This is a genomic window from Streptomyces sp. NPDC050147 (assembly GCF_040660195.1).
Lineage (GTDB): Bacteria > Actinomycetota > Actinomycetes > Streptomycetales > Streptomycetaceae > Streptomyces.
Genome location: NZ_JBFALJ010000010.1, coordinates 172,579 through 229,008, shown reverse-complemented (window position 1 = coordinate 229,008; position 56,430 = coordinate 172,579). Strand labels below are relative to the sequence as shown.

At 70.3% G+C, this 56,430-nt stretch carries 47 protein-coding genes, 8 tRNA genes and 1 other RNA gene (1 of these 56 only partly in view); 28 read left to right on the top strand and 28 right to left on the bottom strand.

All coding sequences use genetic code 11. The annotated features are described in order from the left end of the window. From AB0I94_RS18195 to AB0I94_RS18185, 3 genes are all read right to left on the bottom strand, one after another. Nucleotides 1–2,142: DEAD/DEAH box helicase (locus AB0I94_RS18195; RefSeq protein WP_363310556.1), on the bottom strand; the 2,142-nt coding region annotated here is incomplete at its 3' end. Nucleotides 2,143–2,422: 280 nt separating this feature from the next. Beyond that, complete coding sequence (locus tag AB0I94_RS18190; protein ID WP_363310555.1) at nucleotides 2,423–2,938, bottom strand: hypothetical protein; 516 nt, start codon at nucleotides 2,936–2,938, stop codon at nucleotides 2,423–2,425. 170 nt (nucleotides 2,939–3,108) lie between these two features. Further along, on the bottom strand, nucleotides 3,109–3,459 hold the full coding sequence (locus AB0I94_RS18185) for a metallopeptidase family protein (protein ID WP_363310554.1): 351 nt from the start codon (nucleotides 3,457–3,459) through the stop codon (nucleotides 3,109–3,111). Nucleotides 3,460–3,518: 59 nt separating this feature from the next. On the opposite strand from AB0I94_RS18185, the gene AB0I94_RS18180 reads away from it, so the two are divergent. From AB0I94_RS18180 to AB0I94_RS18165, 4 genes are all read left to right on the top strand, one after another. After that, a complete protein-coding gene (locus AB0I94_RS18180) occupies nucleotides 3,519–5,069 on the top strand; it encodes a metallophosphoesterase (RefSeq protein ID WP_363310553.1) in 1,551 nt (516 codons plus the stop codon). Nucleotides 5,070–5,148: 79 nt separating this feature from the next. Beyond that, nucleotides 5,149–5,221 (top strand) — tRNA-Glu (locus AB0I94_RS18175). Nucleotides 5,222–5,260: 39 nt separating this feature from the next. Then, a tRNA-Asp gene (locus AB0I94_RS18170) sits at nucleotides 5,261–5,335 on the top strand. A gap of 22 nt (nucleotides 5,336–5,357) precedes the next feature. Next, nucleotides 5,358–5,431, top strand: a tRNA-Phe gene (locus AB0I94_RS18165). A 50-nt stretch (nucleotides 5,432–5,481) separates the two neighbouring features. Here AB0I94_RS18165 and AB0I94_RS18160 read toward each other — a convergent pair. The 4 genes from AB0I94_RS18160 to AB0I94_RS18145 form a co-directional block, all read right to left on the bottom strand. Next, nucleotides 5,482–6,465 (bottom strand): ABC transporter permease, encoded by a 984-nt coding sequence (locus AB0I94_RS18160; RefSeq protein ID WP_363310552.1) that lies wholly within the window; start codon nucleotides 6,463–6,465, stop codon nucleotides 5,482–5,484. Nucleotides 6,466–6,683: 218 nt separating this feature from the next. After that, entirely contained in the window at nucleotides 6,684–7,532 is an 849-nt protein-coding gene (locus AB0I94_RS18155) for a cytochrome c biogenesis CcdA family protein (RefSeq protein ID WP_363310551.1), read from the bottom strand. Next, nucleotides 7,529–8,329 carry a DsbA family protein gene (locus tag AB0I94_RS18150; protein ID WP_363310550.1) on the bottom strand — a complete coding sequence of 267 codons (801 nt, stop codon included), beginning with the start codon at nucleotides 8,327–8,329 and terminating at the stop codon, nucleotides 7,529–7,531. The genes AB0I94_RS18155 and AB0I94_RS18150 overlap by 4 nt, the downstream gene beginning before the upstream one ends. A 62-nt stretch (nucleotides 8,330–8,391) precedes the next feature. Further along, complete coding sequence (locus tag AB0I94_RS18145; protein WP_363310549.1) at nucleotides 8,392–8,787, bottom strand: hypothetical protein; 396 nt, start codon at nucleotides 8,785–8,787, stop codon at nucleotides 8,392–8,394. A gap of 84 nt (nucleotides 8,788–8,871) precedes the next feature. Between AB0I94_RS18145 and hrpA the strand changes: the two genes are divergently transcribed. The 3 genes from hrpA to AB0I94_RS18130 all read left to right on the top strand — a co-directional run bounded on the left by hrpA (nucleotide 8,872) and on the right by AB0I94_RS18130 (nucleotide 13,457). Next, nucleotides 8,872–12,873 (top strand): ATP-dependent RNA helicase HrpA, encoded by a 4,002-nt coding sequence (gene hrpA / locus AB0I94_RS18140; RefSeq protein WP_363310548.1) that lies wholly within the window; start codon nucleotides 8,872–8,874, stop codon nucleotides 12,871–12,873. Nucleotides 12,874–12,968: 95 nt separating this feature from the next. After that, nucleotides 12,969–13,043 (top strand) — tRNA-Asp (locus AB0I94_RS18135). Between the two features lie 192 nt (nucleotides 13,044–13,235). Next, nucleotides 13,236–13,457 carry a DUF6274 family protein gene (locus AB0I94_RS18130; RefSeq protein ID WP_363310547.1) on the top strand — a complete coding sequence of 74 codons (222 nt, stop codon included), beginning with the start codon at nucleotides 13,236–13,238 and terminating at the stop codon, nucleotides 13,455–13,457. A 565-nt stretch (nucleotides 13,458–14,022) separates the two neighbouring features. Here AB0I94_RS18130 and bldC read toward each other — a convergent pair. Together bldC and AB0I94_RS18120 are read right to left on the bottom strand one after the other, a co-directional pair. Further along, nucleotides 14,023–14,229, bottom strand: a complete 207-nt coding sequence (gene bldC, locus AB0I94_RS18125; RefSeq protein WP_003949541.1) for a developmental transcriptional regulator BldC — start codon at nucleotides 14,227–14,229, stop codon at nucleotides 14,023–14,025. Nucleotides 14,230–14,718: 489 nt separating this feature from the next. Then, nucleotides 14,719–15,561 carry a hypothetical protein gene (locus AB0I94_RS18120; protein ID WP_363310546.1) on the bottom strand — a complete coding sequence of 281 codons (843 nt, stop codon included), beginning with the start codon at nucleotides 15,559–15,561 and terminating at the stop codon, nucleotides 14,719–14,721. 209 nt (nucleotides 15,562–15,770) lie between these two features. Between AB0I94_RS18120 and AB0I94_RS18115 the strand changes: the two genes are divergently transcribed. Continuing rightward, nucleotides 15,771–16,853 (top strand): Glu/Leu/Phe/Val dehydrogenase dimerization domain-containing protein, encoded by a 1,083-nt coding sequence (locus AB0I94_RS18115; RefSeq protein ID WP_363310545.1) that lies wholly within the window; start codon nucleotides 15,771–15,773, stop codon nucleotides 16,851–16,853. Nucleotides 16,854–17,143: 290 nt separating this feature from the next. Further along, the gene (locus tag AB0I94_RS18110; protein WP_363310544.1) at nucleotides 17,144–17,401 is read left to right on the top strand and encodes a DUF3073 domain-containing protein; all 258 of its coding nucleotides are present in this window, start codon (nucleotides 17,144–17,146) and stop codon (nucleotides 17,399–17,401) included. Nucleotides 17,402–17,523: 122 nt separating this feature from the next. On the opposite strand, the gene purM is transcribed toward AB0I94_RS18110, so the two are convergent. The 8 genes from purM to purS all read right to left on the bottom strand — a co-directional run bounded on the left by purM (nucleotide 17,524) and on the right by purS (nucleotide 26,061). After that, entirely contained in the window at nucleotides 17,524–18,591 is a 1,068-nt protein-coding gene (purM, locus tag AB0I94_RS18105) for a phosphoribosylformylglycinamidine cyclo-ligase (protein WP_363310543.1), read from the bottom strand. A gap of 36 nt (nucleotides 18,592–18,627) precedes the next feature. After that, nucleotides 18,628–20,154: an amidophosphoribosyltransferase gene (purF, locus tag AB0I94_RS18100; protein ID WP_363310542.1), complete on the bottom strand. Its 1,527-nt coding sequence runs from the start codon at nucleotides 20,152–20,154 to the stop codon at nucleotides 18,628–18,630. Nucleotides 20,155–20,397: 243 nt separating this feature from the next. Next, nucleotides 20,398–21,219, bottom strand: a complete 822-nt coding sequence (locus AB0I94_RS18095) for an META domain-containing protein (protein WP_363310541.1) — start codon at nucleotides 21,217–21,219, stop codon at nucleotides 20,398–20,400. A gap of 67 nt (nucleotides 21,220–21,286) precedes the next feature. Then, nucleotides 21,287–22,081, bottom strand: coding sequence for a sterol carrier family protein (locus tag AB0I94_RS18090; protein WP_363310540.1), 795 nt, complete (start codon nucleotides 22,079–22,081; stop codon nucleotides 21,287–21,289). A 9-nt stretch (nucleotides 22,082–22,090) separates the two neighbouring features. Then, nucleotides 22,091–22,729 (bottom strand): TetR/AcrR family transcriptional regulator, encoded by a 639-nt coding sequence (locus tag AB0I94_RS18085; protein ID WP_363310539.1) that lies wholly within the window; start codon nucleotides 22,727–22,729, stop codon nucleotides 22,091–22,093. A gap of 157 nt (nucleotides 22,730–22,886) precedes the next feature. Continuing rightward, on the bottom strand, nucleotides 22,887–25,136 hold the full coding sequence (purL, locus tag AB0I94_RS18080) for a phosphoribosylformylglycinamidine synthase subunit PurL (protein WP_363310538.1): 2,250 nt from the start codon (nucleotides 25,134–25,136) through the stop codon (nucleotides 22,887–22,889). Then, nucleotides 25,133–25,813: a phosphoribosylformylglycinamidine synthase subunit PurQ gene (gene purQ / locus AB0I94_RS18075; protein WP_363310537.1), complete on the bottom strand. Its 681-nt coding sequence runs from the start codon at nucleotides 25,811–25,813 to the stop codon at nucleotides 25,133–25,135. Before purQ ends, purL begins: the two co-directional genes overlap by 4 nt. Then, nucleotides 25,810–26,061: a phosphoribosylformylglycinamidine synthase subunit PurS gene (purS, locus tag AB0I94_RS18070; RefSeq protein WP_363310536.1), complete on the bottom strand. Its 252-nt coding sequence runs from the start codon at nucleotides 26,059–26,061 to the stop codon at nucleotides 25,810–25,812. Before purS ends, purQ begins: the two co-directional genes overlap by 4 nt. 345 nt (nucleotides 26,062–26,406) lie before the next feature. On the opposite strand from purS, the gene AB0I94_RS18065 reads away from it, so the two are divergent. The 8 genes from AB0I94_RS18065 (at nucleotide 26,407) to AB0I94_RS18030 (ending at nucleotide 31,036) form a co-directional block, all read left to right on the top strand. Continuing rightward, complete coding sequence (locus AB0I94_RS18065) at nucleotides 26,407–26,724, top strand: Lsr2 family protein (protein WP_363310535.1); 318 nt, start codon at nucleotides 26,407–26,409, stop codon at nucleotides 26,722–26,724. Nucleotides 26,725–26,898: 174 nt separating this feature from the next. Beyond that, nucleotides 26,899–26,970: transfer RNA gene (locus AB0I94_RS18060), tRNA-Gly, on the top strand. Between the two features lie 79 nt (nucleotides 26,971–27,049). Beyond that, a tRNA-Gly gene (locus tag AB0I94_RS18055) sits at nucleotides 27,050–27,125 on the top strand. A gap of 135 nt (nucleotides 27,126–27,260) precedes the next feature. Further along, nucleotides 27,261–28,262 carry an ABC transporter ATP-binding protein gene (locus AB0I94_RS18050; RefSeq protein WP_363310534.1) on the top strand — a complete coding sequence of 334 codons (1,002 nt, stop codon included), beginning with the start codon at nucleotides 27,261–27,263 and terminating at the stop codon, nucleotides 28,260–28,262. Beyond that, nucleotides 28,259–29,053, top strand: a complete 795-nt coding sequence (locus tag AB0I94_RS18045; protein ID WP_363310533.1) for an ABC transporter permease — start codon at nucleotides 28,259–28,261, stop codon at nucleotides 29,051–29,053. Before AB0I94_RS18050 ends, AB0I94_RS18045 begins: the two co-directional genes overlap by 4 nt. 16 nt (nucleotides 29,054–29,069) lie before the next feature. Then, the gene (locus tag AB0I94_RS18040) at nucleotides 29,070–30,332 is read left to right on the top strand and encodes a sensor histidine kinase (protein WP_363310532.1); all 1,263 of its coding nucleotides are present in this window, start codon (nucleotides 29,070–29,072) and stop codon (nucleotides 30,330–30,332) included. Next, a complete protein-coding gene (locus AB0I94_RS18035) occupies nucleotides 30,329–30,937 on the top strand; it encodes a response regulator transcription factor (protein WP_363310531.1) in 609 nt (202 codons plus the stop codon). The genes AB0I94_RS18040 and AB0I94_RS18035 overlap by 4 nt, the downstream gene beginning before the upstream one ends. 23 nt (nucleotides 30,938–30,960) lie before the next feature. Continuing rightward, nucleotides 30,961–31,036, top strand: a tRNA-Gly gene (locus AB0I94_RS18030). A 75-nt stretch (nucleotides 31,037–31,111) separates the two neighbouring features. Here the strand turns inward: AB0I94_RS18030 and AB0I94_RS18025 are convergent. The 6 genes from AB0I94_RS18025 to ffs all read right to left on the bottom strand — a co-directional run bounded on the left by AB0I94_RS18025 (nucleotide 31,112) and on the right by ffs (nucleotide 40,739). Next, entirely contained in the window at nucleotides 31,112–32,008 is an 897-nt protein-coding gene (locus AB0I94_RS18025; protein ID WP_363310530.1) for a phosphoribosylaminoimidazolesuccinocarboxamide synthase, read from the bottom strand. Between the two features lie 128 nt (nucleotides 32,009–32,136). Beyond that, the gene (locus tag AB0I94_RS18020; RefSeq protein WP_363310529.1) at nucleotides 32,137–33,630 is read right to left on the bottom strand and encodes a N,N-dimethylformamidase beta subunit family domain-containing protein; all 1,494 of its coding nucleotides are present in this window, start codon (nucleotides 33,628–33,630) and stop codon (nucleotides 32,137–32,139) included. Between the two features lie 502 nt (nucleotides 33,631–34,132). After that, nucleotides 34,133–36,121, bottom strand: coding sequence for a hypothetical protein (locus tag AB0I94_RS18015; RefSeq protein ID WP_363310528.1), 1,989 nt, complete (start codon nucleotides 36,119–36,121; stop codon nucleotides 34,133–34,135). A 381-nt stretch (nucleotides 36,122–36,502) separates the two neighbouring features. Then, the gene (purD, locus tag AB0I94_RS18010) at nucleotides 36,503–37,756 is read right to left on the bottom strand and encodes a phosphoribosylamine--glycine ligase (protein ID WP_363310527.1); all 1,254 of its coding nucleotides are present in this window, start codon (nucleotides 37,754–37,756) and stop codon (nucleotides 36,503–36,505) included. Nucleotides 37,757–38,283: 527 nt separating this feature from the next. Beyond that, nucleotides 38,284–40,596 (bottom strand): DNA polymerase III subunit gamma and tau, encoded by a 2,313-nt coding sequence (locus tag AB0I94_RS18005; RefSeq protein ID WP_363310526.1) that lies wholly within the window; start codon nucleotides 40,594–40,596, stop codon nucleotides 38,284–38,286. A 44-nt stretch (nucleotides 40,597–40,640) separates the two neighbouring features. After that, an RNA gene (ffs, locus tag AB0I94_RS18000) (signal recognition particle sRNA small type) lies at nucleotides 40,641–40,739 on the bottom strand. 155 nt (nucleotides 40,740–40,894) lie between these two features. Between ffs and AB0I94_RS17995 the strand changes: the two genes are divergently transcribed. The 3 genes from AB0I94_RS17995 to AB0I94_RS17985 all read left to right on the top strand — a co-directional run bounded on the left by AB0I94_RS17995 (nucleotide 40,895) and on the right by AB0I94_RS17985 (nucleotide 45,240). Then, nucleotides 40,895–40,982: transfer RNA gene (locus AB0I94_RS17995), tRNA-Ser, on the top strand. A 303-nt stretch (nucleotides 40,983–41,285) separates the two neighbouring features. Continuing rightward, complete coding sequence (locus AB0I94_RS17990; protein WP_363310525.1) at nucleotides 41,286–43,565, top strand: hypothetical protein; 2,280 nt, start codon at nucleotides 41,286–41,288, stop codon at nucleotides 43,563–43,565. A gap of 1 nt (nucleotide 43,566) precedes the next feature. Beyond that, nucleotides 43,567–45,240, top strand: coding sequence for a hypothetical protein (locus AB0I94_RS17985; protein WP_363310524.1), 1,674 nt, complete (start codon nucleotides 43,567–43,569; stop codon nucleotides 45,238–45,240). A 12-nt stretch (nucleotides 45,241–45,252) separates the two neighbouring features. Here the strand turns inward: AB0I94_RS17985 and AB0I94_RS17980 are convergent, their stop codons facing one another. Then, nucleotides 45,253–45,738 (bottom strand): cupin domain-containing protein, encoded by a 486-nt coding sequence (locus AB0I94_RS17980; RefSeq protein ID WP_363310523.1) that lies wholly within the window; start codon nucleotides 45,736–45,738, stop codon nucleotides 45,253–45,255. A gap of 125 nt (nucleotides 45,739–45,863) precedes the next feature. On the opposite strand from AB0I94_RS17980, the gene AB0I94_RS17975 reads away from it, so the two are divergent. After that, nucleotides 45,864–46,775 carry a LysR family transcriptional regulator gene (locus tag AB0I94_RS17975; RefSeq protein ID WP_363310522.1) on the top strand — a complete coding sequence of 304 codons (912 nt, stop codon included), beginning with the start codon at nucleotides 45,864–45,866 and terminating at the stop codon, nucleotides 46,773–46,775. A 27-nt stretch (nucleotides 46,776–46,802) separates the two neighbouring features. Here AB0I94_RS17975 and AB0I94_RS17970 read toward each other — a convergent pair whose 3' ends face one another. After that, nucleotides 46,803–47,354: a GNAT family N-acetyltransferase gene (locus AB0I94_RS17970; protein WP_363310521.1), complete on the bottom strand. Its 552-nt coding sequence runs from the start codon at nucleotides 47,352–47,354 to the stop codon at nucleotides 46,803–46,805. Nucleotides 47,355–47,583: 229 nt separating this feature from the next. After that, nucleotides 47,584–49,185 carry an ABC-F family ATP-binding cassette domain-containing protein gene (locus tag AB0I94_RS17965; RefSeq protein WP_363310520.1) on the bottom strand — a complete coding sequence of 534 codons (1,602 nt, stop codon included), beginning with the start codon at nucleotides 49,183–49,185 and terminating at the stop codon, nucleotides 47,584–47,586. Between the two features lie 181 nt (nucleotides 49,186–49,366). Between AB0I94_RS17965 and AB0I94_RS17960 the strand changes: the two genes are divergently transcribed. Both AB0I94_RS17960 and AB0I94_RS17955 read left to right on the top strand, forming a co-directional pair. Beyond that, nucleotides 49,367–49,954 (top strand): HhH-GPD-type base excision DNA repair protein, encoded by a 588-nt coding sequence (locus AB0I94_RS17960; RefSeq protein ID WP_363310519.1) that lies wholly within the window; start codon nucleotides 49,367–49,369, stop codon nucleotides 49,952–49,954. A gap of 1,119 nt (nucleotides 49,955–51,073) precedes the next feature. Beyond that, nucleotides 51,074–51,226 (top strand): hypothetical protein, encoded by a 153-nt coding sequence (locus tag AB0I94_RS17955; RefSeq protein WP_363310518.1) that lies wholly within the window; start codon nucleotides 51,074–51,076, stop codon nucleotides 51,224–51,226. An 83-nt stretch (nucleotides 51,227–51,309) separates the two neighbouring features. Here the strand turns inward: AB0I94_RS17955 and AB0I94_RS17950 are convergent, their stop codons facing one another. After that, entirely contained in the window at nucleotides 51,310–52,866 is a 1,557-nt protein-coding gene (locus AB0I94_RS17950) for a helicase HerA-like domain-containing protein (RefSeq protein WP_363310517.1), read from the bottom strand. 249 nt (nucleotides 52,867–53,115) lie between these two features. Here AB0I94_RS17950 and AB0I94_RS17945 point away from each other — a divergent pair, with 249 nt between their 5' ends. Next, entirely contained in the window at nucleotides 53,116–53,412 is a 297-nt protein-coding gene (locus AB0I94_RS17945) for a type II toxin-antitoxin system VapB family antitoxin (RefSeq protein ID WP_003955420.1), read from the top strand. Nucleotides 53,413–53,644: 232 nt separating this feature from the next. Beyond that, nucleotides 53,645–54,292 (top strand): LytR C-terminal domain-containing protein, encoded by a 648-nt coding sequence (locus tag AB0I94_RS17940; protein WP_363310516.1) that lies wholly within the window; start codon nucleotides 53,645–53,647, stop codon nucleotides 54,290–54,292. Nucleotides 54,293–54,321: 29 nt separating this feature from the next. Here the strand turns inward: AB0I94_RS17940 and upp are convergent, their stop codons facing one another. After that, the gene (gene upp, locus AB0I94_RS17935; RefSeq protein WP_160505979.1) at nucleotides 54,322–54,957 is read right to left on the bottom strand and encodes a uracil phosphoribosyltransferase; all 636 of its coding nucleotides are present in this window, start codon (nucleotides 54,955–54,957) and stop codon (nucleotides 54,322–54,324) included. Between the two features lie 148 nt (nucleotides 54,958–55,105). Between upp and AB0I94_RS17930 the strand changes: the two genes are divergently transcribed. The 3 genes from AB0I94_RS17930 to tadA form a co-directional block, all read left to right on the top strand. Continuing rightward, nucleotides 55,106–55,291, top strand: a complete 186-nt coding sequence (locus tag AB0I94_RS17930; protein WP_363310515.1) for a hypothetical protein — start codon at nucleotides 55,106–55,108, stop codon at nucleotides 55,289–55,291. A 205-nt stretch (nucleotides 55,292–55,496) separates the two neighbouring features. Beyond that, complete coding sequence (locus tag AB0I94_RS17925) at nucleotides 55,497–56,069, top strand: hypothetical protein (protein ID WP_363310585.1); 573 nt, start codon at nucleotides 55,497–55,499, stop codon at nucleotides 56,067–56,069. Between the two features lie 196 nt (nucleotides 56,070–56,265). Beyond that, a protein-coding gene (gene tadA / locus AB0I94_RS17920) for a tRNA adenosine(34) deaminase TadA (RefSeq protein ID WP_363310584.1) crosses the window boundary here: on the top strand, nucleotides 56,266–56,430 show its start. 267 nt of this gene lie beyond the right edge of the window; only the first 165 of its 432 coding nucleotides appear in the window; the start codon lies at nucleotides 56,266–56,268; its stop codon lies beyond the right edge, outside the window.

Sequence of the window (56,430 nt, the reverse complement as noted above, 5' to 3'; positions counted from 1 at the left end):
ACGCTCGTCACGACGGAAGCCGGAGCCGCCCGAGGGACGCTCGTTGCGGTCACGGTTGAAACCGCCGCCGCCCGAAGGACGCTCGTCACGACGGAAGCCGGAGCCGCCCGAAGGACGCTCGTTGCGGTCACGGTTGAAACCGCCGCCGCCCGAAGGACGCTCGTCACGACGGAAGCCCGAGCCACCCGAAGGACGCTCGTTGCGGTCACGGTTGAAGCCACCGCCACCCTCGCGACGGTCGCCGCCACGGAAGCCGGAGCCACCGCGGTCGTTGCGGTCACGGTTGAAACCGCCGCCCGACGGACGGTCGCCGCGGTCACGGTTGAAACCGCCGCCACCCTCGCGACGGTCGCCGCCACGGAAGCCGGAGCCACCGCGGTCGTCACGGCGCTCGAAGGAACGGCCGCCACGGTCGTTGCCGCGCTCACGCTCGTAGTTGCCGCGCTCGTCGCGCTGCGGGCGGCGCTCCTCGCGTACGGCCGCGGGCTGCTGCTCCGGGGCGGAGGCAGCGGCCTCGATCTCGGCCTCGGCGGCGGCGGTGGCCTCGGCGACCGCGGTCTCCGGGTCGTCGCCACGCTCGCGGGCGGCACGCGCGGTGAGGCGCGAGGCCTCCTCGCGCAGCTCCGTCGCGCGGCGCGTCGCGCGCTCCAGCTCCTTCGTGAGGTCCTTGACCTCACGCTCGGCCTGCGTCGCCGCGTTGCCCGCGGAGTCGGCCTGCACCTCGGTCATCGAACGGGCGCCGGTGATCTCGGCGACCTCCGGGTCGAAGGTGCCGCCACCGTTGATGATGTGACGCTCGGCGTCGACGCCCGCGTCCTCCATCAGCCGGAAGATCTGGCGGCGCTGGTGCGGGAGCGAGAGCGAGACGACCGTGCCGCTGCGGCCCGCGCGGGCCGTACGGCCGGAGCGGTGCAGGTAGTCCTTGTGGTCGCCGGCCGGGTCCACGTTCAGGACCAGGTCGATGTCGTCCACGTGGATGCCACGGGCGGCGACGTCGGTCGCGACGAGCGCGTTGACGTAGCCCTTCTTGAAGTCCTCGAGCACGCGGGTACGGGCACCCTGCGTCATGCCGCCGTGCAGCGCGTCGGCCTTCACACCGGACTCGCAGAGCTGCTCGGCGATACGGTCGGCGCCCAGCTGGGTGCGGACGAAGATGATCGTGCGGCCCTTGCGCGAGGCGATGGCCGCCGTGACGGGCGCCTTGTCGCGGGGCTTCACGATCAGGATGTGGTGCGACATGGTCGTGACGTTGCCCTGGGCGCTGTCGACCTCGTGCGTCACCGGGTTGGTCAGGTAGCGCTTGACCAGCGTGGAGATCTCGTTCTCCATCGTGGCCGAGAACAGCATGCGCTGGCCGTCGGACGGAACCTGGTCGAGCAGCTCGGTGACCTCGGGCAGGAAGCCCAGGTCGGACATCTGGTCGGCCTCGTCGAGCACCGCGATCTGGGTGTTCTCCAGCGAGCAGGCGCCGCGGCTGATGATGTCGCGCAGACGGCCCGGGGTGGCGACGAGGACGTCGACGCCACGCTCCAGGGCATAGATCTGGTTGCTCATGGACGTACCGCCGCAGACGACCTTCATCTTCAGGCCGAGCACGTCGCCGTACGGCTGGAGCGCGTCCGCGACCTGCATCGCGAGCTCACGCGTCGGCGTGAGGATGACGCCGCGGGGCTTCTTCTTCTCGGTGCGGCCCTCGGCGGCCAGCGTCGCCAGCATCGGCAGGCCGAAGGAGAGGGTCTTGCCGGAGCCGGTGCGGCCACGGCCGAGGATGTCCTTGCCGAGCAGGGCGTCCGGGATGGTCGCGGCCTGGATCGGGAAGGGGGAGGTCACGCCGTTCTGGGCGAGCTTGCGGACGATGCTCTCGGGCAGGCCGAGGTCGCTGAAGGTGGGGCCGGTCTCGACCTCTTCGGCGGCTTCTTCGACCTCGGCGGCAGCCTCGGTTTCTTCGACCTCGGCGACAGCCTCGGTCTTCTCGACGGCCTGCTCGGCGGTCTCCACGACAACCTGCTCGGCAATCTCCACGACGTCGGCGACGTCGGTGGCCTGAACGGTCTCGACGACCTCGGCGACGGCCTCGGCCGTCAGCTCGTCGTTCGTCTCGTTCTCGGGCAGGACGGCGTGGTCAGAGTGAGAAATGGACATGCGAAATGCGAAACCTTCCGGAGTCTCGGCACGCGCCCGTCAACTCCGTGATTTCGCAATGGACCGCCTCTATGCGGTCAGCCACGGCTGGGGAGAGTACGCGCCACGCGGCGCTCTTCTTTTTCGGCGCCGGGCAAATGGGATCAAACGATCTACCACCATACTCACCTACCCCCCCAGAAGGCAAACCGCACCCTCCGGGGCACCTTGGATTCCACCCCTCACGGCCTTTCTCACCTGCGACGAAGCGGGTTTTCAGACACAGGTCCGAGGCCCCGCTTCAGGCAGGCCCGGCCTCCGGTGAGGGCTCCCGCGACCTGAACCCCGCCGAGCGGTCCCCGAGCTGAGTGTCCTGCTTCGGAGGCTCATGCGCTGACGACGAGGGCTCCGGAGTGGGCTCAGGGGTCGGCGTGGGGGTCGGCTTCGGTGGGTCGGGGGTCGGCGTGGGGCGCGGCGGGGCGGGCTTGGTCCGCGTGGGCGACGGACGCCCGTCGTTCGCCGGCGGGGCGGGGTCACCGCCGCCGGAAGCGGACGCCGAGGCCCGGGCGGCGTCGGAACCGGACGCACCGCGCCCGCCGGAGCCCCCCGCACCCTTGCTCTTGCCCTTGCCGCCCTTGCCGCGCTTGCCGCCCTTCGCGTCGTCACGGCCGGCGCCGCCGCCACCGGCCGAACCGGCGCCGGGCGTGACGCTCCCGCCGTCCGGGGCGGCCGCCGCGCTGCGCTCGCCGGCGGACCGCCCGGGGCCGGGCTCACCGCCTCCGTCGTCGCCGATGCTCATGCAGCCCGTGGTCGTCATGACGGCCACCGCCGCCGCGGCCAATCGGACGGGAACGTACAAAGGGCGCACGGCCGAGCACCTCCGAGGCGCTGAGAAGCGGGGACGCCCTACCCAACTCCCCTGCCCCGCAAGAAGACACGGACCGGCGAGCGGACCCGCCACCGACCGTCAGCCGTATCCCGCGGCCGTCAGCCGTATCCCAGGGCGTGCAGGCGCTCGTCGTCGATCCCGAAGTGATGTGCGATCTCGTGTACGACGGTGATCTCGGTCTCAGCGACCACGTCCTCGCGCGACTCGCACATCCGCAACGTCGGCCCTCGGTAGATGGTGATCCGGTCGGGCAGCACACCCGCGTACCACTCGCCCCGGTCGGTCAGCGGTGTTCCCTCGTAGAGCCCGAGCAGCTCCGGGTCCTCGGCCGGTGGTTCGTCCTCCACGAACACCGCCACGTTGTCCATCAACCGCGTCAACTCGGGAGGAATCCGGTCGAGCGCCTCGGCGACCAGTTCCTCGAACTCTTCCCGCGTCATCTCCAGCACGCCCCCATTGTCGGCCACCGCCCCGCATAGCCGCCCCTCCCCATGGGCATAGGGGCCCAATGGCCCGCGACTTCCGTGCGCTCGCCGCCCTCGTACGCCACTACCGATCCCGCCACCCTCGTCCGGTCGGCGAACTCATCAGCCCTCCGCATCCCTACGGCCGCGCACTGGGTCTGATCGCGGTCGTCCTGTTCGGCGCCTGGCTGGGCCTGCTGATCGTCGGCAGCGTGCACGCGCCGGTGGGCCCGGTGGACACGCGGATGACACTGCGTCCCTCGCTGACCGGCGGCACGAAGATCGACGTCTCCCCGCTGGGCGCCCTGGAGCTGCGCTCGCACATCGCGCCCATCCGCCTGGACGTGGACGTGGACCGCCTGGACCCGGTCCGCTCCCAGGCCCTGGTCGAGCACCCCGAGCGGCTCGCAGGACTCCAGGAGGAGGTGACCAAGGACGTCGGACACGGCACGCTCGACCTGGCCGTACGCTCCTGTGCCGCCGTCGTCGCGGGCGCCACGACGCTGGGCCTCGCGGTCTACCGGCGCCCGCGCCGGGCCCTGGCCGCGGGCGGCCTCGCCCTCGCCCTGCTCGCCGCTTCGGGCGCGGCGGCGTACGCGACGTGGAACCCGAAGTCCGTCCTGGAGCCGAAGTTCTCCGGCCTCCTCAGCAGCGCGCCGTCGGTGGTCGGCAACGCGCGCAGCATCGTGAGCGAATTCGACGTCTACCAGCAGGAGTTGGCACGCCTGGTCACCAACGTGACGAAGCTGTACGACGTGACGTCGACGCTCCCCGCGTACCAGCCGGACCCGTCCACGATCCGTGTCCTGCACGTCTCGGACATCCACCTCAACCCGGCGAGCTGGAAGATCATCGCCTCACTGGTCGAGCAGTACGACATCAACGTCATCGTCGACTCGGGCGACACGATGGACCACGGGAGCGCCGCCGAGAACGCCTTCCTGGACCCGATCGAGGACCTGGGCGCCCCGTACGTCTGGGTGCGCGGCAACCACGACTCGGCCGCCACCCAGCGCTACCTCCAGCGCATGAAGAACGTGCACGTCCTGGACGAGGGCAGGGCCGTGTCGGTCGCGGGCCTGCGGTTCGCCGGGACGGGCGACCCGCAGTACACCCCGGACCGCTCGGTGGCGTCCGAGGGCAAGCCCGCCGAGGAGATGGCGGGCATCCGCCTCGCCTCCGCCCTGCGCGACCAGCAGACGGCGGGCACTCCCGTGGACGTGGCCGTCGCGCACAACCCCGATGCCGCGCGCGAGACGGACGGCGAGGTGCCGCTCGTCCTCGCGGGCCACGTCCACCACTCGGAGATGGAGGTCATGGACGGCGGGACCCGGCTGCGCATCGAGGGCTCCACGGGAGGCAGCGGGCTTCGGGCGGTGGAGGGCAAGTACCCCGATCCGGTCGAGACGTCGGTCCTCTATCTGGACCGGGAGACCCGGCGCCTCCAGGCGTGGGACGAGATCAAACTGGGCGGTCTCGGGCTGACGAAGGCCGAGGTCAGCCGCCATCTGCCGAAGGAGAACCAGCCGGGGGCGACGCCCTCCCCGCCCCCTGGGGGCGCTCCCTCCGGGAGCGGTTCCCCGACCCCCGGATAACCGTTTTGGCGATAGCTCCCCGCATCCCATATGCTTCTCACGTCCCCGACGCGCTGCAAAGCGCCCAGGTGGGCCCTTAGCCCTCATCGTCTAGTGGCCCAGGACGCCGCCCTTTCAAGGCGGTAGCACGGGTTCGAATCCCGTTGGGGGCACGCAACACCTTGTGCGAGACTAGTGCTCGCACAATGCTTGGTCCTGTGGAGCAGTTTGGAGTGCTCGCCACCCTGTCAAGGTGGAGGCCGCGGGTTCAAATCCCGTCAGGACCGCTTGCGATTCTCTGAATCGCGTGGCTGGGTAGCTCAGTTGGTACGAGCGATCGCCTGAAAAGCGATAGGTCGCCGGTTCGATCCCGGCCCCAGCCACCTCTTCGAAGGCCCCGTCCGATGGACGGGGCCTTTCGCGTTCCCCTGATTCACCCCGCCGGAGCCGCCGCATGCGCCGCGGGCCTCTCCCGGCCGCCCGGGTGCCGGTGTCTCCAGACCCAGAACACCGTGGACGCAAGCACCGCCCACCCGGCGAGCACCAGGAACGGGAAGGCGTGCTGGTGGCTGCCGAAGTACACAGCCGTGTGCTGCGCGTTCACCGACGCGCCCGGTGGCAGCCACTGCCCGATGTGGCCGAGCACCGAGGGCAGCAGGGGCCAGGAGACCGCGCCGCCCGACGACGGGTTGCCCAGGAGCACCATCAGGCCCCACGTCGGGAGCATCGCCCAGCGCCCGAACAGCGTGTTGAACATCGTGAAGACCATCCCCGACGCGAACATCGTCAGCGCCAGGATCAGCCACGACTCGACGAACGGCAGATCCACCGCCCCCAGCCACCAGTCCACCACCGCGGCGATCACGAACCCGCCGAGCAGGGCGTAGAGGACGGTGAAGGCGATCCGCTCCGCCGGGTTCAGCCCTCGCGCGTGCACGCTGAGCTGGATCGCGCCGACGAAACCGATGATCACCGCGGCCAGCGAGATGTAGAAGATCGCCAGGCCCCGGGGATCACCCTCCTGGAGGGGGTTGATGTCCTTCACCGTCACCGGCACCCCCACCGCCTTGCCCACCTTCGGGGCCGTCTCCGCGAGCACCTGGGCGACCGACGCCCCGGACGCGCCCGAGACGTCGAAGGCCACCTTGTCCCCGCCGCCCGGAGCCACCGAGAGGATCGCGAAGACCTTCTGCTCCTCCATCCCGTTGCGCGCGGCGGCGACACTGTCGTACTCGCGCACCGCGAGGGACGCGTTCAGCGCCTCCTCCATGCCGTCCAGGAACGCCTTGCCCCGCGTGGCCTCCTGGGCGCCGACCACCGCGGTGGGGATGTGGTGCGGGGTCGGGTTCGCCATGGAGTACGTGTACGAACCCGCGAAGAGCCCCGCGGCCGCCGCCAGGATGAACACGAGGACCACCGCGGGCAGGAAAGGCGACTCCTTGAACGCCGACCACTGCTCACGCCGGGTGGGAGCCCTTCCGTGGGCGCCATGGGCCCCATGGGAGCCGTGCCGGTGTTCTTCGTGGGCCGGCGGTTCAGGCGCTACAGGCTGCTCAGACGATCCAGATGGTACGGATGATCCAGACGGTTCAGACGGTTCAGACATACGAATACGCTAAACCGGGCAAAGTGGACTTACCTGCTCTCTGCCTCAACCGGCCCACGCGCCCGCCTCCGCCAAGCCCGCACCGCGAACCCGGCGCCCACCAACGCCACCACCCCCACCAGCAGCACCGAGTCCGGCACGGCCCGGCCCACGCCCCCGGCCCACCGCTCCACGGCGAACGAGTCGTCCACGTCGAGGAGGCCCGGCAGCGCGGTGGTCCCGTCGTACGCGAGGAAGAGCGCGCCGAGGGCCACGAAGAACAGGCCCGACAAAAGCGAGGTCGTGTGCAGCTCGAAGCGACCGATCCGGAACGCGCGCCCCCGCAGCCACCGCCGCCGCCCGAGATCGAAACGCTCCCAGAGCAGGGCCAGGACGAAGAGCGGAACCGCCATCCCCAGCGCGTACACGGCGAGCAGCAGCCCTCCGTAGACGGGGCTCCCGCTCACCGCGGCCACGGTGAGGACGCTGCCGAGGATCGGGCCCGCGCAGAAACCGGCGAGCCCGTACACCGCGCCGAGCGCGTACACGGAGACCGCGGTCGTCGGCCGGATACGCCCCGACAGCTCGGACATCTTCCGCGAGGCGAACCCCATGCCCACGACCTGGAGCACACCGAGCGCGATGATCAGCCACCCGGCGACGAGCACGAGCTGGTCCCGGTGCCCGAAGAAGAACCGCCCGGCCACCGATCCCGCCGCGCCCAGCGGCACGAGGGTCGTCGCGAGACCGGCGTAGAAGATGCCGGTGCGCGCGAGCAGCCGTGAGGTCGAGTCGATCGAGTACGCGAAGAAGGCGGGCAGCAGCAGCGCGCTGCAGGGGCTGATCAGGGCGAGGAGACCACCCAGGAACGCCGCGAAGTACCCGACGTCGGCGGTCACTTGTCCCCTGCCCCGGAGCCCGCACCCGCGCTCTTGCCCGCGCTCTTGGCCGCCTGCTCGATCGCCTGGTCGAAGACCTCGTCCGGCTGGGCGCCCGAGATGGGACGGCCGTTGACCAGGAAGGACGGGGTCGACGTGGCCCCCAGGCCGTACGCCTCCTCCTGGTCCTTCTTCACGGCCGCCTTGGCTGCGGCGCTGCCCGCGTCGTCGGAGAAGCGGCCGATGTCCTTGACCCCGGCCTCCTTCGCGAGCTCCTTCAGGCGGTCGCCCCCGAAGCCCTTCTCCTTGGCGCCATCGGCGTAGGCGGCGGCGTGGAACTGCCAGAACCTGCCCTGTCGCCCAGCGGCCCACGCGCCGCGCGCGGCGGACTCGGAGTCCGCGCCGAAGATGGGGAAGTTGCGCCACTCGATGCGCAGGGTGCCGTCCTCGACGTACTTCTTCACGAGGCCCGGCTCGGTGTCGCGGGCGAACTTCCCGCAGTAGCCGCACTTGAAGTCGGCGTACTCGATGAGCACGACCGGCGCGTCCTTGCGCCCCTGGGCGAGGGGGTCCTCGGCGTCGCGCCTGGCGAGCTTGGCCAGTTCCGGGTAGACCCCGGCCTGCGGGTCGGCGGAGACGTCCGCGGCGGGCTCCTCCTTCGCGGTGACGGAGGAGGGCTCGTCGGGCTTGGTGGCGCTGTAGGAAGCGGCGCCGAGCAGCAGGGCGGCGAGGGCTACGCCGGTCCCGATGGCGAGGTTCTTCTTGCTGGACTTGCTGGACTTACTGGGTGTGCCGGGCGTGCTGGGCTTCTTGGACATGGCTGTGTGCTTCTCCTGTTGCGTACGTCGATCAAGGGACCCCTGGCTGAGACAGGGGTCTCCTACACGCGCAGAACGGAGAGCTCTATCGGCGAGGGCGGCACGAGCGCGGGGGGCGCGCGGCCCGGCGAGACGGAGAGCACGGCCTGGTCGGCGCCCCAGGAGCCGGTCGCCGCGTGGGCCTCGTACAGAGCGGGGAGCAGTTCATGCGCCGAACTGGGGCGCGGCGGCGACATCGGACGGCCCCCGTTGTCCCGCTGCCCGCCCTTGCCGCAGCCGGGCACGCTGTCGGCCTCATGAACGAAGGCCGTCGCGGCTCGTGGCTGCTCCGCCGAGGCGGTGGACGGAGCGGCGGTGGACGCAGCGGCGGTGGACGCAACGGGCCCGCAGAACCCCCCGAGCACGACGAGCAGCACCCCGAGAAGGGGGCACCACGACGCGCGCACACGGGACGACATGCCCGGAATCGTACGTGTCCGGGCGCCCCGCCGGAGAAATCGGTTCGCCACCTCCGAGCGGCGGGTGAGATCCTGGACGCCGTTATGTCTACGCAGCCTGCCCTCACCCTCGACGCCCTCGCCCCTCGCCTGTCCGAGCTGTCGCTGCGCGACGAGCACCGGATCGGCCGCCGGCTCGAGGGTGCGCGCCGGATCCACAAGCCCGAGGCCCGAGCCGCCGTCCTCGCCGAGATCGCGGCGGACGTCGACAAGGCCGCGGCACGGATGGCCGAGCGGGGCAGCCGTCTGCCCAAGATCACGTATCCGCAAGAACTGCCGGTCAGCCAGAAGAAGGATGACATCGCCGCGGCGATCCGCGACCACCAGGTCGTGATCGTCGCGGGCGAGACGGGCTCCGGCAAGACCACGCAGATCCCCAAGATCTGCATGGAGCTCGGACGCGGCGTCCGCGGCATGATCGGGCACACCCAGCCCCGCCGTCTCGCCGCCCGCACGGTCGCCGAGCGCGTGGCCGACGAGCTGAACACCCCGCTCGGCGAGGCCGTCGGCTGGAAGGTCCGCTTCACGGACCAGGTGGGCGCCGACACGTACGTGAAGCTGATGACGGACGGCATCCTGCTGGCCGAGATCCAGACGGACCGCGAGCTGCGCGCGTACGACACGATCATCATCGACGAGGCCCACGAGCGCTCACTCAACATCGACTTCCTGCTCGGCTATCTCGCCCAGCTGCTGCCCAAGCGCCCGGACCTGAAGGTCGTCATCACCTCGGCGACCATCGACCCGCAGCGGTTCTCGCGGCACTTCGGGGACGCCCCGATCGTCGAGGTCAGCGGCCGTACGTACCCCGTCGAGGTGCGCTATCGCCCGCTCCTCGATGAGGACTCCGACTCCGCCGCAGGTGAAGAAGGCGACCGCGACCAGATCACCGCGATCACCGACGCCGTCGAGGAGCTCCAGGGCGAGGGCAAGGGCGACATCCTCGTCTTCCTCTCCGGAGAGCGCGAGATCCGGGACACGGCGGACGCGCTGAACAAGAAGAACTTCAAGTTCACCGAGGTCCTGCCGCTCTACGCCCGCCTCTCGCACGCCGAGCAGCACCGCGTCTTCCAGCGGCCCGGTGCGGGAACGGTCAGACGCATCGTCCTCGCCACGAACGTCGCGGAGACCTCGCTGACCGTCCCGGGCATCAAGTACGTCATCGACCCCGGCACGGCCCGCATCTCCCGCTACAGCCACCGCACGAAGGTGCAGCGCCTTCCCATCGAGGCGATCAGCCAGGCCAGCGCCAACCAGCGCAAGGGCCGCTGCGGGCGTACGTCGGACGGCATCTGCATCCGGCTGTACTCGGAGGAGGACTTCGCCTCGCGGCCGGAGTTCACCGACGCGGAGATCCTGCGCACCAACCTCGCCTCGGTCATCCTGCAGATGACGGCGGCCGGTCTCGGCGACATCGAGAAGTTCCCCTTCATCGACCCGCCGGACCACCGCAACATCCGCGACGGCGTCCAGCTCCTCCAGGAACTCGGCGCCCTGGACCCGACGCAGAAGGACCCGAAGAAGCGCCTCACCGAGCAGGGCCGCAAGCTGGCCCAGCTGCCGGTGGACCCGCGCCTTGCCCGCATGGTCCTCGAGGCCGACAAGAACGGCTGCGTACGCGAGGTCATGGTGATCGCCGCCGCGCTCTCCATCCAGGACCCGCGTGAGCGCCCCGCCGAGAAGCAGACGCAGGCCGATCAGCAGCACGCGCGCTTCAAGGACGAGACGTCCGACTTTTTGGCCTTCCTCAACATGTGGCGGTACATCCGCGAGCAGCAGAAGGAGCGCGGCTCGTCCTCGTTCCGCCGGATGTGCAAGTCGGAGTACCTGAACTTCCTGCGCATCCGCGAGTGGCAGGACATCTACACGCAGCTGCGCACGGTCGCCAAGCAGATGGGCATCCACCTCAACGAGGACGACGCCCCCGAGCAGCACGTCCACATCTCTCTCCTGGCCGGCCTGCTCTCCCACATCGGGATGAAGGACGTGAAGGAGTCGAAGGACAGCGACCCCAAGCAGCGCGGCGGCCGGGGCGAATATCTGGGCGCCCGCAACGCCAAGTTCGCGATCTTCCCCGGCTCCGCGCTCTTCAAGAAGCCCCCGCGCTTCATCATGTCGGCCGAGCTCGTGGAGACCTCCCGCCTCTGGGCCCGCGTCAACGCCCGCATCGAGCCCGAGTGGGTCGAACCACTCGCCCAGCACCTCCTGAAGCGCACGTACAGCGAGCCGCACTGGGAGAAGGACCAGGCCGCGGTGGTGGCGATCGAGAAAGTGACGCTGTACGGCGTCCCGCTCGTCACCGACCGCAAGGTGAACTACGGCCGCATCGACGCCGAGGTCTCCCGCGACCTGTTCATCCGCAACGCGCTCGTCGAGGGCGACTGGCGCACGCACCACAAGTTCTTCGCCGCCAACCGCAAGCTCCTCACCGAGGTGGAGGAGCTGGAGCACCGCGCCAGGCGCCGCGACATCCTCGTCGACGACGAGACGCTCTTCGACTTCTACGACCAGCGGGTGCCCGCGGACATCGTGTCCGGCGCGCACTTCGACTCCTGGTGGAAGAAGAAGCAGCGCGAGGAGCCCGAACTGCTCGACTTCGAGCGGTCGATGCTGATCAACGAGCGCGCCGGTGACGTGTCGAAGGACGACTATCCCGACACGTGGCGGCAGGGGCCGCTCAAGTTCAAGGTGACGTACCAGTTCGAGCCGGGCGCGGACGCGGACGGCGTCACCGTCCACGTACCGCTCCAGGTCCTGAACCAGGTCACGGCGGACGGCTTCGACTGGCAGATCCCGGGCCTGCGCGAGGAGGTCGTGATCGAGCTGATCCGCTCCCTGCCCAAGCCGATCCGCCGGCACTACGTCCCCGCCCCCAACTACGCGAAGGCGTTCCTGGAGCGGGCGGTCCCCCTCCAGGAGCCGCTGCACGTGACGCTGGCCCGCGAGCTCCAGCGGATGGTCGGCGTCCCCGTCTCACCGGACGACTTCGACCTCACCCGCGTACCGGACCACCTGAAGATCACCTTCCGGATCACTGACGAGCGGCGCAAGAACCTCGCCGAGGACAAGGACCTGGAGGCGCTGAAACTCCAGCTCCGCCCCAAGGCCCGCAAGGCCCTCTCCCAGGCCGCCGCGGCGACCGCCGAGCGCACGGGTGGCTCCGCGGTCGAGCGCACGGGACTCACGGACTGGTCCATCGGCTCCCTCAGCCGTGTCTTCGAGACGCGCCGCGCGGGCCAGCCGGTGAAGGCGTTCCCGGCGCTCGTGGACGACGGCCCCGAGGCGAACACCGTCTCCGTACGCCTCTTCGACACCGAGGCCGAGCAGCAGCAGGCGATGTGGAAGGGCACGCGCCGCCTCATCCTGCGCAACATCCCGGTGAATCCGGCCAAGTTCGCCTCGGACAAGCTGACCAACGCCCAGAAGATCGCCCTGTCCGCCAATCCGCACGGCTCCATCCAGGCACTCTTCGCGGACTGCGCGATGGCCGCGGCGGACAAGCTGATCGGCGACTTCGGCGGTCCCGCCTGGGACGAGGAGTCCTACCGCAAGCTGTACGAGAAGGTGCGCGCCGAGATCGTCGACACGACGGTACGCACGGTCGGCCAGGTCCAGCAGGTCCTCGCCGCCTGGCAGGCCTGTGAGCGGCGCCTGAAGTCGACGAAGAGCCCGACGCTCCTGGCCAACCTGGCGGACGTACGGGCCCAGTTGGACGCCCTGATCGGACCCGGCTTCGTCACGGCCACGGGGATCCGCCGCCTGTCGGACCTGATGCGCTACATGGTGGCCGCCGACCGCCGGCTCCAGCAGATGCCGACGAACGTGCAGCGGGACACCGCGCGCATGGAGAAGGTCCACGAGATGCAGGACGAGTACGCCTGGCTCCTGGAGCAGCTCCCGCGCGGCCGCCCCGTGCCCCAGGAGGTCCGGGACATCCGCTGGATGCTGGAAGAGCTCCGGGTCAGCTATTTCGCGCACGCGCTCGGCACGGCGTACCCCGTCTCGGACAAGCGGATCGTGAAGGCGATCGACGCCGTCGCACCGTGACGGTCCGCTCACCCGGAGCGAGTTCGACCGGCGGGCCAGGGCTGCTGTACAGTTTCGTCTCGCAGCGCAACGCAACAACAAGCGCCGCGAAGCAAGGTCCTGTGGAGCAGTTTGGAGTGCTCGCCACCCTGTCAAGGTGGAGGCCGCGGGTTCAAATCCCGTCAGGACCGCAAGTGAAGAGGGGCCGCATCCGTCGAGGATGCGGCCCCTCTTCGCGTACGCCTCTTCGCGTACGCCGACACGGGCCGTTTCCCTCCGGGATGCGGCCCGTTGCCGTTCGTGCGTCTTGACTGCGTCACATTCCGCCGGTAACTCAGACAGCAGGGAAGCGGGCGGGACCGGTTCCCCTCTGGAGGTGGCGCATGACTGCTTCAGCGGCGTCCGCACGGCACGAGACACGCGCTCTCCTGCGCGCCCATCTCTCCGCGGCGACGAGCTATCGCCACCTGACCCGGCACTGCCCGATCTGCCACCGGCTCGAACGGCTCGCCCTGGAGGCCTCATCCGCCGCCCAGAGCGCCCGTGAGGGCGACTGTGACGGCGACCGGGAGCCGGGCGAGGAGGAAAGCCCCCCGGACGCGTGACCAAAGCCGTCCCGCAACCCGCCCCCGTGGTGGGAGGGTGGAGGAGTACGGCCCCCAGGCGCGTCGCTACCGCATCAACACCCCTGCACCTTCCGGGATCTCCTCTAGCCCAGAGGTGTCGGGGGCAACAAGGTTCCCGGCATGTGACGGGTGTCACCGAAGTTGTTTTTGAAACCCGCGAACTTACACCCCGCCTACAACCGGTCAATTTAATATGTGCAATTGCACTACCGGCCACAGCCGAGCGCAGCGTCCGCCCCGGGCGGCGCAAGGCCGGCGGAAGAGTGGCGCCACAGCCTCCCCACAGCGCGGCCCCAGCACCCCTCAGAGACCAACAAGCCCGCTCACAGCGACGCTCACCAGCACTTCCTGGGCGCACAAAAAAGATCGCGCTGGACCCGGCGGAGTCCAGCGCGATCGAAACGACTCACCCATGAGGCTCAGGCATGGGACCCGTTGGGGCGGGACCCGCGTCGTGTGTAGCTAAGGGTCGGACGGTGCGGCCGAGTTGGGGGACCCGGCAGCGGGCGTACTTTTCGTCCTGGTACTGCGGTTATGCGGTAAATCAGGCCTCGCTGCGCTGCTGCGGGATTCCCGCGAGCAGTGCGCGGACCTCGGCCTCGCGGTAACGGCGATGCCCGCCGAGCGTGCGAATCGACGTGAGCTTGCCAGCCTTGGCCCAGCGCGTCACCGTCTTCGGGTCGACGCGGAACATCGTGGCAACCTCAGCCGGGGTAAGCAGCGGCTCGGCATCAGGGGTGCGAGCGGTCATGAGCGGCCTCCTCGGAGAACCGAACCTTCTCGGTTCATTCCTCTAAATTCTGCACCTTGACCCGCGTTGCCCGAAATGGCGGACGCGAGTCGAGTCGGTTATAGGACGAACGGCTTGTCCTCGGCACTACAACTACACCATCCGTCCAGCCACGTCGGCCAAACCGATGGAATTGCCCTCCCAGGTGTCTATCAGCGACGGAAGCCGATGGACCATGCCATAGCGGACAGTCACGCCACAGTGACGATCAGTCACAGAGCGATCAAGAGTCAACAGACCCCCCATAGCGTGCAATGCTGAGTATTCCGCCCATACATGGACGGAAGGAGCCCTCCCCGGGCTCCTTGTCCTATTTTGGCACGAGGGAGGGTGATGGGCGCAAGGGCCCCGTAAGTGCGGTCCGTCACGCTTGATACAAAAGCCCGGATCGGGACCTACGTCCCGTGTAGGCGCCACGTAGGAACACTCGGTTCGCGATCGGGTCGACGCTCAGTTCGAGAACTGGCGGTCCCTGACCGCCCTCCACCGCTCCATGAGCCTCGCATACGTCTCGCCGGCAGCCTCGCCGTCGCCGTTGCGCAGCGCCTCGATTCCTTCCGCCACGTCCGCCGCCGAGTGGTCCCCGTCGAGCTGCCCCTCAGGCAGGGCGTGCACGAGCCCGCCGTAGTCGAGCTCCACCAGGGAGCGCGGATGGAACTCCTCCAGCCACCGGCCCACGTCCGTGAGCCCCTCGACGAGCGGCCCCTCGTCGAGCGTGTCCCGCAACGTCTTGAGCCCACGGGCCACCCGGCGCCGCGCCTGCACCATCGGCGTGCGGTAGCGCAGGACGGGCGCGGAATCCGGCGTCCCCTTCTCGTACTCCCGCTCCTCGTCCGCGACGAGCACGAACCAGTTCAGCGGCACCTGCCACGTCGACGTACGGATCCAGGGGCGCGCGTCAGGGTTCCGCAGGAGCCACTGTTCGTAGTCCGCGGCCGTCTGGCGGCGCACCACCGGCGGCAGGACCGCGTCGAGGACCGGCGTCGGCAGCTGTCCCTGCAGCTCCGCCAGGGCCTGCCAGCCGCGCAGCCGGGTGCGCCAGGGGCAGACGCAGACCACACCGTCGGCCTCGACCACGAACGCGTCGCTGGACTCGTGCACCGGGACGGGCACCGGCGGAGTGGGCAGCAAGTCGGCCAGGGAGCGTCGCAGTTCGTCCTGGTACGAGGGGCGGTCGGCGCGTCGCGCGTAGCGGGACCAGTGCCCGCGCTCGGGCTCCGGGAAAGCGGCGAGAGGCTCATAGACGCGCAAGTAGGACGCGTACGGGACGACCAACGAAGACACCTTGGGCACGGCTGCTCCCTCCCCCGCGTACCGGCTGGAAAACACTGCAAATCGTGCCATGGCCGAACTCAGCCGTCCTTCTTGTGCGCCAGGAGAGGGTGATCCTCGGCACTGCGCGGCCACCGGGTTCTCCCAGGCTTTAGTCTCATGCCCATCGGGCCCCCGCCACCCGCACGGGAGCCCGCCCAACCGCCGCCACTTGACCGGGAGTCACCACAGTGACCGAAGCAGACAACGGCGTCCTGCACACCCTGTTCCACTCGGACCAGGGCGGCCATGAGCAAGTAGTGCTCTGCCAGGACCGTGCCAGCGGCCTCAAGGCCGTCATCGCCATCCACTCCACCGCCCTGGGCCCGGCCCTCGGCGGCACCCGCTTCTATCCGTACGCGAGCGAGGAAGCCGCCGTCGCGGACGCGCTGAACCTCGCGCGCGGGATGTCGTACAAGAACGCCATGGCCGGTCTCGACCACGGCGGCGGCAAGGCCGTGATCATCGGCGACCCGGAGCAGATCAAGAGCGAGGAGCTGCTCCTCGCCTACGGCCGCTTCGTGGCCTCGCTCGGTGGCCGCTACGTGACGGCGTGCGACGTGGGCACGTACGTCGCGGACATGGACGTCGTGGCGCGCGAGTGCCGCTGGACGACCGGCCGCTCCCCGGAGAACGGCGGCGCGGGCGACTCCTCCGTGCTCACCGCGTTCGGTGTCTTCCAGGGCATGCGGGCGAGCGCCCAGCACCTGTGGGGCGACCCGTCGCTGCGTGACCGCAAGGTGGGCGTCGCGGGCGTCGGCAAGGTCGGCCACCACCTCGTGGAGCACCTCCTGGCGGACGGCGCCGAGGTCGTGATCACCGATGTGCGCGAGGAGTCCGTGAACCGGATCGTCCACAAGCACCCGTCCGTGACCGCCGTCGCCGACACCGACGCGCTGATCCGGGTCGAGGGTCTCGACGTGTACGCCCCCTGCGCGCTGGGCGGCGCCCTGAACGACGACTCCGTGCCGGTGCTCACCGCGAAGGTGGTCTGCGGCGCCGCCAACAACCAGCTCGAGCACCCGGGTGTGGAGAAGGACCTCGCCGACCGCGGGATCCTCTACGCGCCCGACTACGTGGTGAACGCGGGCGGCGTGATCCAGGTCGCCGACGAGCTGCACGGCTTCGACTTCGACCGGTGCAAGGCGAAGGCGTCGAAGATCTTCGACACCACTCTTGCCATATTCGCTCGTGCGAAGGAAGACGGCATTCCGCCGGCCGCGGCGGCCGACAGGATCGCCGAGCAGCGGATGGCGGAGGCCCGCGTCCGCTGACCCCGCAGGTGCCGTGGAAGGGCCCCGTCGACGTGCGCGAGAGACAAGACTCACCCCCGTCGGCGGGTCGCCCGGCAAGAAGAGGTTAAAATCGCAGGTGACCAGCGAGGACAGGGCTCCTCGCGGGTTCTGCACCTAGGCGCGTCCTGCGGGCGACGTACCGTATGGCCGCAGGAGCAGGTACCGTGGAAGCCCTACGGACCGGCCTCTCCACGGAGAGCCCGTTCCTGATCATGAACGCGTGTCAAGACTCTGGGGTCACCAAGCCCCATATCCGAGGGGGTCGAGCCATGGGGCGCGGCCGGGCAAAGGCCAAGCAGACGAAGGTCGCCCGCCAGCTGAAGTACAGCAGCGGCGGGACTGACCTCTCGCGTCTGGCCAATGAGCTGGGCGCTTCGACTTCGCAACAGCCGCCGAATGGCGAGCCGTTCGAGGACGACGACGAGGAAGACGACCCGTACGCCCAGTACGCGGATCTGTATAACGACGACGAGGACGAGGACTCTTCCGACGAGTCCGGTTCTTCGTCGCAGCGCCGCGGCGCTTGACCTCGTTGCATTCGCAGCACCTGCAGTATTGGCGGTTCTCGTAGCAACCGCACTTCACCCGGTCCGGGGTGGTCACCACACCGGACCGGGTTTTGTGCTGCTCCGAAGACTGCCGCACGGGCCTACTTGGAGTAGTCACCGATCAGCGCCGCGCCGTCGGCGTGGTCGCCGCGCTCGGTGATCTCACCGGCGATCCAGGCGTCGACACCACGGTCCGCGAGGGTCGCGAGGGCCGCGTCCGCGGACTCCTCGGGGACGATCGCCATCATGCCGACGCCCATGTTCAGCGTCTTCTCCAGCTCCAGGCGCTCGACCTGACCCGCCTTGCCGACGACGTCGAAGACCGCGCCGGGCGTCCAGGTCTCGCGGTCGACGACCGCGTGCAGACCGTCCGGGATGACCCGGCCCAGGTTCGCCGCGAGGCCGCCGCCCGTGATGTGGCTGAAGGCGTGGACGTCCGTGGTGCGGGTGAGCGCCAGGCAGTCCAGGGAGTAGATCTTGGTGGGCTCCAGGAGCTCCTCGCCGAGCGTGCGGCCGAACTCCTCGACCTGGCGGTCCAGGGACCAGCCCGCGCGGTCGAAGACGACGTGCCGGACGAGCGAGTACCCGTTCGAGTGAAGGCCGGAGGCCGCCATGGCGATGACGGCGTCACCCTTACGGATGCGATCGGGGCCGAGCACACGGTCGGCCTCGACCGCGCCCGTGCCGGCGCCCGCGACGTCGAAGTCGTCGGGGCCGAGCAGGCCCGGGTGCTCGGCGGTCTCGCCGCCGATGAGGGCGCAGCCCGCGAGCACACAGCCCTCGGCGATGCCCTTCACGATGGCCGCGACACGCTCGGGGTGGACCTTGCCGACGCAGATGTAGTCGGTCATGAAGAGCGGCTCCGCGCCGCACACCACGATGTCGTCCATGACCATGGCGACCAGGTCGTGCCCGATGGTGTCGTACACGCCGAGCCGGCGGGCCAGATCGACCTTCGTGCCGACGCCGTCGGTGGCGGAGGCGAGCAGGGGGCGCTCGAAGCGCTTGAGCGCGGAGGCGTCGAAGAGTCCGGCGAATCCGCCGATGCCGCCGAGGACCTCGGGGCGCTGCGTCTTCTTCACCCACTCCTTCATCAGCTCGACGGCGCGGTCGCCCGCTTCGATGTCCACGCCCGCGCTTGCGTAGCTGGCACCAGTGGTCTCAGACATGACGGTGAGAACTTTCGTGTCGTACTGCGTGGGGTCTTACGGGCGACGGATCGCGTCGGCGGCGGCGGTGCCCGCCGGGCCCGCGGCCAGTTCCGTCTCCAGGAGCTGCTTGCCGAGCAGCTCGGGGTCGGGGAGGTCCATCGGGTACACGCCGTCGAAGCAGGCGCGGCAGAGGTTCGGCTTGTCGATGGTCGTGGCCTCGATCATGCCGTCGATGGAGATGTACGAGAGGGAGTCGGCGCCCATGGACTTGGCGATCTCGTCGATCGACATGCCGTTGGCGATGAGCTCGGCGCGGGTCGCGAAGTCGATGCCGAAGAAGCAGGGCCACTTCACGGGCGGGGAGGAGATCCGGATGTGGATCTCGGCGGCGCCGGCCTCGCGGAGCATCTTGACCAGGGCGCGCTGGGTGTTGCCGCGGACGATCGAGTCGTCGACGACGACAAGACGCTTGCCCTTGATGACTTCCTTGAGGGGGTTCAGCTTGAGACGGATGCCGAGCTGGCGGATCGTCTGCGAGGGCTGGATGAAGGTCCGGCCGACATAGGCGTTCTTCACCAGGCCGACGCCGAAGGGGATGCCGGAGGCTTCCGCGTAGCCGACCGCGGCGGGCGTTCCCGACTCCGGGGTCGCTATGACGAGGTCGGCCTCGACAGGAGCTTCCTTCGCGAGTTTCCGGCCCATCTCGACACGCGAGAGGTAGACGTTCCGGCCGGCGATGTCGGTGTCGGGGCGGGCCAGGTAGACGTACTCGAAGACACAGCCCTTGGGCTTCGCTTCCGCGAATCGGGAGGTTCGCAGTCCGTTCTCGTCGATGGCGATGAACTCGCCGGGCTCGACCTCACGGACGAAGGTGGCGCCGCAGATGTCGAGCGCCGCGGACTCCGACGCCACGACCCAGCCGCGCTCCAGGCGGCCGAGGACCAGCGGGCGGATGCCCTGCGGGTCGCGGGCCGCGTACAGCGTGTGCTCGTTCATGAAGACCAGGGAGAAGGCGCCCAGCACGTCCGGGAGGACCTTGATGGCCGCTTCCTCGATCGTCATCGGCTTGCCGTCGTCGTCCACCTGGCCCGCGAGGAGAGCCGTCACCAGGTCGGTGTCGTTGGTCGCGGCGACCTGCGTCGCGCGGCCGTTCTCCTTGGGCAGGGCGGCCACGAGCTCGGCGAGGTGGGCCGTGTTGACGAGGTTGCCGTTGTGCCCGAGCGCGATGGAGCCGTGCGCGGTGGCACGGAACGTCGGCTGGGCGTTCTCCCATACGGAGGCGCCAGTGGTCGAGTAGCGGGCGTGACCGACCGCGATGTGACCCTGGAGCGAGCTGAGAGAGGTTTCGTCGAAGACCTGGGAGACGAGCCCCATGTCCTTGAAGACAAGGATCTGGGAGCCGTTGCTCACCGCGATTCCCGCGGATTCCTGGCCTCGATGCTGGAGGGCGTACAGCCCGAAGTAAGTGAGCTTGGCGACCTCTTCACCCGGAGCCCAGACCCCGAAGACGCCGCAAGCGTCCTGGGGACCTTTCTCGCCGGGGAGCAGATCATGATTGAGTCGACCGTCACCACGTGGCACATCTTCGAGTGTAGGCGAGATCGACCACTGGTCCGAATTGGGGATACGGGGCCTGTACGGAGCGTGATTTCGGTACTGGTGCGAGGGCGGAGATCGGCGGGGCCAGGCCGAGCCCCGCGCACCCGCTGGACGGGACCAGCCTCGCGCCCTGCTTCCTGAAGGGCGAGGAGCTGAGGGTGGCCGGTCTGATGCTCGCCTCCGGCGGCGCGTTCCTGCTGAAGTCCCGTGCCCGCCGCGTCGCCGTCACTTCGTCCGCTTCGGGTCGGCGGCGTTCGCGCTGACGACCGTGCCGTCGGCGGCGGTGAGCGAGAGTCCCTGGGGGGTCAGCTTGTAGCTCACCTTGCCGTCGAAGAGCTTGAGGAGCTTCTTCTCGGTCTCCGCCTCGGCTCCCTCGCACATCATCCGGGTGCTCCGGGGAGCGCCCAGGGTGATGCTGTCGCCCTTCACCTCGGCCTTGGCGCTGACGTTGTTGCAGCCGAGCTTGCCGCGGACGGTGCCGTCCTCGCCGAAGGTCAGATGGGCCTTGCCGTCCACTTCCTTCGGCAGGGTCGCCGTGGCCTTGCCGTCGCCGATGGCCTTCACGTTCCATTTCGTGCCCGTCAGCGGAGCGTCCGGCTCGGCGGGCGGCTCAGAGGTGAGGCTCACGCGGTCTCCCTTGTCGGTGGTGAGCGTCAGCCGGTCGCCGTCGACGGCGGCCTTCAGCTCGCCCTTGCCGAGGGCGCCCTTGAAGGCGTTCTCGAAGTCCTGCTTGTCGCAGGCCCTCTTGGTGGAGATGGCGTTGGCGAAGTCGACGCGGTCGCCGTCCACCGACACGTCCGCGGAGAAGCCGTTGCAGCCGTAGTTGCCCTCGGCCTTCCCCTTGTCACCGATCTTGACGTAGACGTCGCTCGGAGCCGGCTGCTTCTTGCCGTTCACCGTGACGCTCTCGACGCTCCACTGAACGCCGGTGAGGCGCGGCTGAGACCCGACGGACCCGCTGCCGGAGCCGGTCTCGGTGCCGCACGCGGTGAGCATGCCCGCGGCGGCCAGGGCCATGACGGTCGGAGTCAGTCGTTGCTTCTGCATGCCGCTGTGACGGGACAAGTGGGGGTTCTGGTTCCCCTCCGCTTCCCTTCCACCCCCGAACGGCGGATCAGCTCATGACCGGCAGCAGCCCCGCCAAGTCCGCCCGCTCCCCGCTCGCACTGGCCTTCGCCGCGTCCAGGGCGGTCTTCCAGTCCGTACGCCCGGTCGCGAGGCGGATCCAGGTGAGCGGGTCGGTCTCGACGACGTTCGGCGGGGTGCCGCGGGTGTGCCGGGGCCCTTCCACGCACTGGACCACCGCGAACGGCGGGATCCGGACCTCCACCGCGCCACCGGGGGCTTTCACCGCGAGGGCGTCGGCGAGCAGCCGGGTGCAGGCGGCCAGGGCCTGGCGGTCGTACGGGACGTCCAGACCCGGCACCGCGTCGTTCAGGTCGTCGGTGTGGACGACGAGTTCGACGGTACGGGTGACCAGGAAGTCGTCGAGGCTCATCGCACCGAAGCGGGTGGGCATGAGCCGCCCCGCCGTGAGGTCGGGCAGCGCCTCCTCGAAACCGGCGAGCGTGCGCGTGTACAGCTCGTCCAGGTCCTCCTGCGCGGCGAAGGCCCGCGCGGCCTCGTCCACCTGCGCCGCGGCCGAGGCGGTCGCGAACGGCCAGTCGAGCAGGGCCACTTCGCGCGCCGCGGGCTCAGGCATGGCGAGGAAGCGGGTGGCGCCGCCGAGCGCCATCGTGAGGTGAGCCGCCAGCTCGCGGACGGTCCAGCTGCCGAGCCTGGTCGGCAGGGCGAGTTGCTCGGGCTGCAGGGTGGCCACCGCTTCTCGTACGTTCCCGAACTGGGTGAGCACAGCGGTGCGGATCTTGGCGGGGTCGTAGGTACGCGTGCGCTTCTTGGCCGGTGGCATGGGCCGAGCCTAATTCCCCCCGGGGTATCCCTGAAGGCCCTGTTCCACCTGGCCGAAGACGCGCTCGGCGGACTCGGCACAGTCCTTGGCGATCTCGTCGAGCGGGTCACCGGCGAGGGTGCGCTGATGGTTCTCCACGATGAGCGCGTTGCGGGCGCCGATGAGCTGGGCGGCGGCGACCCGGGCGAGGAGCGTGTCGTCCGTCTCCTCGGCGAGGGCGTCCGCGAGGAGCTGGACGCTGCGCATGTGAAAGCTGACCATGCGCAGCGAGAGGGTCGGTGTCTCGCTGATGAGCTGGCGCACCTTGAGGGCGCGCGGGTCGCCGCTGAGGCCGATCGACGGATCGCGTACGGCGACCTGTTCCAGGAACTGGCGGCGCATCGCGGCGACCGCGGACTCGCCGGGCTGCCGCTCGCGGACCGCGCGGGCCGGGTCGCCGACGTGCTCCTCCATCGGGCTGACGATCACGCCTTCCTTGGTGCCGTAGTAGTTGAAGACGGTCATCTTCGACACTTCGGCGGCCTCGGCGATCTCCGCCACGGAGACGTGATCGAAGCCGCGCTCGGCGCAGAGGTCCACCGCGACCTGCCAGATCCGCGCGGCGGTCTGCCTCTTCTTGCGCGCGCGCAGCCCCAGCTCCTCAGTCATGCGGGTCACGGTACCGGGGTGACTTCTGGACGTGCGTGTACATGGCGTACGCCGCGGTCAGACGCCGAAGGCCCCGCCCGATCTCCCATCGGGTGGGGCCTTCAGTCACGTACGAGCTGAACCGGTCGCCGGCTGATCCAGTTATTAGCTGAACCCGTCAGGCGAAGAGCCCCGGCAGGGTCCCCTCGTGCGCCTCGCGGAGCTCGCTCAGCGGCAGCGTGAACTCGCCCTGGAGCTCCACCGCGTCGCCGTCGACCACACCGATGCGCGTCGCGGGCAGGCCCCGCGCCCCGCACATGTCGGTGAACCGCAGCTCCTCGGAGCGGGGGACGGACACGACCGCACGCCCCGCCGACTCACTGAACAGGAGGGTGAACGCGTCCAGACCGTCCGGGACGACCAGGCGCGCGCCCTTCCCGCCACGGAGGCAGGACTCCGCGACGGCCTGCACGAGGCCACCGTCGGAGAGGTCGTGCGCGGCGTCGATCATGCCGTCGCGCGAGCCCGAGATGAGGATCTCGGCGAGCAGCCTCTCGCGCTCCAGGTCGACCTTCGGGGGAAGCCCGCCGAGGTGGTCGTGGACGACCTGCGACCAGGCCGAGCCGCCGAACTCCTCGGAGGTGTCACCGAGGAGGTACAGCAGCTGGCCCTCCTCGGCGAAGGCCATCGGCGTGCGGCGCGCGACGTCGTCGATCACTCCGAGCACCGAGACGACCGGGGTCGGGTGGATGGCCGCCTCGCCCGTCTGGTTGTAGAGCGAGACGTTGCCGCCGGTCACCGGGGTGCCCAGGATCTGGCAGGCGTCGGCGAGGCCACGGGTGGTCTCGGCGAACTGCCACATCACGTCCGGGTCCTCGGGCGAACCGAAGTTCAGGCAGTCCGAGACGGCGAGCGGCTTGGCGCCGGTCGCGGCGACGTTGCGGTACGCCTCCGCCAGGGCGAGCTGCGCGCCCGCGTACGGGTCGAGCTTCGAGTAGCGGCCGTTGCCGTCGTTGGCGAGGGCGACACCGAGGCCGGACTGCTCGTCAATGCGGACCATGCCGGAGTCCTCGGGCTGCGCGAGCACCGTGTTGCCCTGCACGAAGCGGTCGTACTGATCCGTCACCCACGCCTTGGAGGCCTGGTTCGGCGAGGCGACGACCGCGAGCACCTGGTCGCGCAGCTCCTGCGAGGTCGCCGGGCGGGCCAGCTTGTTCGCGTCGTCGGCCTGGAGGGCGTCCTGCCACTTCGGCCGCGCGTAGGGGCGCTCATAGACCGGGCCGTCGTGGGCGACGGTGCGCGGGTCGAGGTCCACGATCTTCTCGCCGTGCCAGAAGATCTCAAGCCGGTCGCCGTCGGTCACTTCACCGACGACGGTGGCGATGACGTCCCACTTCTCGCAGATCGCGAGGAAGCGCTCGACCTTCTCGGGCTCGACGACCGCGCACATGCGCTCCTGCGACTCACTCATGAGGATCTCCTCGGGAGTGAGCGTGGAGTCGCGAAGCGGTACGTCGTCGAGCTCGACGCGCATACCGCCGGAGCCGTTGGACGCCAGCTCGGAGGTCGCGCAGGAGAGTCCGGCGGCGCCGAGGTCCTGGATGCCGACGACCAGCTTCTCGGCGAAGGCCTCCAGGGTGCACTCGATGAGGAGCTTCTCCTGGAAGGGGTCGCCGACCTGCACGGCGGGACGCTTCGACGGCTTCGTGTCGTCGAAGGTCTCGGAGGCCAGGATCGAGGCGCCGCCGATGCCGTCGCCGCCCGTCCGGGCCCCGTACAGGATGACCTTGTTGCCGGGGCCGGACGCCTTCGCGAGGTGGATGTCCTCGTGCCGCATGACGCCGATGGCGCCGGCGTTGACCAGCGGGTTGCCCTGGTAGCAGGCGTCGAAGACGAGTTCGCCGCCGATGTTCGGCAGGCCCAGGCAGTTGCCGTAGCCGCCGATGCCCGCGACGACTCCGGGAAGCACACGCTTGGTGTCGGGGTGGTTCGCGTCGCCCATCCGCAGCGGGTCCACGACCGCGACCGGGCGCGCGCCCATCGCGATGATGTCGCGGACGATGCCGCCGACACCGGTCGCCGCGCCCTGGTAGGGCTCGACGTACGAGGGGTGGTTGTGCGACTCGACCTTGAAGGTGACCGCGTAGCCGTGGCCGACGTCGACCACGCCCGCGTTCTCGCCGATGCCGACGAGCATCGCGTCGTTCTGGGGGGCCTTCTCGCCGAACTGGCGCAGGTGCACCTTGCTGCTCTTGTACGAGCAGTGCTCGGACCACATGACGGAGTACATGGCGAGCTCGGCGCCGGTGGGACGGCGGCCCAGGATCTCGCGCACGCGCGCGTACTCGTCTTCCTTCAGGCCCAGTTCGGCCCAGGGCAGCTTGACGTCGGGAGTCTCGGCTGCGTGCTTGACGGTGTCCAGAGTCATGCGTTGACCAGCTTCTTCAGGATCGAGGTGAAGAATCCGAGGCCGTCGGTGCGGCCGGTCCCGACCAGCGGCTCCACGGCGTGCTCGGGGTGCGGCATGAGGCCGACGACGTTGCCCGCCTCGTTGGTGATGCCGGCGATGTCACGGAGCGAGCCGTTGGGGTTGCCGTCCATATAGCGGAAGGCGACGCGGCCCTCGGCCTCCAGCATGTCCAGGGTCCGCTCGTCGGCCGTGTACTGGCCGTCGATGTTCTTGAGCGGAATCCGGATCTCCTGTCCTGCCGTGTAGTCGGCGGTCCAGGCGGTCCGGTCCGACTCCACGCGCAGCCTCTGCTCGCGGCAGATGAAGTGCAGGTGGTTGTTGCGCAGCATCGCGCCCGGCAGCAGGTGCGACTCGGTGAGCACCTGGAAGCCGTTGCAGATACCGAGAACCGGCATCCCGGCCTTCGCCTGGTCGATGACCGACTCCATCACGGGCGAAAACCGTGAAATGGCCCCGGCCCGGAGATAGTCGCCGTACGAGAATCCGCCGGGAAGCACCACGGCGTCGACCTGCTTCAGGTCCTTGTCCCGGTGCCAGAGCGGCACTGCTTCGGCGCCGGCGACGCGGACGGCGCGCTGGGTGTCGCGGTCGTCGAGCGTTCCGGGGAAAGTGACGACTCCGATTCGAGCAGTCACTTCTCTTCCTCCACCTTTACGAAGAAGTCTTCGATCACGGTGTTGGCGAGGAAGGTTTCCGCCATCTCGTGGATACGGGCGAGGGCTGCGTCATCGACGGGCCCGTCCACCTCGAGTTCGAAGCGCTTTCCCTGACGTACGTCGGCGATCCCCTTGTATCCGAGGCGCGGCAGTGCACGCTGCACCGCCTGGCCCTGGGGGTCGAGGATCTCCGGCTTGAGCATGACGTCGACTACGACGCGTGCCACTGGCACTCCCGGTGTGTGGTGCTGGCTGAGCGGTCCCTTCAGACTACCCGCACAAAAATTCTACTCGCGTAGATTCGTAGAAACCTACGTGAGGACGGTCACGTTCCTGCTCATACTCACGTATCGAACGGGGCACCTTCGCGAAAAATCCTGGAAAAGATCACGCATCGCCAATGCGCCCGGACACGCGGGCGGATTTAGCCGGGCTTCACAATTCAATGCCACGCACTGTACAAAGGAATAGGCATTGGCCGATCCTTTGCACATAACAGTGCCCATAACAGCCGGACAGTCGGCATCGCCGCACGTCAACCGCGGTGGAGCCGCACGAAGGGACCGATATTCGTGGCGCAGCGTGTCGTAGTCACTCTCTTTGACGACATCGACGGCGGGGAAGCGGCGGAGACGATCGCCTTCGGTCTTGATGGCAAGTCGTACGAGATCGACCTCAATCAAACGAATGCCAGGAAACTGCGCAAGGTACTCGCCCCGTACCTGGACGCGGCCCGCAAGCAGTCGAAGTCCGGGAAGGCCTTCCGGCACACCACGGTGGCGGCGAACCCCGCGGCCGTCCGCGCCTGGGCCCGCTCGCACCAGATGGACGTCCCGCCGCGCGGCCGCATCCCGAAGAAGGTCTACGAGGCCTTCGAGGCGGCCAACTGACGCTCCGGCCCTCCTGGCACACCCCGGCCGACCCTCGACTGACCTCGGCTGACCTCGGCCGATGGCCTGCCAGGAGGGCCCCTCGGCAACCGACTTGACCTGCACCCCCGCCGGTCGGCTAAAGTCTGGAGCACGCCGAGGGGCAAGGCCGAAGGCCCGAACCCACGGAGTCTTGCGGGTGTAGTTCAGTAGTAGAACATCCCCCTTCCAGGGGGAAGGCGCAGTGTGCAATTCCTGTCACCCGCTCTGCATCGCTCACCGAGCACTCTTTCGAGTGCGGTAAGCTGGTGCTCGCGCCGATCAGTGAGAGCTGGTCGGAGGCAATGCGAACGTAGCTCAGTTGGTAGAGCGCAACCTTGCCAAGGTTGAGGTCGCGAGTTCGAACCTCGTCGTTCGCTCCACGGAAGAAGGCCCCGGTCATCGCGACCGGGGCCTTCTTCGTTTCCCTGGTAGGTACGAGGGCTTCTGACATTTGTCATGCCAGCCGGTGACAGCGCGCACTGATCCGGCGTCCGCCGCCGGGAGATGCTCTACCCATGACCAAGACTGACCAAGTGATCGACGTGACCGATCTTCGGCGCGTGTACGGGGGCGGTTTCGAGGCGGTCCGTGGAGTCTCGTTCTCCGTCGGACGCGGGGAGCTCTTCGCACTGCTCGGGACCAATGGCGCGGGAAAGACCTCCACCGTCGAACTCCTCGAAGGGCTCGCCCCACCCGCCGGGGGTCGCGTACGGGTGCTCGGACACGATCCGTACGCCGAGCGCGGCGCCGTGCGCCACCGGATCGGTGTGATGCTCCAGGAAGGCGGCTTCCCCTCCGAGCTGACGGTCGGGGAGACCGTACGGATGTGGGCGGGGTGCACCAGCGGCGCCCGTCCCACCGCGGAGGCCCTGGACATGGTGGGGCTCGGCAAGCGGGCCGGCGTCCGCGTGAAGATGCTCTCCGGCGGCGAGAAGCGGCGGCTCGACCTGGCGACGGCGCTCATCGGGCAGCCCGAGGTGCTCTTCCTCGACGAACCCACCACCGGACTCGACGCCGAAGGGCGCCGCGAGACCTGGGAGTTGGTGCGCGCCCTGCGCGACGGCGGCACGACCGTGCTCCTCACCACGCACTACCTCGAAGAGGCCGAGAACCTCGCCGACCGGCTCGCGATCCTGCACGAGGGGCGGATCGCCGCCGAGGGACGGGTCGCCGACGTGGTGGCCTCGCAGCCCTCGCACGTCTCCTTCGAACTGCCCGACGGGTACTTCCTCGGGGATCTGCCGCCGCTCGGCGAGCTCGGAGTGAGCGGGCACGAGGTGACCGGCAGGCAGGTCCGGCTGCGGACCCATGAGCTGCAGCGGGCCGCGACGGGGCTGCTGCTGTGGGCGCGGGACGCCCAGGTGGAGCTGCGCGGCCTCGATGTGCGCGCGGCCTCGCTGGAGGAGGCGTTCCTGCGGATCGCGCGGGAGGCCGAGGGGGGCACCGGGACCGGTGCCGGCGCGGGTGCTGGTGTGACTGCTGATGCGGGTGTGTCGGACAAGGAGACGGTGGCATGAGTACGGCGACGGTGACCGGGACCGCTTCGACGACCCCTGCGGGGCGGATGCGGGCGCTCGCGCGGGCCGAGCTGACGCTGCTCGGGCGCACCAAGGGCACTCTGTTCGCGGCGCTGTTCGTGCCGCTCGTGATGCCGTTCAGCCTGCACCAGGCCGCGGGCGGCATGGACCTGAAGGGCACGGGGCTCTCGGTCGGCTCCGTCGTGGTGCCCGGCGCCATCGGCATTTCCGTGCTTTTCGCCGTCTACACGGCGCTGACTACCGTCTTCGCGGCCCGCCGCGAGGAACTGGTGCTCAAGCGGCTGCGCACCGGGGAGCTGCGGGACGCGGAGATCCTCGCGGGGGCCGCGCTGCCCTCGGTCGCCATCGGCCTGACCCAGTGCGTCGTCCTGGCGGTCGGCTGTGTCGCGCTGCTCGACGCGGGGGCGCCGAGCGCGCCGTATCTCGCTGTCATCGGCGTACTCCTTGGCCTGGTGATGTTCGCCGCCCTCGCCGCGGTCACCGCCAGTCTCAGCAGGTCCGTGGAGTCGGCGCAGGTGATGTCCATGCCGCTGGCGTTCGCGTCGATGTTCGCATCGGGCCTCTTCATCCCCTTCGAGGTCATGCCCGACAAGCTGGCCGCGGTCTGTGAACTGCTTCCGCTCTCGCCGGTGATCGAGTTGGTGCGGGGCGGCTGGACCGGAAATCTCTCGGCGGCCGACGCCCTCGGCGCCGTCGTGACCGCGGTGGCCTGGACCGTCGTCTCGGTGTTTGCTGTACGCCGGTGGTTCCGCTGGGAACCGCGGCGCTGACGCAAGGAGCGGCACGGTGTTCGGACGGGTACGGAAATGGCGCCGGCGCAGCGGCCTCGACAAGGTCGACCACTACACGCGCGCGTCCCTGCACTCCCTGGTCTGGGTCTCCGTACCCCTGGTGATCGCCCTGTCCGTGACCCGGCCGGTGCGCCACTCCGACGCGCCCTGGGTGCTGATCTGCGCCGTGGCCGTGGCCGCCGCCGCCCAGGGCCCCTGGACCACGAAGCTGCTCGGGGCCGGGCTCGGCGAGTACCTCGACGGTGACCCCGTGCCCCGGCGGTGGATCGCCGTCGGGGCGGGCCTCATGGTGGTGACCGTCTCGGGCGTCCTCGCCCTGGCCGCCTTCGCCGGGCCCGAGGAGTTCCCCTCGCTCACCATCGCGCTCGCCGCCGCGGTGATGCCGTTCCTCAGCGCGTACAGCCTGCTGGCCTCGTTGAGGGTCAGCTTCCTCGTGCAGTCGGTCGCGACGGCCGCGGTGTGCTCGGGGGTCTGGCTGATCGGCGGGGGCGTCCAGCTCCTGGTCCCCACCTTCTTCACGGTCGCGTACGCGGGCTGCGCGCTCGCCTACACCATGCGCTGCTCGGCGTGGGTGCTCCGCGTGATGTACGAACTGCACAACAGCCGCGACGTACAGGCCAGGCTGGCTGTCGCCGAGGAGCGGCTGCGGTTCGGGCGGGATCTGCACGACGTGATGGGGCGCAATCTCGCGGTCATCGCGCTGAAGAGCGAGCTGGCCGTGCAGCTGGCCAAGCGGGGGCGGCCGGAGGCGGTCGACCAGATGGTCGAGGTGCAGCGGATCGCCCGGGAGTCGCAGCGGGAGGTGCGGGAGGTGGTGCGGGGGTATCGGGAGATCGACCTGGCGGTCGAACTGGCCGGGGCGCAGGGGGTGCTGGAAGCCGCGGGCATCGAATGCCGGGTGGCCGGGTCCCCTGCTGGGTTGCCCGCAGCGGTGCAGTCGGCTTTTGGGTGGGTCGTGCGGGAGGCGGCCACGAATGTGCTCCGTCATGGCGACGCCCGCCACTGTGCGGTGACCCTGCGGGTCGGGGCCGAGCGGGCTGTTCTCACCGTCTCCAACGATGGGGTGCCGGAGAGTGCCCCTGTCGGGGCGGGGTCCGGGCTCGCGGGGCTTCGGGAGCGGTTGGCCGTCGTGGACGGGGAGTTGGACTTCGCGTCCGGCGGGGGGAAGTTCCGTCTCACCGCGGAGGTTCCTCTGCCTGGTTCGTCGGAGCCGGAGGCTGAAGCTGTGGGTCGAGAGCGGACGGAGGCTGTGCGGTGACCGTGCGCGTACTGCTCGCCGATGACGAGCACCTCATCCGTGGCGCGCTCGCCGCACTCCTCGGGCTTGAGGACGATCTTGTCGTGGTCGCCGAGGCCGCATCCGGGCCCGAAGCGCTTGCCATGGCGCGGGCGCACCGGCCCGATGTCGCCGTGCTCGATCTGCAGATGCCAGGCACCGACGGTGTGAGTGTGGCCACATCGCTGCGGGACGAACTGCCACACTGCCGCACCATGATCGTGACGAGCCATGGCAGACCGGGGCATCTCAAGCGGGCGCTCGCCGTGGGCGTACGGGGCTTCGTGCCGAAGACCGTGAGCGCGCAGCACCTCGCCGAGATCATCCGATCCGTCCATGCCGGTAACCGCTACGTGGACCCGGAGTTGGCCGCCGACGCCATCTCCGCCGGGGACTCGCCGCTCACCGCCCGCGAGGCCGAGGTGCTCGAACTCGCCGCCGACGGGGCGCCTGTCGCGGAGATCGCCGAGCGGGCCGCGCTGTCGCAGGGGACCGTCCGGAACTACCTCTCCTCCGCCGCCACCAAGATCGGGGCCGAGAATCGTCATGCCGCGGTGCGTCTCGCACGCGAGCGAGGTTGGGTATAGTTGGCATCGCGCTTCGGCGCAGCGCGGACGTAGCTCAGTTGGTAGAGCGCAACCTTGCCAAGGTTGAGGTCGCCAGTTCGAACCTGGTCGTCCGCTCCACACGAAGAACCCCCGGTGCCTCTCGGCGCCGGGGGTTCTTTCGTCTGTTCGCCCGTCCGTTCGTTCGTCTTTTCGCTACCAGGCGGTGCCGGTCAGACGCTCGTACGCCTCGATGTACTTGGCGCGCGTGGCGTCCACCACGTCCTGCGGGAGCGGGGGCGGCGGCTGCTCGCTCTTGCGGTCCCAGCCGGAGGCCGGCGAGGTCAGCCAGTCGCGGACGAACTGCTTGTCGAACGACGGCTGGGCGCGGCCCGGCTGCCAGCTGTCCGCGGGCCAGAAGCGGGACGAGTCCGGGGTGAGGACCTCGTCGGCGATGACCAGCGTCTCGCCCTCGAAGCCGAACTCGAACTTCGTGTCGGCGAGGATCACGCCACGGTCCCGGGCGATGTCACGGGCCCGGCCGTAGACCGCGAGGGTCGCCTGGCGGAGCTGGGCCGCCGTCTCGGCGCCCACCTGGCGGGCCACTTCCTCGTAGCTCACGTTCTCGTCGTGCTCGCCGACCTCCGCCTTCGTGGCGGGCGTGAAGATCGGTGCGGGCAGCTCCGAGCCGTCGCTCAGGCCGCCGGGCAGCGCGAGGCCGCAGACGGTGCGCGTGGCGTTGTACTCGACCAGGCCCGAGCCCGTCAGATAGCCGCGGGCGACGCACTCGACCGGGACCATCGCCAGGGACTTGCAGACCGTGGTGCGGCCCTCCCAGTCGGCAGGGGCGCCGGGCGGGACGTCGGTGGAGATGACGTGGTTCGGTACGAGGTCAGCGAGCTGGTCGAACCACCACAGGGAGAGCTGCGTGAGGACCCTGCCCTTGTCGGGGATCTCCGTGGGCAGCACCCAGTCGTAGGCGGACATGCGGTCGCTCGCGACCATCACGAGGTCGCCCGCCTCGTTCTGGTACAGGTCGCGCACCTTGCCGGTGTGCACATGCACCAGGCCCGGCACCTGAAGCGGCTCGGGCTTTTCTACGAATCCGGACACGGTTCCTCCCCGTGGTTCTGACTGAATGCTGCTGATTCTCCCGCATGGGGAGGCGGCTCCCGGCCAGGGGGGCGTCGGTGGGTGGCCAGGGGGACGTCGGTGGCGGCCGAGGGGACGTCGATGGGCGTTCAGTCCCGTTTGCAGATGCGGTCCAGGAGGTTGGCGGTGGCGCGCTGGACGCGCGTGTCCACATGGCCGGGGCGGTCGAGCGCCGGCGACCAGGCGAAGGTGCCCGAGGCGAAGACCAGGGCGCCGGACGGGGCTCGGTAGAGGGACGACTCCTGGTGGCGCATGGCGCCCTCGGAGTCCTCGTACGGAGAGTGGGCGAGGAGAATGCGGCCCTGGTGCTCCGGGAGCGCGGTGCGCGGGAAATAGCGGTCGGCCTCGCCCGCGACCAGGCCCTCGATCTCGTCCCCTTCGTGCGCGCCGGTCGCCTCCCACAGCCAGTGGTCGGCGTTGCGCACGACGAGGGGGGCCGGCTCGGGTACCCGGCCCGCGTACTGGATGCCGAGGAGCTGCTGTTCGGCCTTGTCCTGCTCCCGCCAGAGGGCCGGCCTGCCGGGGCCGTGGCGCTTGCGGCAGGTCAGCAGGCGGTCCGCCACGCCGGACGGGGAAGGGCCCAACTCCACTTGCCAGTACATGGTGTTGGCCGAGAGGAAGACGAGGGACGTGCCGTGCTCTCGGGCCTGCTCGGTGGTCCGGCGCATGTTCGACGACCAGTACTCGTCGTGGCCCGGGAAGACCAGACCTCGGTAGCGGGTCGGATCGATGCGGCCGGCGTGCAGGTCTCGGGTGTCGGCGTACGCGAGGTCGTAGCCGTACCGCTCGGCCCAGCGGATGAAGTCGTAGGCGTGACCGACGTGCAGGGGCAGGCCCGCGCCCGCGTACGGACGGTCGAAGGAGACCGTGTGAGCGGCTTCGCTCTCGCCCAGGAGGCGGCCCTTCTCGTCCCACGCGTGGTAGAGGCTCGCGCCCGTGCGCCCGTCCTCGGGGTAGAGGTTGTACGCCTGCCAGGTGATGTCCGGCAGGAGCAGGAGCAGATCGGCGCGGTGGTCGTCGCGGACCGTGAACGGGACGTGCGAGCGGTAGCCGTCGACCGTGGTGAGCACCGCCACGTACGCCCCGACGCTCCAGTAACTCGGGATCTGCAGACGCCAGGAGAGCCACCAGTGGTGGCAGGAGACCGTGCGGTCCGCGGCGAGCGGGGGCGGCTGGACGATGCCGGAGAGGCGGGGGCTCGTGCTGATCTTGCTGGCGCCGTCACCGCCGTAGTGCCCGATGCGGTAGATGTCGACGCTGAACTGCTGGGGCGGGTCCACCGTGACGTGGAAGTCGATCGCCTCGCCGGGGGCCGCGGCGCCGGTGGAGGCGAAGCCCTTGATCTGGCCGTGCACGTCGTCGGCGGTACGGGGGCCGTTCGTACGGACGCGATCGCGGGGCGCGGGGATGTTCTGCGCGCCGGGGGACGGGGCGTGGTCGATGTACCAGGGGACGACCTGGCCCGTATCGTCGAAGTAGTGCGCGGCGCCTCGGAGCCAGGGCAGGGGCCCTTGGCCGAAGGGGTCGGTCACGGCGTGCGCCAGGGCGCCCGATTCCCACCTGCGGATCTGCTCCGACCCCATGTGTGTCCCCTCCCTCGCTGCTCCCCCGAGATTGCTCTGCGCTGTGCGGTGCGAGTTGCCGTGTCGTTGTGCGGTGCGAGTTGCTGTGTGGTCGTGCTGTGCGAGTTGCTGTGTCGCTGTGCTGTACGAAGTGATGTCTGTGCGGTGCGAGTTGCTGTGTTGTCCGTGTGTGGCGGTGTGTTGTCCGTGTGTTGTGCTGCTTTGCCCGTGTGTGGTGCCGCTTTGGGCCGTGTGTGGTGCCGCTGGTCGCATGTCGGCTGACGGCCGGTCCCAGCACATCACATTACGCACGCACTCCGTCACCGTTCGTCGCTAATCGACGAGAACGGAAGGGAGTGTTCCGGGGCGTGGGGGGTGCGCGTGGGGAGAGGGTGAGCCGGGGAGTGGCCGGGCTCGGGTCCCTGTTCGGGTCTGGGCCTGGGGCCGGGCCGGGTCTTGGGCCTGGGTCCGGGTCTGGGCTCGGGTCGGGTTTGGGTCCGGGTCGACCGAGGTCTGCCTCGGGTCAGACCAGGCGGACCGGCTTCTCCGGGCGGACGCCCAGGCGGGCCAGCCAGCCGCGCAGGGGTATGGGGTCGCCTTCCTCCACGAGGCTCAGGACGTGCGGCGTGAGATCCGCCGCGCGCTCCCCGTCGACCAGGAGTGACGGGCCGTCCAGCCAGTCGAGGCCGGGTGCGGCGCCCGCCGTGTCCACGGCCGCGCAGCAGACCAGCGCCGTGACGTGATCGGCCAGCAACTCCCGCCCCGTACGCGGCGGCTGGAGCGGGAACAACGGCAGCATTCCGTCGTCCCAGAGCGCGCCGTCCGGGCCCTGTCCCGTGGGCGCGGGGCGGGGCGGGGCTGCGGCTTCCTCGCGGGCGATCTCCGCGGTGAGGCCCGCGGCCAGCAGACCGCCGGGGCCGTCTGTGGGCTCTTCGCCGCCCATGGATTCTTCGCGGACCATGGATTCTTCGCCGACCACGGCTGATTCGACGGTTGGGGCTGATTCGACGGCCGAGGCCGCTTCGGAGGCTGAGGCCGCTGCTGAGGCTGCTTCGGACGCCGGGGATTCCGCGGACGCTGCGGATTCCGCGGCAGCCGACGCTTCCGTGGTGCCGGGAGCGGGGGCCGGGTGGGGCGGCCCCCCCGCTGGGCCGGGAGCGGGGGTCCGGTGCGGCGTCTCCGCTGGGTCGGGGGGTTCCGTCACCTCCGCCGTGAGGTGGTCCAGAACGCGGCCCAGTGTCGGGCCCTTGGAGTCGGCTCTCATCGGGTCGGCGCCGTGGCTGACGCCCAGGGAGTCCAGTACGCGGTGGAGACGGGCGGCGTCCATGCGCCACTTGCGGTCCACGACCTCGTCCGGATACTCCTGCCACGCCACAGGCGCCCAGTCCCGGCTCTGCTCGGCGGGGCCGCCGTGGAAGAGGCGTGCGGCGAGCAGCGAAGCCGCCTCGTCCACCGACCCCGGCTCCTCCAGGAGGTCACAGGCGGGACGCTCACCCAGCCGGGACGTGAAGCCCTCGGCCAGGCGGTCCCTGCGGGAGAGCTCGGTGAGGGCGGAGACGACGCCCGCGTCCAGCCGGGAGGGCCAGCGGCCCATCCGCCAGGCGGGCAGCGCGACCTTGGTCAGGAGCCGGTCCCACCCGGCATACGCCAGGCCCACCTGCTCCTGGGCGACGATCCGCACCCCGTAGTCCACGGCCTGGGCGCGCTCGGCGGCGGCCGCAGCGACCCCGCGTTCCATCTCGCCCGCGTGCCCCCGGACGCTGCGCAGAAGCAGCCGCGTCACCCAGCCGGCGCCGCCAAGAACCGTACGCACGAGCGGACCGCGTCCCGGCGCGGAAGTGACCGCGACCGCGGCGTCGAGCCCGCGGATGAAGCGTCGGGCCGCTGCTATGTCGGGATGTGCCGAGGGTCCCGTGCCGGCCACGACCGGGGCGAGCACCGCGCGCAGCTCACCGACCCGCATCCACCACAGGAACGGGGAGCCGATGACGAGGACCGGCGTGACGGGGGCCGGGCGGCGCGGTGCGGGGCGACCGTCGCGCACGCCGTTGCCCGTGTCCTTGGGCGATGGTGGGGCGGAGGCCTCCGCGGGCGGGCCGTGCGCGGGGTGTGTGCGGTCCTCGAGCCAGCTGTCGCAGTCCGGGGTGAGCGCTATCGCCGAGGGGGCCGGCACGTCGAGGCGGTCGGCGAGGTCCCGCACGAGGCGATACAGGTCCGGGGCCGAGGCCTCGGTGATCGGGACGGTCGGGCTGACGGCGGGCCTTGCCCGAGCGACCACGAGCGCGATGCCCGCGGCGGCGACCAGGACGAGGGCGGCGACGGCCGTCACGACGCCGCGCGCGACGTCCCAACTTCCGCCGGTCAGATGGCCCGTGACGCCGCCCGCGATGAGTACGACGGCGACGGCAGCGGGCAGCAGTGCGACGGCCAGCGCCCTGCTGCGAATGCGCAGCACGGCGAGCGCCTGGGAACGTGCGGACTGCACGCCCACCTCCACACCCGTACCTGACACGACCGATGTCACCCCCTGCTGCCTGCGTCGCCTGTCTCCCGGCCGGGGGCCGGGACGACGGGCGGACGGCAGCCGCCGATGGATTTGCTCACTCCCCCACTGTGGCACCCGCCACTGACATCGCAATGCCGGTGGTCTGTTTGGCTCTGGGCACCTGAACCGCTTGCGCCGCACCCTAGTTGGGGTGCCGGGCATCGTCAGCCGGATGGGCCAGCGGTCACTCGATGGAATGGCTTTGGGTAAAGGTGGATGACGATCAGGCCCCGGATCCAGTGTCAGATCCGGGGCCTGTGAGCCGTTCGCGGGCGCCGCGTGAGTGCTGCGTTGGTGCCACGTGGGCACCACGTGGCTGCGGCTCGGGTGCGACGCGGGTGACTTTGGCTACGCCTCCGAGGCCGCCTTCGCCGCGATGTCCGTACGGTGCTGGGAGCCGTCGAGGCGGATGCGGGACAGCGCCGCGTAGGCCCGCTCGCGTGCCGCCGTGAGATCCGTGCCGGTCGCCGTCACGGAGAGCACACGGCCGCCCGCGCTGACCACCGCGTCGCCGTCGCGCTTCGTCCCCGCGTGCAGGACGTACGCGTCCGGGGCATCCTGTGCCGCGACATCGCCGAGGCCTTCGATGGGGTCGCCGGTGCGCGGGGTCTCCGGGTAGTTGTGCGAGGCGATGACCACGGTCACCGCGGCGTCGTCGCTCCAGCGCAGCGGGGGCAGGTCGGCGAGGGTGCCGTTCGCGGCGGCCAGCAGGAGTCCGGCGAGCGGCGTCTTCAGGCGGGCGAGGACGACCTGCGTCTCCGGGTCGCCGAAGCGGGCGTTGAACTCGATGACCCGTACGCCGCGACCGGTGATCGCCAGGCCCGCGTACAGCAGCCCCGCGAACGGGGTGCCGCGGCGGCGCAGCTCGTCGACGGTGGGCTGCAGCACGCTCTGCATGACCTCGTCGACCAGCTTCGGGTCGGCCCACGGGAGGGGCGAGTACGCGCCCATGCCGCCGGTGTTCGGTCCCTCGTCCCCGTCGAGGGCGCGCTTGAAGTCCTGCGCGGGCTGAAGCGGGACTACGGTGACGCCGTCCGTGACGGCGAAGAGGGAGACCTCGGGGCCGTCGAGGAACTCCTCGATGACGACACGGTCGCAGGCGAGGGCGTGGGCTCGGGCCGCCTCGATGTCATCGGTGACGACAACGCCCTTGCCCGCGGCGAGGCCGTCGTCCTTGACGACGTACGGCGCCCCGAAGGCGTCGAGCGCCTCATCCACCTCTTCCGGGGTCGTGCAGACGTAGGACCGCGCGGTGGGCACCTGGGCGCCCGCCATCACGTCCTTGGCGAAGGCCTTGGAGCCCTCCAGCTGGGCGGCCTCCCTGGAGGGGCCGAAGCAGGGGATTCCGGCGTCACGCACGGCGTCGGCGACTCCGGCGACCAGGGGCGCCTCCGGGCCCACGATCACCAGCTCGGCGCCGAGCCTGGTGGCCAGGGCGGCCACCGCGCTGCCGTCGAGGGCGTCGACCGGGCGCAGCTCGGCCACGTCCGCGATGCCGGCGTTGCCGGGGGCGCAGTACAGGGCGGAGACGTCGGGGTCGAGGGACAGAGAGCGGCACAGGGCGTGTTCGCGGGCACCACTGCCGATGACGAGGACCTTCACGGGCGCCAGCCTAGCTTGGCGGGACACGTGCCTTCGTACGGCCGCCCCAGCCTGGGGGGCTCCCGTGCTTGTACGTTCCTCCAGCATCGGGCCCCTGCGGTCGGCTCTCCGGGGCGGGGCTCGGGGCGGGGCTGCGGATCTCCTCAGGGCGCCCAGGGCGCTCAGGCCGTCCAGCTCCCCGCACACCTGCCTGACTCCCCGGAACGGGGCCGCCTCTGCGCGGGAGCGGGAGTCGCCTCTATGGCAGGGCGCTGCGGGGTGACCAGGATCAGACCGACGGACAGGACGGTGCCGACGCGATGGCGAACCCGCAGAGGGGCTGGGTTGCCCGTACGGCGAGGAGCCGCTGCCGGGGCAAGCGGGCGGGCTGGAGCCATCCGCCGCGAGGCGGCGGGACAGGACAGAAACGACACCGCGCCCGACAGAACCCGTCCCGTGATCCCGCAGCCCCGTCACCGCGTCGCCCCACCATGCCGTTGCCCCGTCGCCCCGTCACCCTTGGCGCCCCGGACCAGCGCAGCGCCACCTCAGGGTTCGTTGTTGTATTCCTCGACGATCGTCGCGCCCAGTTCGCGGACGATCAGGTCATGGCCGGACAGCGCCGACTCGACCAGGTCGGGGTCGTCGTCCGCCCATGTGTCGTCCTCCGGGGAGACGTGGTCCGGAACGCGCTGCTCCGGGGCGGGAGCCGGGGCGGGCGTAGGTGCGGGGGCGGGCGCCCGGTTCGCGGTGGGCGGCGCGGGCGGCGGCGACTGCTGCTGGTACTGCTGCTGCGGAGCAGGCCGCGCGGGCGGAGGCGTCCCGCCGCCCCCGAAGTTGCCCGCGGCGGGCGGCGGCGCCGAGCCACCGGAGGGGTCGACGATCGCCTCGACCTTCCACTGCACGCCGAACTGCTCCGACAACGCCTGCCGCAGTACGTCCTCACTGCCGCTGCTGGCGAAGTTGTCCCGCGCCCCCGCGTTCACGAAGCCGATCTGCAGTGTCGTCCCGTCGAAGCCCGCCACCTGGGCGTTCTGGCTCAGCAGGATCCAGGTGAAGCGGCGGCGGCCCTTGACCGCCTCAAGAATGTTCGGCCACAGGGTCCGCGGGTCGGGCCCGCCCACCGGAGCCGAGGCCGCCACCGGAGTCGCAGCCGGTGCGGGAGCCGCCGCCGGAGCCGGAGCCGGATTCGCCGCCGGAGCCGGAGCACTGCCCCCGGCGGGCGCGGCCGTGGGCCAGCCACCCGGACGCGGGGCCCCGGAAGGAGCGGAAGTGGCGGGCCCGGTCTGCTGTGGCCCGCTCCCCGGCGCCGAAGCCGTCGGCCACCCACCAGGACGCCGCTCACCGGACGCCGGGGCAGCCGGTGCCGGGCCGGCGGGTGCCTGGGGACCCGGCGCCGGAGTCGGAGCTGCCTGCACCGGCGGAGCAACCGGCTCCGGGGCCGGAGAGGAAGGAGCCGGCGACGCGGCAGGAGCAGAAGCCGCCGACTCAGCAGAACCAGCAGCAGGAGCCGGCCCCCCACCCCGCACAGCCGCCCGCACCGCCGCGGCCCCGCCCCCCGGCGGAACCTGCGCATCCGCGGAACCCGGCTGCCGCGCCCCGGGGTGCACCCCGGGCTGCGTACCCGCATGGGCATCGGGACCGGGAACGTACGCCATCGCCGGGCCAGGACCGCCGCCCGCCTGCGCTCCCGCCATGAAGTTGCCGCCGCGCTCAAGACGGTCGAGGCGGGCCATGAGCGAGCGCTCGTCGTCGTACGCGGCCGGGAGCAGCACGCGGGCGCAGATCAGCTCGAGCTGCAGGCGGGGTGATGTCGCTCCCCGCATCTCCGTGAGGCCTTCGTTCACGATGTCGGCCGCGCGGCTGAGCTCGGCGCCGCCGAAGACGCTCGCCTGCGCCTGCATCCGCTCCACGACGTCCGACGGGGCGTCGATGAGTCCCTTCTGCGCCGCGTCCGGAACCGCCGCGAGGATCACCAGGTCCCGCAGCCGCTCCAGAAGGTCGGCGACGAAGCGCCGCGGGTCGTTGCCGCGCTCGATGACCTGGTCGACGATCTCGAAGGCGGCCGCGCCGTCCCCCGACGCGAAGGCCTCCACCACGGAGTCGAGCAACGACCCGTCCGTGTAACCGAGGAGGGAGGTCGCCATGGCATACGTCACACCGTCATCGGCCGCGGACGCGAGGAGCTGGTCCATGACGGACATCGAGTCACGCACGGAACCGGCACCGGCCCGCACGACCAGCGGGAACACACCCTCCTCGACGGCCATCTGCTCCCGGCCGCACACCTCCGCCAGATACTCCCGGAGCGTGCCGGGGGGAACGAGGCGGAAGGGGTAGTGGTGCGTACGCGACCGGATCGTCCCGATGACCTTCTCGGGCTCCGTCGTCGCGAAGATGAACTTGAGGTGCTCCGGCGGCTCCTCGACCACCTTCAGCAGGGCGTTGAAGCCCGCCGAAGTGACCATGTGCGCCTCGTCGATGATGTAGATCTTGTACCGGCTGCTCGCCGGCCCGAAGAAGGCCTTCTCGCGCAGGTCACGGGCGTCGTCCACACCTCCGTGCGAAGCGGCGTCGATCTCGATGACGTCGATCGAACCCGGGCCGTTCCTCGCCAGGTCGCGGCAGGACTGACACTCGCCGCAGGGCGTCGGAGTGGGACCTTGCTCACAGTTGAGACAGCGGGCCAGGATGCGCGCGCTCGTCGTCTTGCCGCAGCCGCGCGGGCCACTGAACAGGTAGGCGTGATTGACCCGGTTGTTGCGCAGCGCCTGCTGCAGCGGGTCGGTTACATGCTCCTGCCCGATGACCTCGGCGAATGACTCCGGGCGATAGCGGCGGTACAACGCGAGAGACGACACACCTACGAGGTTAATGGCGACCACTGACAACCTGGACCGCCCCAACGCAAAGCGCCCCCCACGCACCCGCCAGAGCCAACCTACCCTTGCTGCCTTCCGGCCCTGGGGGAGTTCAGTCAGATAGCGCCACGTGAGGGGCTGAGCCCCACCTTAGCGGATCCCGGGGCCCGGAAGCGACGCCGGACCCCACCCCGGTCTCCGCCCCGGGGACGTCCCCAGGCCGATCCCGGGAGCGATCTCGAGACCGGAAGTGGATCTGGTTCGCGAGCACTCCTCAACGTCTTGTATTGTTTGCGGCGGAGGATTCGCCTAGTGGCCTAGGGCGCACGCTTGGAAAGCGTGTTGGGGGCAACCCCTCACGAGTTCGAATCTCGTATCCTCCGCCAGTGCCTCACCGGGCACTAAGTTGATGGGCCCCACCGTTCGCGGTGGGGCCCTTCTTCGTGGGTGGCTGCCGTCCTGGTCGCATTTTGTGGGCGGTCTTCCATGAAGCCCGCCGCCCTGTGCCCGCACAGGGCCCCCGAGTCAGGTCGGCTGGTTCTCAGGGTGGACAGGCACTCGACCGCGCCGCATCCTGGCGCCTACGGCACCGTCACTGATCCGGAACGGCCAATGCGGGTCCGCCACAGGGGAGTTGTCCGCCTTTCACCTGACTCCCGGTCCGTCGCACGGGGGTACGGGGGTAAGGAATGCCGAACGGAGAGCTCTACGGGTACGCGGCTTTCCGGAACACGTTCATTCCCGGCCTTGTGGGACGCAAGGCCCAGGGCGGTCAGGTCCAGCTCACCTATCCCGCCGGCGCCCCGGTGGTGGAGATCTATGGTGGCCGCGGCACCGGGAAGACCGCCCTGTGCGAGGAGCTCTACACCTCCTATGTCGACGGCCCTGTTCCCGTCGCGCGGTGGCCGCTTCCCGCCGGGTCGGGCGAGCCTGCTCCGGAGGACGGCACCGAGCTCACCGACTCCCCGGCTGTTGTGGCGTTGAACTGGCTGGTCATTGCCCTGGAGTCGGACAACATCCGTTTTCCCCGCTTCACGTACGGCCTCGTGGCTGTCGCCCTGCTCGCGGATACCGACGGGGAAGGCGGCGACGGAGATACTGCCGACGGTGGTCACGGGGCCGGGGCCGGCCCCAGAGGTGCCGCGGATTTCCGCAGTAAGCTGAGAGAGTTGTTTCGTGCTCTCACGGACGCAACGTCCGAGAACAGGCTCAGGTCTCTGTTCGGGGAGTTGCTCCAGGCCGCGATGCCGGTGATCGCGGCACTCATCCCCGGTGCGCCGAACTTGGACGGCCTCGCCCAGCGGCTCCGCGACAGGTATCTGGCCCCCCGCCCGCAGAAGCGCGCCTTGGACTGGTGGCGGGGTGAACTCGGCACGTATCCGGGAGAGGGCGCGAGACGGCTCCTGATGTACGCCGCGCACCTGAAGCTGCAGACCGGCGCCGGCGCCCGAGCCGATCTGGAGGAGCGGCTGGCTCGGGCCTTCCTCGCGGACGTCGACGCGCACACCGGCGGCCGGCACTGGTTTCCGCCGCCACGCGCACTGATCCTGATAGACGACGCACACAGCGGCACCAGCCGAAAACTGCTCGACCTGCTCCTGGCCGCCTACGTCCAGATCGGCGGGCCGGGAGCTGCGAGGAGTGCGGGGAACACCACCGTTCAGCGCCCTGTCATTGTCGCCACCGTGGCCGGTGTCACCGAACGCCCGGCCAGCTCGACTCACTCCGCTCCGGTCTGCGTCTCGGACGTTGACACCGGTCTGTGGGCCTCCCCGGCCGATGGGACCCCCGGGCAGTGGCGGCTGCGAATGCGTACGCCGGCCCTGGGGCCCGGAAGCATCGGCGCCGAGATCGGCCGCCTCAACTGCCCCCGCGGTCTGCCGGATCTGATCGAGCGTCTCAGCATGGGCGGCGCGGGAAGCGCGGGCATCCTGATCCGGGCGGCCCGCAGGGACCTGGGCAAGCACGACAGTGACCTCCTGCGGTGTGCCCCCTCTCGACTCGGAGAGGTTCTCCTCACCCTTCCCGCCGCCCCGGCGGACGTGCCGACCGGCGAACCGTCCCAGTTGCGGGAGGTGCTGTTCGGTCTCCCTCCGCTGAGACGGCCGACCACCTGCGACGCGCTGCTGTGGTACCTCGTTCCGGACGACAATCCGCGCTCCTGGCTGCCACGACGCGCGGCGGCGCTGCGTCTGCGTACCGATCACGGGCGGCGGCTCCCTCTGCCCCCGGCTGCCGGGGAGAACTGGGCCGAGAATCCACAACAGGTGCGGGACTTTCTGAGAGAAGACCTCTGGGACCGCCAACCCTGGCAAGGCGCGGGCGCGTTTGTGCCGGTCGTTTCCGACCGGGCCCTACGGGAGCTGTTGGTGCACCAGCTGCGTGTGCAGCCCGCCGTGCCCGGAGGGGGCGACCGATCGACAGCGTCGACGGTCGAGTCGGTGGACGCCTACTGGAAGAGTCTGCACGAAGCGGCCCGCAGCCACTACATCTGGCCCAATGACGCCACTCAGCAGCCCGAGCGCGACGGGTACCTCCATCACTGCCTAGCTCTCGGGCGGCGGAAGACGGTCGTGGCCGCACTGCACCAGATCTTCTCTCGGAGCAGTGGACGCGACTGGCTCAGCACCGTGCAGTTCGTGTGCGCCGCTCCACACCCGCCTGCCGGATACGCCGCGCGGCACCCCGAACCGGACATTCCCTGTCAGGCCTGCGACGGCGGGCGCCCCGACAGCGAGCACAGGGAAATCAACCGGATGGTGACGATGCTGTGGGAGATTTCCACCCTCTCATCCGTCTACGAGGCCCCGGACTCCTCCGACAACCCGCTCCGCATGCTTCTCCACAGCCTTGGAGTCGCCTTCGACGACGAGGACGGTGCCATACGGCAGGCGGCCGCTCGATGGCCGACCCTTCTCGCTGCCGGCCACCGGATACCCCACCTGCCGATTCCCTCGGAGGCTGATTGACGTGCCGAGCTTCCTGATGACCTGGCCCGAGCCGGTGCTGTACCTGGCTGTCGCCCTGGTTCTGGCCGGACTCGCCGTCCTCGCGCGGAAACTGTGGGTACCGGGCCAGCGGCAGAAGCAGGCAGTGGTGCTCGGCGGTCTGGCCGTGCTGTGCGCCGGACTGGGCTGGGTGACGAACGAAGTGGTGAGCCGTCCCGACTACTGCCACTACGACCTGCGCATCGAGAAGAAGAACAACCAGTGCGTCGGCATCAGTGACGGGACCTACACCTTCGACAAGGCGGACAACCCCGGTCTTGACAAGGTCACCCGGTTGATCCGTGAGGAGAACGCGGCGGCGGAGAAGGCGAAGTCCACGGCCACCGTGGCGTTCATGCTGCCGATGACTCCCGACAACGGTCCCGAACGGCGTCAGGTCCTGCGGGAGGTACAGGGCGCCTACCTGGCCCAGCTTCACGCGAACCATGCCGCACCACTGGGTTCACGCACCCCGAGCATCCGTCTTGTCCTCGCCAACCCGGGCCGGGACTACGCCTCGTGGGAGAAGGTCACCAGCCGCCTTCACGACATGACCGACGACTCCCAGTCCCCGCTGCGTGCGGTCACAGGTTTCAACCTGAGCGTCCAGAACACCGAGGACGCCCTGCACGCCTTGGCCGCTGTGGACATTCCGATGGTCGGCGGCCCGATCACCGCCGACGAGATGGAAAACGTACGCACGGACGGAACACAACGTTTTCCCGGCATGGCGCGCACCGCGCCGACCAACTCCGACCAGGCGAAAGCCCTGGTCGACTACAACACAGGCGAGAAGGACACCAAGCGCGAGGACGCCGTGCTCGTGGTGGACATCCGCCCCCACGACACGTACAACTCCTCGCTCGCCAAAGCCTTCGCCAAAGCCGTCTCCCCGCGAACCAAGCCCAAGGAGTTTGAGTCCGAGAGTCCGACCGAGGTGGGCAACGTCGCCAACCAGTTCGCAGCCATGGTCGACTCGGTCTGCAACAGCCGGGCCAAGAACATCTACTTCGCCGGGCGCCCCGTACACCTGCGGCTCTTCCTGCTGGAACTCGCGGCGCGCCCGTGCGGCAAGCTGGAGCAAACAGTGATCACCGGCTCCGGGGCCTCCACCGTCTCGCTGTACCTCACGGCCCGCGACTGGAAGGCCCTGAAGGACAATCCCCGGATCACTCTGCAGTACTCAGCTGTGGGGCACCCCCAGATGTGGGAGAAGGGCGACTTCGGGAAGACCAAGGAGTTTTACACGAGCGCGACACGCTCACCGGCTCAGGTCCTGCGCTCAATCCAGGGCGAAGCCGAGCGGCGGGGCCTCAGCTCCGGCGAGTCCGACTTCTGGGACGACTCCCGCGCCATGAGCGCCTTCGACTCGGTCTGGCTCGCGGCCAACGCCCTCAAGGAAACACCTCCTGACGCGAACAGCCGCGTACCGAGCCTTGAGGGCGTCCGGGACCAGTGGCGAGCCACGTACTCCACCAAGGGCGTCCCCGGGGTAACCGGATGGTTCTGCATGGACAACGACGGCAACCCATACAACAAGGCCGTGGCAGTGGTCACCCTCGGCAAGGGCAAGGATGACTCCACCATCCGCTTCGAAGGCATGGGGTGGCCCGGGGAGAGCCCGTCCCGCGACTGCGAGGTGCCGAAGGACGGATGAGCCAAGGCGCCCTCAGCGCTCGACGAAGAAGCTGTCGTGCTTGACGAGGAACTCGCCGAATTCCTTGCCGCCCTTCTGGGCCATCTCCGCGACCTGCTCGAAGTACTCCTCGCGCGGGGCGCCCGGGGAGAACAGCATGATCATGGAGGCGGGGTCGTCGCTGTCGTTCTTGAAGGCGTGCAGGCCGCCGACCGGGACGTAGAGGAAGTCCCCGGGGCCGCCGGTGATCCAGCGCTCTCCGTTGTAGAGCTGGACCTGGCCGGACAGGACGAAGAAGGACTCCGAGATCGACTTGTGGAAGTGCGTGCTCGGTCCGGGGGACTTCGGGCCCAAGTCCACCTTGTAAAGGCCGAATTCGCCGCCGGTGGAGGCGTGGGTCGCGAGATAGTGCGTGCGGTTGCCGCCGGGGCGGACCAGCTCGGGCTCTTGGTCGGCCGGTCTGAACACGGCGTTGATCTCGCCTTCTTCGCCGAGATAGCGGGGCTCCGGGTAAGACATGGTCCGCTCCTTGCGTCGTGACACGGTCAGTTGTCGCTCACTAAGTGTTTGACCTTATCCAGCGACCAGGCCCCCACCCTGTTAGTTGTGCGCAAGGGTTCCGGAGCAGGATTAAGCTGAACTGCATGCTTGATACGCGGCGCATGCAGGTCCTCAGGGCAGTGGTCACCAGCGGCTCCGTGACCGCCGCGGCACGCAACCTCGGGTACACGCCCTCCGCGGTCAGCCAGCAGATGGCGGCCCTGGAGAAGGAGGCGGGCATCGCCCTCTTGGAGCGCACCGGCCGCGGGGTGCGGGCGACGGACGCCGGGCGGCTGCTCACCGAGTACGCGGTGGTAATCGGCAAGCAGATCGCCGAGGCGGAGACGGCGCTCGCCGAGCTGCGGGCGGGGCGTACGGGCCGGGTCTCCATGCGGTACTTCACGACGGCGGGCGCGCCGCTGGTCGCCCCGGCCCTGGCCGCGCTCCGGCGCGCGCAACCCGGTGTGCAGGTCGAGTTGAAGCTGTCGGACCCCGACGATCCGATGCCCGCGGTGCGGGACCGGCAGGCCGACCTCGCTCTGGTGGTCAGGCCGCCGGACCAACTGGGCGTGGACGGCGTCCGGTTCGAGCATCTTCTTGATGACCGCTACCACGCCGTGCTCCCCGCGGGCCATCCCCTCGCCGTGAAGCAGCGGCTCGAGATGACGGACCTGGCCGACGAACCGTGGGTCGCGAGCGAGTCGCCGGGCCCCTGCCTCGACCCCATCCTCGACGCGTGCGGTGCGGCCGGCTTCAGCCCGGACTTCGTGGTGGAGAGCGGGGACTACGCCACGGCGCAGGGCTTCGTCGCCGCGGGTCTCGGTGTCAGCCTCGTACCGGAACTCGGCCTGGACGCGCCCCACCCCGGTGTGGTCGTCCGCGAGGTCCGCAATCCGGTGCCGCTCCGGTCGATCTACGCGGCGGTGCGGGGCCCGGCGCCGGACCGCCCGGCGGTACGGGGGCTGATCGACGCGCTGCGGGACGCGGTGACTCGGCTCGACGGGGTCACGGATTGATTCGGCTCGGCGGGGCCACGGAGTGGCTCAGCTCGGCGGAGCCGCGGATTCCGGTGCGGCATAACACCGCACGGTCACGGTCTGCCGCGGGCTCCAGTGCTGCTCGCCCGTGCCGAGGAACTGCCAGCCCGTACGTTCGTAGAGGGCTGTGGCCGAAGTGTCGGAGGCGACGACGTCCAGTACGGGGTACAACCCCCTCTCCCCGGCCTCGGCCACGACCCGCGCCAGCAGCCGGGCACCGATCCCGTGCCCGCGGGCGCCCGGCGCGACGAACAGCCTGCTGACCACGGCGGTCTCTTCGGCACCCACGCCCTCGCGCTCGCTCCACAGCGCTGGGGCCACGTCGTCCGCGCCGCTGCGGCAGAGCGCCACGTGCCCCGCGACGCGCCCGTCGAGCTCGGCGACCCAGGCCCCGATGAGCGAGCCCCCGGCCAGCCAGTCGGCGGGGTGCGCGGGCCAGTTGGTGGGGTAGCCGTCGGCCTTGTGCACTTGAGCGAGGGCTTCCACGCAGGCGGGGAGGTCGGGGGCTCGGCGGGGGCGGACGGGGGTGTCGCTACGGAGGGCTGGGGTTCGGCTCATCGGGGTAGGCAAGCACAGGGGGCCGTGCCGTCGCTTTGCGGCCCCCTGTTGTCGGTCCGTCTGTTCGCGGCCCCCTGTGCAGGTCCGGCGCATCGCGGGCCCGGCTGAGAGACCCCGTAGCTCCGCGCGCGAGGGAGAACGCCCGCAGCGCTGGGGGCCGGGCGGGCACGGTCGCCGCGCGGCCCCAGCGCCGCCGCGGGATGCGGTTCGGTTCCGGTTCCGGTTTCGGCTAGGCGAGCGCCACAAGGTCCCTGTAGTCGGGGCTCCAGAGGTCCTCGGTCCCGTCCGGCAGGAGCAGTACGCGATCGGGCCGCAGCGCGTCGATGGCCCCTTCGTCGTGCGTGACCATCACGATGGCTCCCGGATACGTGCCCACCGCGCCGAGCACCTCGTCGCGCGACGCCGGGTCGAGGTTGTTCGTCGGCTCGTCGAGGAGCAGCACGTTCGCCCCCGAGTGCACGAGCCCCGCGAGCGCGAGCCGGGTCTTCTCGCCGCCGGAGAGCACCGATACGGGCTTGTCGGCGTCGTCCCCGCGGAACAGGAACGACCCGAGGACGCCCCGCACCTCCCCGTCCGTGAGGCCGGGCGCCGCGGCGGCGAGGTTCTCACGCACCGTCATCCCGCCGTCCAGGGTGTCGTGCTCCTGCGCGAAGTAGCCGAGCCGCGCACCGTGACCGTGCACCACCCGCCCGCTGTCCGGGAGTTCGGCCCCGGCGAGGAGGCGCAGGAGGGTGGTCTTCCCGGCCCCGTTGAACCCGAGGACGACGAGCCGGCTGCCCCGGTCGACGGCCAGATCGACACCCCTGAGCACCTGATGACCCCCGTACGCCTTCACCAGACTGATCGCACCGAGCGGCGTACGCCCGCACGGCGCGGGTTCGGGCAACCGGATCCGCGCCACGCGATCGCCCCTCCGCACGGGCTCGGTGTCGGCGAGCATCCGGTCGGCGCGGCGGGCCATGTTCTTCGCGGCGGTGGCGGTGGCGACGTGCGAGCGCATCTTCTCCGCCTGGCTGCGCAGCGAAGCGGCCTTCCGCTCCGCGTTGGCCCGCTCACGGCCGCGGCGCCGCTCGTCCGCGGCCCGCTGGGACAGGTAGGTGTGCCAGCCGGTGTTGTGTACGTCGAGGGCGGCGCGGCCCGGGTCGAGCGCGAAGACGCGGTTGACGGTGTCCGCGAGGAGTCCGGTGTCATGGCTGATCAGCACGAGCCCACCCGGATACGACCCGAGGTACCCGCGCAGCCAGCCCACCGAATCCGCGTCCAGGTGGTTGGTCGGCTCGTCGAGGAGCAGGGTGTCGTGGCGCGAGAAGAGGATCCGGGCCAGCTCGACGCGGCGCCGTTGGCCGCCGGAGAGGTGGCCCACCGGCGCGTCCATCATGCGCTCGGGGATGCCGAGCCCGGCGGCCACGCGGGCGGCCTCCGCCTCGGCGGCGTACCCGCCCCTGGCCTGGAAGGCGTCGTCGGCGCGGGCGTAGGCGGCCATGGCCCGCTGCTGCTCCGCGTCGCTTTCGGCGGTGGCCATCGCGCTCTCGGCGGTACGCAGGGCTCGTGCGGCCCGGTCGAGGCCGCGGGCGGAGAGGATGCGGGCCGTGACGGTGCTGTGCGGGTCGGCGGCGGCGGGGTCCTGGGCCAGGTAGCCGAGGGAGCCGGTGCGGGTGAGGGTGCCCGCGGCCGGGGCGACCTGTCCCGCGAGGGCCTTGAGGAGGGTGGTCTTGCCCGCGCCGTTACGGCCGACGAGGCCGATGCGGTCGCCGGGGGCGATGTGGAAGGAGGCGCCGGCCAGCAGGAGCCGGGCGCCGACGCGGACGTCGATGCGTCGGGCGGTGATCATGGGGTAACGCTCCGCAGTAGCGAATGGACACACGGGTGACGTGGAGACCGGTGTCCTGGCTAGGAGATGCGGGGCGTAGACATGGGGCGATGGTAGGTGGGGGCAGCCCGGGGACGCACGCGGATTTCCGCGCCCCGGGGCCACCAGGCGAAGCCCGGCGCCACGCGGGATGATCGGCTCCATGAACGACATCACCCTGCACCTGGCCCAGGAGCCGGAGGCCGATGCGCTCCTCAGCCGCAGTCCGCTGGCCGCTCTCGTCGGGATGCTGCTTGACCAGCAGGTTCCGATGGAGTGGGCGTTCGCGGGCCCGCATACGATCGCGCGGCGGTTGAACGCGGACGATCTCGACGCGCACGAGATCGCGGCGTACGACCCTGACGAGTTCGCCGCGCTGCTCTCCGCCAAACCGGCGGTGCATCGCTATCCGGGGTCGATGGCGAAGCGGATTCAGCAGCTGTGCGCGTACCTCGTGGAGCACTACGAGGGCGACCCCACCGCCCTGTGGGAGGGCGCCGACTCCGGCAAGGACCTCCTGAAGCGCCTCAACGACCTCCCGGGCTTCGGGAAGCAGAAGTCCCAGATCTTCCTGGCCCTGCTCGGCAAGCAACTGGGCGTACGGCCTGCCGGCTGGCGGGAGGCGGCGGGGGCGTACGGGGAGCCGGACGCGTACCGCTCGGTCGCGGACATCAAGGGGCCCGAATCCCTGCAGCGAGTCCGCGCCCACAAGCAGCAGCTCAAGGCGGCAGCCAAGTCCTCCCCCAAGTAACCCTTGCCCCGCAGCTGCACCCTCCCCGAACAGGCCTTCCCCACCCACCCACCCGATTACCCCGCATCCGCCCCTGCCTGAACAAGCCTTTCCCACCCACCCGCCCGATTGCCCCGCGGTGCCGGGATCGACTCGGGGGGGAGGGGGCGTGCAGCCCGTGTGACCGGGTGGGAAAGCCGCGGCGGGGAGCGGAAGGGCAACCGGGCAACCCATGTACCCCCAAGCCAGGGGAGCCCAGCCCCCGACCGCCCGCAGCCTGCAGCGCGCGCGAGGGGACGTGCCGGTTTGTCCGCCCGGAGCACGGCTCGCGGCGCTCCGGAGCCGAAGCATCCACGCGGCCACCGGACGATAGCGAGGACGGACATACCGGCGCGGCCCCGCCCCACGGCTGGGGTGACCGCGAGATCCACCGGTGCCGCAGCAACCCGGTGCCGCAACACCCACGCGCCCACCGGACGACAGCGAGGACGGACGTACCGGCGCGGCCCAACCCCCAAGGCGAGCAAGCACCGCACCCGCCCACACCCGCACTCCGACCCACCCCAAGGCGAGCAAGCACCGCACCTGCCCACACCCGCACCCACCCCAAGGCGAGCAAGCGCCGCACCCACCCCCGCCCGCACCGCCAGCGCCACCCGCCCCCGCACCCGCACCCCCTCCGTAGTCCAACAGAGGGGATCTCGGCGCCGAGGAACAGCAAGCAGGTTCCCCCGGGGGACATGACCCCTCATGAGTCGCGCCGCGTCACCCCGCCCCGCGTGGCTCAGAGCTGCCCTCATCCTTCTGGCACTCCTCGGCACCGTCCTCGCCCCCGCCTCCCCCACGGAAGCCGCCCCAGCCCCACCGCCACCCGCGGCCGTCTCCAGCGAGCCCGCAGGCGAGGCTCACCAGGAAACCGCCGACAGCGCACTCCGCGTACCCACGCGACGCCCCAGCCCCCTCGCCAACCGAGCCACACGCCCCCGCGGCCCCCGCCGAAGCCGCCCCCTCCCCACCGGTGGCCTCGGCCACCTCCCCGCCCCGCGTTCCGTCGTCCTCCGCTGCTGACAGGCCGCGCCCCGCTCGGGCCGACAGCCCCACCACCAAGCACCAGCAGCAGCGAACTGAGGACAGACACCCATGCCCATCGACCCGTACGCGGCCATGCACGCACTCCTCCGCGCCGAAGCCGTACGCAACGCCCCCGACCCCAGCCCCGCACCCAACCCCGCACCCTCGCAGGCCGACGAAGAAGGCCGGCAGGAGGACCGGCCCGAGCCGAACGACCGCTAGCCCCCTTCACCCACCCCCTCTGCCCCCACCCCCCTCCGCCCCACCACCGGCGCAGACGCGGACGCCCGGCGCCCCCGCCGGCCTCAGCGTCCGCGTCTGCGCCGGGCCGTCCCGAACACCGAACGTGAAATCTCCCGCCCGATCTGCGTCCCCAACGACCGCGCGAGCGACTTGAAGATCCCGCTCCCCACCACCTGATCCACCACGGAACCCGAAGCCTCCGCCTTACCACCCCCCGCCCCCTCCGCCCTCTCCGCCGCGGCCTCCGCGGCCTCCGCGGCCGCCGCCACCTCCGCGGCCGCCTCCTCCGCCTCCGCCTGACGCGCGGTCAATTTCTCGTACGCCGACTCCCTGTCCACCGCCTCCGCATACCGCCCGTACAACACCGACCCCTTCACCGCCCCCTCCAGCGCCCCCGCCTCCGCCGGGCCCATCAGCGACTCCGGCGCCCGCAACCGCGTCACGGCCACCGGCGTCGGCGCGCCCTTCTCGCTCAGTACGGTGATCACCGCCTCGCCCGTGCCGAGCGCGGTCAGCGTCTCCTCCAGGTCGTACGCCGCATTCGGGAACGTCCGGACCGTCGCCCTCAGCGCCTTCTGGTCGTCCGGGGTGAAGGCCCGCAGCGCGTGCTGGACGCGGTTGCCCAGCTGGGCGAGGACATCCCCGGGGACGTCCTTCGGCGTCTGCGTCACGAAGAAGACGCCGACCCCCTTCGAGCGGATCAGCCGCACGGTCTGGGTGATCGCTTCCAGAAACGCCTTCGACGCCCCGTTGAAGAGCAGGTGCGCCTCGTCGAAGAAGAAGACGAGCTTCGGCTTCTCCACGTCGCCCACCTCGGGCAGGTCGTGGTAGAGATCCGCGAGGAGCCACATCAGGAACGTCGAGAAGAGCTGCGGCTTGTCCTGTACGGCGGGCAGCTCAAGGACCGACACCACGCCCCGCCCGTCCGGCGCCGCCCGCAGGAACTCGCTCGTGTCGAACTCCGGCTCCCCGAAGAAGTTCCCCATGCCCTGCGCCTCGAAGGCGGTCAGTGCCCGCAGAATGACGCCCGCGGTGACCGTGGAGAGCCCGCCGATCCCCTTGAGCTCGGACTTGCCCTCGTCCGACGTCAGGAACGTCACCACGGCCCGCAGGTCCTTCAGATCGACCAGTTCGAGCCCTTTTTGATCGGCGTAATGGAAGATCAGGCCGAGCGACTGCTCCTGCGTCTGGTTCAGCTGGAGCACCTTCGAGAGCAGCACGGGGCCGAAGCTCGTGATCGTGGCCCGCACGGGAATGCCGGTGCCGATCCCGCCCAGCGCGTAGAACTCGCTCGGGAAGCCCGTCGCCTCCCACGTCTGCCCGACCTCCCGCGCCCGTTCGGCGACCTTCTCGCCGCTCTCCCCGGGCACCGAGATCCCCGAGACGTCCCCCTTGATGTCGGCGAGGAACACCGGCACGCCCTGCGCGGCCAGTTGCTCGGCGATGAGCTGGAGGGTCTTCGTCTTTCCGGTGCCGGTCGCCCCCGCGACGAGCCCGTGCCGGTTGAGCATGGCCAGCGGGATGCGGACCTGGGCGTCGGGCAGACACCGCCCGTCCCACAGGAGCGCGCCGAGGTCCAGCGCCGGCCCGGCGAAGGCGTACCCGGAGATGATCTCCATCGCTTCCCGGGGCAGCGCCGCACCCCTACCGGAACCTTCCCTTCCGGGCGTCACCCTCGTGACCGGCGAAGACACGTTAGAGGGGTTCGCGCGCCCCGTCATGGACGGCATCGGTCGGCTGTCGCTCACTTCTGCCCCTGCTCCCGGCTTGAGTGTTCCCGGTTTGCCCCGGTTTCCGGTGGCATTTCCCAGAGTCACACTCCGTCTCCATGGCTGCGCCCGGAGAGCCTTGCCCGGTAGGCTTTCCGTGTGATCTTCAAGCGCATCGGAAACGGCCGGCCGTACCCCGACCACGGCCGGGAAAGCACCCGGCAGTGGGCGGACGTCGCGCCGCGCCCGGTCCGCCTCGATCAGCTCGTGACGACCAAGGGCCAGCTGGACCTGGAGACCCTCCTCGCGGAGGACTCGACGTTCTACGGCGACCTCTTCGCGCACGTGGTGAAGTGGCAGGGCGACCTGTACCTGGAAGACGGACTGCACCGCGCGGTCCGCGCGGCGCTCCAGCAGCGCCAGGTGCTGCACGCCCGCGTACTCGAACTGGGCTGACAACGGCGCACAGCCGCGACACCGGGCACGCATGCCCTCACGCCCGCTCTCACGCATGCCCTCATGCGCGCTCTCACGCGTGACCTCACGCTTGCCCATCGCACCCCATCCCACCTCGCCCCACCCGGCGCCCGCGCTCGCGCACGCCCTCATTGGCCCTTTCGGGTTGGACTGAGCCCAAGCCAATGATCATTTAGTAGGCATCACGGCGTCGCCGCATTACGCTGCGCCCATGAGCATGCTCACTCCCCCCGGCATGGGCGGCGAATACCGCATCACGGGGGCCAAATACCCGCGAATGCGCCGCCCCCGTGGCCGCCGCAGGATCGTGCTCGCGGTGGTCGCGTCCGCCATGGCGGTCGGCCTGATCGGCTGGGGAACACTGCAGCTCATCGACGTCTTCACGGGCGGCGGCAAGGCCACCGCGGCGAGCTCGCGCGGCCACTGCGCGACCAGGCCCGGCCCTTCAACCGAGCCGGCCGCCCCCAAGGCACTGCCCAAGCCGGCCCAGGTCAAGGTCAACGTCTTCAACGCCACGCCCCGCTCCGGTCTCGCCAAGGACGTCGCGGCCGAGCTCAAGAAGCGCGGCTTCACCATCGGCAAGGTGGACAACGCGCCGAAGGCGTACGACAAGAAGGTCAAGGGCACCGGGGTACTGCTCGGCGCCAAGACCGCCACGGACACCGCGCTGCCGGTCCTCGGCACACAGCTCGCGGGCACCGAGAGCCGGGCCGACGCCCGCAAGGGCGGCGAGGTGGACCTCATCCTGGGCGACAAGTTCAAGGATCTGGCAAAGAAAGAGGACGCCGACAAGGCTCTGGCGGTACTCGCCAAACCCAAGCCGGCGCCCTCGACGTCCAACGGCAAGAAAGACTGCTGAGCGCTGCTGCCCGAAAGGGCCGCTGAGTGCTACTCCGCGGTCCCGTACATCCGGTCTCCGGCGTCGCCGAGGCCCGGAACGATGTAGCCGTTCTCGTTGAGCCGCTCGTCCACCGACGCCGTCACGACCGTCACCGGCGTGCCCGCGAGCTCGCGCTCCATGACCTCGACGCCCTCGGGCGCGGCGAGGAGCACCACGGCGGTGACATCGTCCGCGCCGCGCTTGATCAGCTCCTGGATGGCCGCGACGAGCGTGCCGCCGGTGGCCAGCATCGGGTCGAGGACGTACACCTGACGCCCGGAGAGGTCCTCCGGCATGCGGGTCGCGTACGTCGACGCCTGCAGGGTCTCCTCGTCGCGGATCATCCCGAGGAAGCCCACCTCGGCGGTGGGCAGGAGCCGCACCATGCCGTCCAGCATGCCGAGCCCGGCGCGCAGGATCGGCACGACCAGCGGGCGCGGGTGCGACAGCTTGACGCCGGTCGTCGGAGTGACCGGGGTCTCGATGTCGACCTGCTCGGTGCGCACGTCCCGGGTGGCCTCGTACGCGAGCAGGGTGACCAGCTCGTCGGCGAGGCGTCGGAAGGTCGGGGAGTCGGTGCGCTTGTCGCGCAGCGTGGTGAGTTTGTGCGCCACCAGCGGGTGGTCGACGACGTGGATACGCATAACTGCAACGGTAACCGCGCCCGGGACCCCCCGGACGCCCCCGAGACCGACAACTCCGCACCTCACCGAGCCCCCCGGAAGACGCCGCTCTGGCATCAAACCCGCTGTCCGGGGGAAAGTGGACGTACGACCTGGGGTGGTGTTGCCCATGCCGGACAGAGAGCCCGGTGGCCGAGAGTCGGACCGCGAGACCGAAGCCGAGCGCCGGCGCCGCCGCGCCCAGTTCCTGCACGAACGGGCGGAGGCCCTCGAGCTCCGCGACCGTGTGAAGCCGCGCCGCGCCCGGGCGGCACGGATGCGTCAGCAGATGCGTATGCGCACGTTCCGCTGGTAGCGGCCACCTCTCACGCAGGCGTCGGGGAGCTGTCCGGAAAACGCGACGCGGACACAGCGGGCGGAAGACCTCTCCTCAGGCCGTGGTTTCTGCCACGATTCCGAGTGGGCGGGGCATGGAACAGCAACTCCCCCGCTCCCCGAACTCGCCGGGGGGACACCCAAACCGTCAACCGGCACTGTCTATGACCAGTGGGAGAGTCACGGTGTACTTCGCCGCACTGCTCGCGCGCACCGAAGACGGGTGGGAAGCGAGCGACACGGAGCTCGACGATGTGGAGACCCTGTCGGATCTGACCGACCTGGCCCGCGAGGCCACGGCCGGCAGCGCTGAGGACGACACCGTCGTCGTCTTCATCGAACAGGAGGGCGCCTGGTTCGGCGTCGTCCGCGTGGACGGTGAGGAGGACCCTCGTATCTACGTCTCGGACGCGGCCGCGGCCGCCCGGAGTGCGTACGGCGAGATCCTGCTCACCGACGAGATGCTCGGCCGTGAGCCGGGCACCGACGATCCGGGCGTCGATCTGGACGCCCTCGACCTGGACGGCACGGAGGACGGCGAACCCGCCGAGTCCGCGGCCGTCCCCGATTCCGCCGATGACGACGACACGGAGGACGCCTCGGACGACGTGCTGCCCGCTGGGCCCCTCGGCGACTCCGAGCTCCTGATCGACCTCGGCGTGCCCGAGAAGGAGCTGCTCGGTCTGGAACCCGGTGACGCGCTCAGCGACATCGCCGAGATCCTCGGGGCGGCGGAGGTGCTCGAGACAGTCCGCTAGGTTTTCGCGGCGTGACCCATGGGCCCGGTGTGACCCGTGGGTCACGGTGTGACCGAAGGGCGGCTCCTCGTGTGACCGATAGATTCCCGGTGTGACCGACCGGAACAACCACATCGCCCCGCCCGTACCCGACCGGGAAGCCGATCCGGTACCCAACCGGGAAGCCGATCCCGTACGCGACCGCTGGCGGGCCGCCATGCGGCTCGCCCTGGCCGAGGCCGAACTGGCGGCCCAGGGCGGCGATGTGCCCGTCGGCGCCGTCGTGCTGTCCCCGGACGGCACGACGGTGCTCGCGGCGGGCCACAACGAACGCGAGGCGACCGGCGACCCGACGGCGCACGCGGAGGTCCTCGCCGTCCGC

What these genes read in the sequence shown, in the direction of transcription:
- AB0I94_RS18190 (WP_363310555.1), bottom strand. Translation starts at nt 2,938, where the DNA reads ATGACGACCACGGGCTGCATGAGCATCGGCGACGACGGAGGCGGTGAG.
- AB0I94_RS18180 (WP_363310553.1), top strand. Translation starts at nt 3,519, where the DNA reads ATGGCCCGCGACTTCCGTGCGCTCGCCGCCCTCGTACGCCACTACCGA.
- AB0I94_RS18150 (WP_363310550.1), bottom strand. Translation starts at nt 8,329, where the DNA reads ATGTCCAAGAAGCCCAGCACGCCCGGCACACCCAGTAAGTCCAGCAAG.
- AB0I94_RS18145 (WP_363310549.1), bottom strand. Translation starts at nt 8,787, where the DNA reads ATGTCGTCCCGTGTGCGCGCGTCGTGGTGCCCCCTTCTCGGGGTGCTG.
- hrpA (WP_363310548.1), top strand. Translation starts at nt 8,872, where the DNA reads ATGTCTACGCAGCCTGCCCTCACCCTCGACGCCCTCGCCCCTCGCCTG.
- AB0I94_RS18130 (WP_363310547.1), top strand. Translation starts at nt 13,236, where the DNA reads ATGACTGCTTCAGCGGCGTCCGCACGGCACGAGACACGCGCTCTCCTG.
- bldC (WP_003949541.1), bottom strand. Translation starts at nt 14,229, where the DNA reads ATGACCGCTCGCACCCCTGATGCCGAGCCGCTGCTTACCCCGGCTGAG.
- AB0I94_RS18110 (WP_363310544.1), top strand. Translation starts at nt 17,144, where the DNA reads ATGGGGCGCGGCCGGGCAAAGGCCAAGCAGACGAAGGTCGCCCGCCAG.
- purM (WP_363310543.1), bottom strand. Translation starts at nt 18,591, where the DNA reads ATGTCTGAGACCACTGGTGCCAGCTACGCAAGCGCGGGCGTGGACATC.
- AB0I94_RS18095 (WP_363310541.1), bottom strand. Translation starts at nt 21,219, where the DNA reads ATGCAGAAGCAACGACTGACTCCGACCGTCATGGCCCTGGCCGCCGCG.
- AB0I94_RS18090 (WP_363310540.1), bottom strand. Translation starts at nt 22,081, where the DNA reads ATGCCACCGGCCAAGAAGCGCACGCGTACCTACGACCCCGCCAAGATC.
- AB0I94_RS18085 (WP_363310539.1), bottom strand. Translation starts at nt 22,729, where the DNA reads ATGACTGAGGAGCTGGGGCTGCGCGCGCGCAAGAAGAGGCAGACCGCC.
- purL (WP_363310538.1), bottom strand. Translation starts at nt 25,136, where the DNA reads ATGACTCTGGACACCGTCAAGCACGCAGCCGAGACTCCCGACGTCAAG.
- AB0I94_RS18050 (WP_363310534.1), top strand. Translation starts at nt 27,261, where the DNA reads ATGACCAAGACTGACCAAGTGATCGACGTGACCGATCTTCGGCGCGTG.
- AB0I94_RS18045 (WP_363310533.1), top strand. Translation starts at nt 28,259, where the DNA reads ATGAGTACGGCGACGGTGACCGGGACCGCTTCGACGACCCCTGCGGGG.
- AB0I94_RS18020 (WP_363310529.1), bottom strand. Translation starts at nt 33,630, where the DNA reads ATGGGGTCGGAGCAGATCCGCAGGTGGGAATCGGGCGCCCTGGCGCAC.
- AB0I94_RS17990 (WP_363310525.1), top strand. Translation starts at nt 41,286, where the DNA reads ATGCCGAACGGAGAGCTCTACGGGTACGCGGCTTTCCGGAACACGTTC.
- AB0I94_RS17980 (WP_363310523.1), bottom strand. Translation starts at nt 45,738, where the DNA reads ATGTCTTACCCGGAGCCCCGCTATCTCGGCGAAGAAGGCGAGATCAAC.
- AB0I94_RS17975 (WP_363310522.1), top strand. Translation starts at nt 45,864, where the DNA reads ATGCTTGATACGCGGCGCATGCAGGTCCTCAGGGCAGTGGTCACCAGC.
- AB0I94_RS17970 (WP_363310521.1), bottom strand. Translation starts at nt 47,354, where the DNA reads ATGAGCCGAACCCCAGCCCTCCGTAGCGACACCCCCGTCCGCCCCCGC.
- AB0I94_RS17965 (WP_363310520.1), bottom strand. Translation starts at nt 49,185, where the DNA reads ATGATCACCGCCCGACGCATCGACGTCCGCGTCGGCGCCCGGCTCCTG.
- AB0I94_RS17960 (WP_363310519.1), top strand. Translation starts at nt 49,367, where the DNA reads ATGAACGACATCACCCTGCACCTGGCCCAGGAGCCGGAGGCCGATGCG.
- AB0I94_RS17955 (WP_363310518.1), top strand. Translation starts at nt 51,074, where the DNA reads ATGCCCATCGACCCGTACGCGGCCATGCACGCACTCCTCCGCGCCGAA.
- AB0I94_RS17950 (WP_363310517.1), bottom strand. Translation starts at nt 52,866, where the DNA reads ATGGAGATCATCTCCGGGTACGCCTTCGCCGGGCCGGCGCTGGACCTC.
- AB0I94_RS17940 (WP_363310516.1), top strand. Translation starts at nt 53,645, where the DNA reads ATGAGCATGCTCACTCCCCCCGGCATGGGCGGCGAATACCGCATCACG.
- upp (WP_160505979.1), bottom strand. Translation starts at nt 54,957, where the DNA reads ATGCGTATCCACGTCGTCGACCACCCGCTGGTGGCGCACAAACTCACC.
- AB0I94_RS17930 (WP_363310515.1), top strand. Translation starts at nt 55,106, where the DNA reads ATGCCGGACAGAGAGCCCGGTGGCCGAGAGTCGGACCGCGAGACCGAA.